The sequence below is a fragment of the Brevundimonas sp. genome, assembly GCF_035627055.1.
Lineage (GTDB): Bacteria > Pseudomonadota > Alphaproteobacteria > Caulobacterales > Caulobacteraceae > Brevundimonas.
The window spans coordinates 108527-149085 of record NZ_DASPMM010000001.1 but is presented as its reverse complement, the minus strand read 5'-3'; the positions used below and the strand labels follow the sequence as shown (position 1 = coordinate 149085).

The following is a 40559-nucleotide window of genomic DNA, read 5'->3' as shown; positions in this document are numbered from 1 at the left end:
ATGGAGCGCGCCAGCGGGGCGTAGATGTCCAGGGTCTCGCGGGCGATCCGCTCCCGCTTGGCCGGGCTCTTGATGTACTGCAGCGTCCGCATGTTGTGCAGACGGTCGGCCAGCTTGACCATCAGGACGCGGACGTCCTTGGAGATCGCCAGGATGAACTTGCGCAGGTTCTCCGCCTGGCGGGCGTGCTCGGCGGTCAGCTCCAGCTTGGAGAGCTTGGTCACCCCCTCGACCAGTTCGGCGACTTCCTCGCCGAACAGGGCGGCGACATCGGCCGGCGTGGCCTCGGTGTCCTCCACCACGTCGTGCAGCAGGGCCGTGACGATGGTCGCGGTGTCCAGCCGGTAATCGGTGAGGATGCCCGCCACCTCGATGGGGTGGGCGAAATAGGGGTCGCCGGACGCCCGCTTCTGCGAGCCGTGCATCCGCATGGCGTAGACGTAGGCGCGGTTGAGCAGCGCCTCGTCGGCGGTCGGGTCATAGGCCTTGACCGCCTCGACCAGCTCGAATTGCCGCAGCACCCGGGCCCGGGAGGGTTCGGGAGCCTCGGCCGGGGGACGGTCGTCCTCCGGATCGTTGAGATTGGCAGCTTTCAGAGACGGCGCGGGCTGCGAGGTCCGCGCCGGCAGGATGGTGATACCTTTGGCGGATTCGGCCGTCAGTACCGCTCCTCCTGCCCGCCGTCGCGGTCGCTTTGCAGCGCCCGGATCAGCTCGGCTTCGGCCATGTTCATGTGCTGCGGCTCGGCCAGCAGGGCGACGACCTCGGCCTCGTCCTCGGCTTCCGTGCGCTCATCGACCCGCTGCAGGGTGACGATGATGTTTTCCTGCAGCTCGTCGGGGCTGACGGTGTCCTCGGCCAGTTCGCGCAGGGCGACGACCGGGTTCTTGTCGTTGTCGCGATCGAGCGTCAGCGCAGCGCCGTTGGCGATGGAGCGGGCGCGGTGGCCGGCCAGCAGAACCAGACCAAAACGGTTCGGCACCTTCTCGATGCAATCTTCGACAGTGACGCGGGCCATGAATTTCCTCGAGCGCGGGGGAGAACCGCACAAAATATAGGGTCGGACGCCATTGTGCAACGCCGCATGGGCGGGAATGAGGCGACGGAGGCGGCGGCGGGGCCCTTCCGCCGCGCCGGAAGCGTCTCAGGCGGCCGGAGCCGCCGGAGTTTCGACCGCGGGCGCCGCGGCAGCCGCAGGCTCAGCCTGGGCGGCGGCCGGCTCAAGCGGCTCGACCGGCGGCGTGGTCATCATCAGCACCGCCAGGGCGATGCCGAGCACCGGGGCCACATAGGCCCAGTAGCGCGTCGGCACGAAGAACAGCGAGCCGGCGTGCTTGCGCACCACGATGCGCTGCTGGGTGGCCTCGTCGATGAAAGCCCGGCCCTCGCCCTTCTCAAACTGCCGGGCGAACAGGAAGGAGCCGAGCCCGGCCACCAGGCCGGCGCAGATGAAGCTCACCGCCGCAGCCGTGTTCGGATCGTCCGAGACCAGGCTTCCGACGGGGAGGCCGACCAGATAGCCGAGAACGTAGAAGACGGCGACGAGAAAGCCCCAGCCGGACCAGATGATCATTGGATATCCCCCAGGCGTCACTGTGACGCCAGGCGGAGTGAAACCGCCGGTTGGGTCGGCTGACAACCTACGAAATCTGACCGACGTTCGATGGGCGGGCGGCTGTTGAGAATTTGCCTCACCCTTGCGGATGGGCGTCGATCCCGATGGGGGCTGCGCGAGCCAGATCGGCCGCGCGCCCGCCGCTCACCGGCTCGATCCAGTCCGGAGCGATTTCGGCCAGCGGCCCCATGACGAACTTCCGTTCCGCGGCCCGCGGATGGGGCAGGATCAGGCCGTCCAGGTCTCCCGTCAGGCGGCCGTAGGCGATCAGGTCGAGATCGAGGGTGCGCGGCGCGTTGGCCAGGCTGCGGCGGCGTCCGAAGGCTTCTTCGATACGCCCGAGCGCGGCCATCAGGGCGTGGGGATCGTGGGCGGTGCGGACCACGACCACGCCGTTCAGAAACGGCGGATCGTCCGGGTCGGGCCAGGCGGCCGAGCGCCACCAGGAGGAACGCATCACGACATCGACGCCCTCGGAGCGGAAGCGCGCCAGCGCCGCCTCCAGCGCCTCGCGGCAATCCCGCCACGCCCCCTTGTCATTGCAGCCCAGCGCGACGATGACGGCCTCGTCCAGATCGACGGCGTCGTCCATTTCGACGGAGACCGGGACGTCCATATTTTCGGAACCGATTTCCATGACGCCTTATCCGACCGAACGCATCGCCCTGTTCATCGACGGGGCCAATCTCTATTCCGCCGCCAAGGCGCTGGGCGCCGACCTCGACTTCAGCCGGCTGCTGGAGATGTATCGCGCAAAAGGCGTTCTGGTTCGCGCCTATTATTTCACGGCGGTGATCGAGGGCGAAGAGTTCTCGCCGATCAAGCCCCTTGTCGACTGGCTCGACTACAACGGCTTCACCGTGGTGACCAAGCCGGTCAAGCGGTTCACCGACGCCCAGGGCCATTCCCGGACCAAGGGCAATATGGACATCGAGATCGCGGTCGACATGCTGGAGCTGGCGCCGCGCGTGGACCAGATGGTGCTGTTCAGCGGCGACGGCGACTTCCGCCGGCTGGTCCAGGCGGTGCAGGCCCGCGGGGTGCGGGTGACGGTGGTCTCGACGATGAAGAGCCAGCCGCCGCAGATCGCCGACGAGCTGCGGCGGCAGGCGGATGCGTTCGTGGAGCTGAACGACCTGCTGCCCGAAATCGGACGGCCGCGGACGCCCGGGGCCGCGCCCTCGGCCCGGGTGTTCGACCAATGATCCCGCCCTACACGCCCGAGGCCCCGCGCGACTGCCCGCTCTGCCCGCGGCTGGTCGAATACAGGCTGGAGAATGCGCGTCAGAACCCCGGCTGGTGGAACGGCGCGGCGCCCTCGTTCGGGGACCCCGGGGCCCGGTTGCTGATCGCCGGACTGGCTCCGGGCCGCACCGGGGCCAACCGCACGGGCCGGCCGTTCACCGGGGATCACGCCGGCTGGCTGCTCTACGAGACGCTGCTGACGGCCGGCTTCGCGCGCGGCCGCTACGACCCGAACGGCGACGACGACCTGGAACTGGTCGACTGCATGATCACCAATGCGGTGCGCTGCGCCCCGCCCGGCAACAAGCCGCTGCCGATCGAGGAGGCGACGTGCCGGCCGTTCCTGCAGTCGCGGCTGGCCGCCCTGCCCCGGCTCAGGGTGATCGTGACACTCGGCGACGTTTCGCGACGCAATGTGCTCAAGGCGCTGGGCCGGCCGGCGAGCGTCATGCCGGCGGGGCACGGCGCCCAGGCCGAGGTCGGGCCCTATGTGCTGCTGAACAGCTACCACTGCTCCCGGCTCAACACGAACACAGGGCGGCTGACGGCGGAGATGTTCGAGGACGTCTTCCGGCGCGCCCGGGCGCTCATCGAATCGTGATCGAACGCCGGTCGCCCGATGGGCGACTGTGCTTCCCGCGCCACGCGAATCAGAGGTCGTCGGGTGTACCCTCCTGACCCAGGAACAGCGTCGCCGAACCCGCGTTGAACGAGCGGGACCTGGGAGGTTGTCATGCGTAGGACGGAACGGAGCGCCTTTACTCCGGAAGAACGGAAGGCGGCGATGTGGGCGCTGCTGATCGCGGGCCTGATCGCGGCGTTCGCGTTGGTCCTCCAGCAATGGACCCAGCCGTCCCTCGGACCGTGGGGGGCGGATCAGGCGGCGGCCTCGATCCCCGGCGTGCTCGACGCCCAGCCGGTGACGACCTCCTTCTAGCCCCGTTCCTTCATCAGCCGCGCCTTGTCGCGCTGCCAGTCGCGCTGGGCGGTGGCCTCGCGCTTGTCGTGCAGCTTCTTGCCCTTGGCGAGGGCGATCTCCAGCTTCGCCTTGCCCGCTTCGTTCAGGTACAGCTTGACCGGAATGATGGTCTGGCCGTCCCGCTGGACCGCGCCGATCATCTTGTCGATCTGCTTGCGGTGCAGCAGCAGCTTTCGCGGGCGGCGCGGCTCATGGTTGAAGCGGTTGGCCTGTTTGTAGGGCGGGATGTCGGCGTTGATCAGGACGATCTCGCGCCCTTCCACCGCGGCATACGACTCGGCGATATTCGCGCGGCCGTCGCGCAGCGCCTTGATCTCGGTGCCGAGCAGCTGGATGCCCGCCTCGGTGTAGTCCTCAAGGAAGTAGTCGAACTTCGCGCGTCGGTTCTCGGCGATCAGTTTGGTTTTCGGCTTTTCGCTAGCCATCAGCCGAGGCCCGCTTCCGACATGGCGCGGTCGATGGCCGGCTTCACCGCCTCGGCGGTCGGGGCCAGCGGCAGGCGCACCTCTTCGGTGCACAGCTGCAGGCGGGACAGGGCGTATTTCGTCGGGGACGGCGAGTTGTCGAGGAACAGGCCCTTGTGCAGGCCGATCAGCCGGTCCTGCCACTGGCGAGCCGTGGCGTAGTCGCCGCAGGCGGCCGCGTCGTGCAGGGCCACCATGGCCTCAGGAGCGACATTGGAGGTCACGGAGATGACCCCGACCCCGCCGTGGGCGTGGTAGCCGAGGTAGCTGGGGTCGTCGCCCGAGATCAGGTCGAACTGCTGGTCGAGGATGTTGGCCCTCATCCAGCTGACGCGGGCCAGATCGCCGGTGGCGTCCTTGATGCCGACGATGTTCGGATGCGCCGCCAGACGGGCCACGGTCTCGTTGGCCAGGTCGACGCCGGTGCGGCCCGGCACGTTGTAGAGCAGCACCGGCAGCTGCACGGCCTCGGCGATGGCCTCGAAATGGGCGGCCATGCCGGCCTGCGAGGGCCGGTTGTAATAGGGGGTGACGACCAGGGCCCCGTCCGCGCCGACGGTCTTGGCGAAGCGGACCAGGTCGATGGCCTTGTCGGTAGCCGAGGAGCCGGCGCCGGCGATGACGCGGACGCGCCCGGCGGCGATCTCGACGCACAGTTCGACCACCCGCTTGTGCTCGTCGAGGTGAAGCGAGGCGCTCTCGCCGGTCGTGCCCATGGGGACGACGCCGTGAACCCCGGCCGCGATCTGGCGTTCCAGCAGCGTCCTGAAGGCGGCTTCGTCCACCTTTCCGTCACGAAGTGGTGTGATCAGGGCGGTGATCACGCCCTTGAACAAGGGGGCGGTCATTGAAACGATGGTCCTGCGTGGGAGACGGGCGAAGACGCCTGAGGCGAAGCGTGGGAGGGTAGGTTGCCGGCGACGCCGCCGCAACCGTCATGGAATGGGGATCGGACACGGAATGATCGCAACCAGTCTCGCGGCCGCTCTGGCTCTGCTCGCCCCCGCGCCCGAATCGCTGGTCCCGCAGGAAACGCCGTACGCCGCGGTCGCGCCGCAGGGGACGCAGGCGCGGGTGCTGAACGATCAGGACGCCGCCCTCTTCCGCGAGGGCCTGGCCCAGGCGCGTGCCCGCGACGTCGTCGGCGCCCGTTCCACCGCCGCCCAGATCCGCGACGCGGCCGCCCGCAAGCTGGTCGAATGGGCGCTGCTCGACACCTCGGCCGAGCAACTGCCGTACAGCGATCTGGCCGTGGCCCAGACCGCATTCGCCGGCTGGCCGCGGGCCGAGAGCCGCCGCGCCGCCGCCGAGCGGGCGCTGGACCTGGCCTACGCCGGCCCGGACGCCGCCCTCGCCCTGTTCGCCCGGACGCCGCCGACGACCGTCCAGGGCGCGATCGCCCTCGCCGACGCGCTGGAACAGCGCGGCCGGGGCGACGAGGCGCGCCGTCTGATCACGGACTGGTGGCGGACCCGCTCATTCGACGAGGCGGCGCAGAGCCGCATCCTGACGCGCTGGGGCGGCTGGCTGAGTCAGGCGGATCACGAGGCGCGCCTGAACATGCTGCTGCTCGGCCCGCACGGCCCGGCCACGCGCGCCATGACGCAGATGGCGTCGCCCGAACGGCGGGCGGTGGCCGAGGCGGCGATGGCGCTGCGCACCGCCTACAGTCCCGACGCGGTGGTGGCGGGCCTGAGCCCGTCGCAGGCGATGGACCCGGCGGTGGTGCTGGAGCGGGTCCGCATCCTGCGCTCGCAGAGCCGCCAGTCGGAAGGCTTCGCCCTGCTGAGCGCCCTGCCCGCCGCGCCTTCGCACACCGAGGGTCAGAACACCCTGTGGAGCGAGCGGCGCAACTATTTCCTCGACGCTCTGCAGGTACGCAACTGGCAGGCGGCGTATGACGCCATGGCCGGTCACGGCTTCCCTTCGGGCGAGCGCAAGGTGGACGCCGAGTTCTTCGCCGGCTGGGTGGCGCTGACCAAGCTGAACGACCCGGCCCGCGCCGCCGCCCATTTCGAGACGCTGCGACAGTCGTCCTCGACCCCGATCACCCAGGGCCGGGCGCTGTACTGGCTGGGTCGGGCGGCCGAGGCCCAGGGCAATACGCCGTCGGCGGTGCAGTTCTACCGGGGCGGCGCGCAGCATATCCAGAGCTTCTACGGCCAGCTGGCGGCGGAGAAGGCGGGGCAGACCACGCTGGTCCTGCCCGCCGATCCGGTTCCGACCGCGGCGGACACCGCCGCCTTCGAGGGCAATGAACTGGTGCGGGCCCTGCGGATCCTCGGAGAGACCGGCGAGACCAGCCTGTTCCGGGTCTTCGCCTATCAGCTGGACGACGACCTGCCCGACGCCGCGCAGCTGGCCCTGCTGATGGACCTGTCGCGCGCCTATGGCGAAGGCTTCACGGCCATGATGGTCGGCCGGGCCGCCAGCCAGCGCGGATACCTGATGCCTGAGCGCCAGTACCCGGTGCGCATCCCGCCGCCGGTCGCGGGCGCGGCGCCGCTGGAGTTCACCCTGGCCATCACGCGTCAGGAATCGAGCTTCGATCCGCGCGCCCGCTCCGGCGCCGACGCGCGGGGGATGATGCAATTCATCCCCGCTACGGGCCGCGCCGTGGCCCGCCAGCTGAGCCTGCCCTATTCGGACGAGCGGCTGTACGAGGCCGACTTCAACATGACGCTGGGCAGTTTCCACCTCGGCGACCTGATGGGGAATTTCGGCGGGTCGATGCTGCTGACCACCATCGCCTACAACGCCGGCCCGGCCCGCCCGCCACAGTGGGTGGCCCGCTGCGGCGACCCGCGAGGCGGACTGGTCGATCCAGTCGACTTCATCGAGTGCGCGCCGTTCACCGAGACCCGCAACTACATGATGCGGGTCATGGAGAACATGTCGATCTACAAGGCGCGGCTGAACGGCGGCTCGGCCCCGCTGACCCTGTCCAGCGACTTGCGGCGCGGGGCGCCGGCGGGCCCGCAGCCCTATGTCGCGAGCGGCTCTGTGACCGACCCGTCCGGGGCACAGTGACGGCGGCCTGCTGACAGCAGCGGTCCATCCGGGCCTTCGATCCAGCGAGCCGACAGGCCGAACACGCGCCGGAGGATGCCGGGCGCCAAGGCCTCCAGCGGCGCCGCGTCGGCGACGACCCGGCCGTGGTCGAGCACCACCACGCGGTCGGCGAACCGCGCCGCCAGCGGCAGGTCGTGCAGGCTGGCCAACACCGCCTCGCCGGCGTCGGCGCGGACCCGGAGCCGTTCCAGCACCATCAGCTGGGCCTCGGGATCGAGGCCGGCGATGGGTTCATCGACGAGAAGGCCCGCGGCCTCCGCGACCATCGCCCGGGCCAGCAGGACCCGGGCCCGTTCGCCGCCGGACATCTCGGCCACGCCGCGGTCGGCCAGATGACCGGCTTCGACCTCGCCCAGCGCTGTGCGGGCCCGGTTCAGGGCTTCTTCCACGGCGAGGAAGGGCGCGCCGAGCGCGGCCACCTCGACGGCGGGCAGGTTCCAGGCGATGCGGCGCTCCTGCGGCAGATAGGCGGCCCGCGCCGCCCGCGCCCTCGCCGGCAGAGTCGCGACTTCGTCGCCGCCGAGCAGGGCGCGCCCGTCCGACAACGGCAGCAGGCCGACGAGGGCGCGGATCACGCTCGACTTGCCCGCGCCATTGGGGCCCACGAGAGCGACAAGCTCGCCCGGTGCGACCGACAGGGCGACCTGCTCCAGCACGGCGCGGCCGCCGAGCCGGGCCGAGGCCGCCTCCAGGGCCAGGGCGCTCACAGCCGCCACTCCCGCGCCGCCCGCCAGGCGATGAGGGCGAACAGGGGAGCGCCGACGAGGGCGGTGAACACCCCAAGCTTGAGCTCCTGGTCGGTCGGCGTCATCCGCGCCAGCAGGTCGGCCAGCACCAGCATCAGGCCGCCGGCCAGGGCCGCGGGCAGCAGCAGCCGGGCCGGGTCCCCCCGCACGGCGGTCCGCACCAGATGCGGCGCGGCGAGGCCGACGAAGCCGATCACGCCGGCGACGGCCACCGCCGCGCCGGTGGCGAGGGCCGCGGCCAGAAGGGCCAGCAGCCGCAGCCGGGCCATGGGGAGGCCGGATGTCCGCGCCGTCTCCTCGCCGAGGCTGAGCATGCGCAGACCAGGCGCCGCGAGGGCCGCCAGCACGGCCGAGGCCAGCACGGCCGGGGCAACCCAGGCCACGTCGATCCAGCTGCGGTTCTGCACCGAGCCGAGCAGCCAGCTCATCACCTCGGCGGTGGCGATCGGGGACGGCGACAGGTTGAAGATCAGGGCCGTGGCCGCGCCGGCGAAACTGGACACCGCGACGCCGAACAGGATCAGCGCCTCGGGCGAGCGCACGCGGGCCGAGAACAGCACCAGCAGTCCGCCCGCCAGACCGGCTCCGCAAAGGGCCGCGACCTCGACCGCGCCCGGGAGCCCGGCCCAGCCCAGCACGATGGCGCCGGCCGCGCCGAGCGCCGCCAGCGCCGAGACGCCGAGCACCCCCGGATCGGCCAGCGGGTTTCTCAGCAGGCCCTGCATCACCGCTCCGGACAGGCCGAGCGCCGCGCCGACCACCAGGGCGGTGACGGCGCGGGGGGCGCGCACGGCCCACAGCACCTCCGCCGGTCCCGACGACGGATCGGTGAAGGCCTGCCCCAGCTGGGCCGCATCGAAGGCGCTTTCGCCGAACAGCACGGCCAGCAGGACGGCGGCCGCGATCGCCAGAAGGAGGAAGACGGTCAACCGACCGGGACCGCCGGTCAACCGGCTGGCCCGAGCATCGCCGCGGCGTCGGCCGCGAACCAGGCGGGGCAGGTCAGGCTGGCGGCGGGGAGCTGCGCCACCACACGGTCTCGGGCGGCCGCCCGCACGACCGGATGGCGACCAGGTCCGCGCCAGTCTCCACGCGACTGATCGAAGAAGCCGAGCACGAAATGCGTCGGCGGCGACAGGGCGATGCGCTCGACGCTGACGGGGGCGAACCCCCGCAGGACCGCGGCATTGACCAGGCCCGCCGCGACGAGCATGGCGTCGACCAGGGTGCCTCGCCCGGCCGTGAACCCGCCCGCCGTCAGATAGAGGGCGGAGCGCCGGGCCGCGCCGGCCCGCGGCGCCGCCTCCCGCAGCCGGGCGTCCATGCGCGCGATCAGAGACTCGCCGCGCGCCGGATCGCCGAAGGCCGAGGCTGCGGACCGGATGTTGCTGCGTATCCCGTCGAAGTCCGTGGCGTCGTCCAGGGTGACGACACGGACGCCGTCCGCTTTCAGCCGCGCCAGCAGGCGGGCGTCGCCGCCCCAGTAGCGGATCACGACGTCGGGCTGGAAGGCGATGGCCGCCTCCAGCGTGGGCCGCACACGCCGCCGCGCGGCCGCCGCATGCCGCATCCAGGAGTCGGGGTCGTCGGCGCGGGGCGAGACGGCGAGCTCGGCCGCCGGGGCCAGAGCCAGGGCGTACTGGTCGCCGCACTGGTCCAGCGACATGACCCGCAAAGGCCGGCTCTCCACGGCTCCGGCGGGGCCGCCCGCCGGGATCAGCACCATGGCCAGGCCGGCGGCTGCGAGCCCCCTCGCCCCGGCCATCACGGCTTCAGGAGCCCTGCGAACAGCCCGTCGATCAGGGTGTCGACCAAAAGCTCCGGCGCCTCCCAGTCGAAATAGGGCTTGGTGATCATCAGCGAGACCAGGCCATGGGCGCCGGCCCACAGCGCTTGGGCCGTGACGGCGGCCCCGCCCTTGAGCCGGTCGGCGTCAGCGGCGGACTCGACGACCTTCTCGAACGAGCGGAACAGCTCATGCCCCAGTTCCCGCGCCGCCGACTGGGCGCCCTCCCTCAGCTCGACGGGCCGGGTCATGTAGGCGAGGCGATAGGCGTTCGGATTGGCGAAGCCGAAGGCGATGTAGGCCCGCAGCATCCGCCGCAGCCGCGCTTCCGGTTCCCCCGGCTGGGCCAGGATGTCTTCGTTGGCGGCCATCAGGGTCGCGAAGGCCTGGCGGCAGATCTCGTGCAGGATTTCGCCCTTCTCGGCGAAATGCATGTAGAGCGCCGTCGAGGACAGGCCGACCTCGTCGGCGATCTTGCGGATCGTCGCCCCCTCGTAGCCGTGCTCGACGAAGATGCGTTCGGCCGCGGCCAGAATCTCGGCGCGGCGGGCATGACCCTCGCCCTTCGGCTTGCGCTGTGATCTGGGAGTCAGGGCGGCCGCGGTGTCCAAGAAGACGTCTCCGAATACCTGTCCTGAATAGCGGCATTCCCGGCCCAGCGCCAACCGCTTGCCGCCAGCGAATCACTCCGTTAACCATTCTGAATGGACGGATCATGGATCAACGTTCTGTCGGAGCGTCGCCGGGACGGGTCCCGGTACGGCGTGCCCACGCCACAAAGCGCCGTCCAACGCTCCCTCTCCCCTGACCAGTTGGTGCTGCTGGCGCTTGTGGCCGGCGGGTTCGCCGGCTGGCTCTGAATGGACCCCGGAGACGCGCCCGGGCTGCTGGTCGGGCTGGCGGCGGTCGTGTTCCTGGGGCTGGCCGGATGGCGCGTTCTTCTGGTGCTGGTCAGCGGCAGGACCGCCGGCGCCTGCGCCGAACCTGTTGTCCTGCCCCGCTACACCATCCTCGCGGCGCTTCACGACGAGGCTCCGGTGGTCGGACAACTGATCGAACGCCTGTCGCGCATCGACTATCCGTCCCACCGTCTTCAGGGCCTGCTTGTTCTCGAGGCCCATGACCACGCCACCATCGCCGCCGCGCTCGCAACCCCGCGGCCGTCGTGGCTGCAGGTGTTCGTCGCCCCTCCCGGCGCGCCCCTGACCAAGCCCCGCGCCCTCAACTGCGCCCTCGGCCACGCCACCGGCGATCTGCTGACGGTCTATGACGCCGAGGATGAGCCGGACCCACGGCAACTGCGGGAGGCCGCGGCCAAATTCGCCGCCGATCGCACGGGCCGGCTCGCCTGCCTGCAGGCGCCCCTGCGCATCCGGTCCCGGTCGGCGCGCGCGGCGACCTTCATCGAGCGACAGTTCGCGGCGGAATACGCCGCCCTGTTCGAAACGACCCTGCCGGGGATGTGCCGGCTTGGCCTCCCCTTCCCTCTCGGCGGGACGAGCAATCACTTTCGCACCAATGTCCTCCGGGAAGTCGGCGGCTGGGACGTCTGGAACGTCACCGAGGACGCGGACCTCGGCTTCCGCCTGTGGCGGCGCGGCTGGCGGCTGGACGTGATCCATCGCCCGACATGGGAGACGTCGCCGGGCTCCCTGCAGCATTGGCTCCCGCAGCGCACGCGCTGGCTCAAGGGCTATATGCAGACCTTCGGGGTGCACTCGCGGCGGGCATGGCGGCTCGGGCCCAGAGGCCTGTTCTCCCTGTTCGTGACCGTCGGCGCAGGGCTGGTGTCGGCGGCGGTTCACGGGCCGTCGCTGGCCTGGCTGGCCGCGACGGTCCTGGTCTCCTCCGTGGCCGGTCTTCCGCCATTGATCCCGCTTCTGGCGCTCGGCGTGCTGATCGTCGGAGCGGCGTCGGCCTGGCTGTCGTGCTGGGCGGGGGCGAAGCGCGCCGGGGTCGCCTATACCCTGGTCGACGCGGTCTCCGCTCCGGCCTATTGGGCGCTGCTCAGCCTCGCCTGGGTTCATGCCGCCTGGCGATTGATCCGCGAGCCGTTCGCCTGGGACAAGACGGCGCATCGGCCGGACGCGCCAGAGGCCTGCGGCGGGGCCACGCCGGCCCGGGCCCACGCCATGCTGGACGAGACGGCGCCGAACCGCCTATCAGCGGGCCATGCCGCCGCGCCTCAACCCGTCGCCTGAAACCCTCGTCACCCGCGCCTGGCCGGACTACGCCCTGCTGGACAGCGGCGACGGTCGCAAGCTGGAGCGCTACGGGCCCTATACGGTGGTGCGGCCCGAGCCGCAGTGCTTCTGGTCGCCGCGCGACCCGGCCGCGTTCGACGCAGCGGACGCCGTGTTCGATCCGACCGACGAGGACGAGAGCGGGCGCTGGCGTTTCGCCGGCAAGCCGGTCGACAGCTTTCCGCTGGCGTGGCGCGATGTGCGGTTCACCAGCCGGTTTACACCGTTCCGGCACCTGGCCTTCTTCCCGGAGCAGGCGGCGAACTGGGACTGGCTGGACGGACGCATCCGCCGGCTGAGGAAGCCGCGCATCCTGAACCTGTTCGGCTACACCGGCGTGGCCAGCCTGGCCTGCGCGGCGGCGGGGGCTGAGGTCACTCATGTCGACGCCTCGAAGAAGTCGGTGGCCTGGGCGCGGGAGAATGCGGAGCTTTCGGGTATGGCGGACCGGCCGGTGCGCTGGATCGTCGAGGACGCGCGGAAATATGTGGCGCGGGAGGTCCGGCGGGGGTCGAAATACGATGGCGTCATTCTCGATCCGCCGAAGTACGGGCGGGGGCCGACGGGCGAGGTGTGGCGGCTGTTCGAGGACCTGCCGGGGTTGCTGAAAGACTGCGCGGCCCTGCTGTCGGATGACGCTTCCTTCCTGCTGCTCAATGCGTATGCGGCGCGGATTTCGGGCCTGTCTCTGGCGCATCTGATGGCCGAGGCGACGGCGGACCGGGGCGGCGTGATCGACTGGGGCGAGCTGGCGCTGGCCGAGGACGGGACGGACGGTCGCGCCATCGGGCTGAGCTTCTTCGCGCGGTGGAGCGCCTGATGGGCGACCGGCTGATCACCTCCCTGACCAATGAGACGGTCAAGGGCGTGCGGGCGCTGCACATGCGCAAGGAGCGCGAGGCGACGGGGCGGTTCCTGGCCGAGGGCTTGAAATTCATCGGCGAGGCGCTGGATCAGGGGCGGACGCCGAAACTGCTGCTCGTCGGCGAGGATGCGCGGCCGCATCCGCTGCTGGAGCGGGCGCGGACGGAGACGAGGGCCGCAGGCGGCGAGGTGGTGGTGGTGACCCACGCCATCCTCGAGAAGATCAGCCGGCGGGACAATCCTCAGACGGTGCTGGGGGTGTTCGAGCAGGTCTATGCGCCGCTGTCGGCGATCCAGCCGGACGCTGCGCCCTGCTGGGTGGCGCTGGAGCAGGTGCGGGACCCGGGCAATCTGGGGACCATCATCCGCACGGCGGACGCGGCGGGCTGCGGCGGGGTGGTGCTGATCGGGGACTGCGTGGACCCGTATTCGGTCGAGGCGGTGCGGGCGACCATGGGGTCGGTGTTCGCGGTGGCCATCGCCAGAGCCTCGGCGGCGGAATTCCTGGCCTGGCGGCAGAGCTGGCCGGGGAGCGTGATCGGGACTCGGCTGGACGCCTCGGTGGGCTATCGCGAAGCCGATATTCAGACCCCTGCCCTGATCCTGATGGGCAATGAGCAGGCGGGGCTGACGGACGCCCTCGCCGCCGCCTGCGACGTCAACGTCAAGATCCCGATGCGGGGCCGGGCCGACAGCCTGAACCTGGCCATCGCCACAGGCGTCATGGTCTATGCGGTGACCGACGCCGCCTGAGGCGAATGACGGCGGATTCACTTGCGGCGGACGGCGGACGGCGGACGGGGCGAGCCTCCATCGTATGCGCCCGTTCCTGAGCCTGATCGCCGTCTTCAGCCTGGCCGCAGCGCCCGTGGCGGCGCAGGAGGCGGCCGATTATCGCGCCGATGCGCTGGCGGTGGAGGGACTGGTGAACGCGCAGTACGCCTATCTGGACCGGTTGCCGGGCGGGGCCTTTCCGGACAGCGCCGTGCTGCGGGCCGAGGCGGAGGCCGTTTCGGACCAGCGCTCGCTGCTGCGCTATGTGGAGCGGGCGGTGGCGGCGCTGGCCGACCATCACGCCATCACCGGCTCGTCGTTCGGCGACAGCTGGGCGCTGGTCCCGAGCTACAGCGATCTGTGGGTCGAGCCCGACGGCGACCGCTGGCGCATCACCGCGGTGCGGGAGGGTTCGCCGGCGGAGGCCGCCGCGGTGCGCGCCGGGGACGAGTTGGCGGCGATCGGCGGGACGCCGACGGGCGCGGCGGTCGAGGGCTTCTGGGCCGACCTGGGGCTGGACGTGACGCCGCAGCGGGCGGGATACGCCGCTCGGGTGCTGGCGGCGGGGCGGCGGGACCGGGCGCGCGAGCTGACGGTGCGAGGGCGGACGGGACCGAGCGCAGGCTGGAGCTCCCCAGCCTCTACGCCCTGCCGCGGACCGAACGGCCGGCGGTGGAGTGAGCGCAGCGCCGGATGGCGGCGAGGCCATGGTCATCCGCTTCAACGACTCGCTGGGCGAGGACGCGACGATCGCCGCCTTCGACGAGGCCATGGCGCGGGCGCGGCCGGGGCAGCTGGTGGTGCTGGACCTCAGGGACACGCCGTCGGGGGGCAATACCGTGGTGGCGCGGGCGATCATGGGCTGGTTCGTCAGCGAGGCGCGGCCCTATCAGATCCACAACCTGCCGGCCGAGGAGCGGGAGACCGGCGTGCCGCGCCAGTGGGTCGAGCAGGTTCTGCCCCGGGCCGGCAAGCGGCACGAGGGGCCGGTCGTGGTCCGCGTCGGGCGCTGGACCGGCAGCATGGGCGAGGGCCTGGCCGTCGGTCTGGACGCCCTGGGCGCCCTGGTCGTCGGCGAGCCGATGGCGGGGCTGCTCGGGGCGATCTACGACCATCGCCTGCCCCGCTCGGGTCTGGTCATCAAGCTGCCGACCGAGCGCCTCCAAGCTGTCGACGGCACGCCGCGCGAGGCCTTCCGACCAGCGTCCTAGAAGCTCCTCCCGTCGACGCGCTGGGCGGTCCAGCTGAAGGGCTCGATGTCGGTCAGGGTGCGGACGTTGACGGCGACCATCTCTGAGCCGTCGGGAGCCGTGCCGCGGGCGAAGGTCTGGACGCCGCAGGTTTCGCAGAAGCGGTGGCGTATCTTGTGGTTATTAAACAGGTATTCCGTCTGCGGCCCCTCGGCCTTGAGGCGGAAGGCGTCGGGCTGGACGAGGCCGAGGACGAAGCCCTTGCGGTAGCAGTGCGAGCAATTGCACTCGATCAGGCCGTCGAGGCTCATGTCCACCTCGAACGCCACCGCGCCGCAATGGCACGAGCCCTCATGGGTCTTCACGTCGGTCATCACGCATCCTCCAGCAGGACCACCCCGGGGGCGGATTTGAGGGCGCCGCGCAGGGCGCCGTCCAGACGGTAGCGGCCGGGCAGCTTCAATTCGACCTCGCGGCGGCCGTCGAGGGAGGCGACCAGCGAGACCTCCCCGCCCTTGCCGTCCGCCTTGGCGCGGTCCAGGCGGGCCTTGAGGGCGGCGGGGTCGGCGGCCCTGGACGAGACGTGGATGCGCAGGCCCATCTGGCCGTCGTCGATCAGGGCGTCCAGCCGGGTGGCGCTGTCGCCGAAGAAGCGCACCTCGCCGTCGGAGGACTTGGCCCGGACCCTGACCATGACGGACGCGCCGGCCTCCAGAACCTCGCGACTGTTGCGCAGCTGTTCGGGTGGGAACAGGCATTCGAACTCGCCGGTCGGGTCGGAGAAGGTGACAAAGGCGAATTTCTCGCCGGTCTTCGCCGAAGCTCGCTCCTGCCGGCGGCGGACCACGCCGGCCATCAGGAAGGCTTCGTGGCCGCTTTCGGCAAGCGCCGTGGCCTCGGCGACGAAGGTGACGCGCTTGCGCTTCAGGGCGGGGGCCATGTCCTCCAGCGGGTGGCCGGACAGGTAGAAGCCGACGGCGGCCAGTTCCTGGTCCAGCTTCTCGGGGCCGACCCACGGCTCGACCGGGCGGAGGCGCGGGCGCCCCGCCCCGACCTGGTCGCCGCCGAACAGGGAGACCTGCGACGAGGCGCGCTCGGCGGCGACGCTCTGGCAGTAGGCCATCAGGGTGTCGGCCTGTTCGACCAACTGGCGGCGATTGGAGTGGAAACAGTCGAAGGCGCCGGCGCGGGCGAGGTTCTCGAGCGCGCGCTTGTTGACGTATTTCGGGTCGACCCGCTCGAGAAAGTCGAAGATGTCGGTGAAACGGCCGCCGGTCTCGCGCACCTCGACGAGGTGTTTCATGGCCTCGAGGCCGACGTTGCGGATGGCGCCGAGGGCGTAGAGGACCGAACCCGTCTTCGTCCCGTCGGCCCCCTCCTCCCACGCGACGTCGAAGTCGGCCGAGGAGCGGTTCACGTCCGGGGCCTTCACGGGCACGTCGAAGCGGCGGCAATCCTGATAGAATACAGCCAGCTTGTCGGTATTGCTGAGATCGAGACTCATGGACGCGGCCATGAATTCGACGGGATGGGTCGCCTTCAGCCAGCCGGTCTGGAAGGAGATCAGGGCGTAGGCGGCGGCATGCGACTTGTTGAAGCCGTAGCCGGCGAATTTGGCGACCAGATCGAAGATGCCGCCCGACTGCTCCTCCGGCACGCCCTTCTCGGAGGCGCCCTTGATGAAGCGCGCCCGCTGGAAATCCATTTCCTCCTTCTTCTTCTTGCCCATGGCGCGGCGGAGAAGGTCGGCCTCGCCGAGGGAGTAGCCCGCCAGGATCTGGGCGATCTTCATCACCTGCTCCTGGTAGATGATGACGCCGTAGGTCTCGGTCAGGACCTCCTTGAGGGAGGGATGCAGGTAGTCCACCTCCTGACGGCCGAACTTCCGGTCGATGTAGGTGTCGATCATCTCCATCGGCCCGGGCCGGTAGAGGGAGATCAGGGCGGTGATCTCCTCGATCGAGCCGCAGCGCATCTTGCGCAGGGTGTCGCGCATGCCCTGCGATTCCAGCTGGAACACCCCGACCGTCTGGCCCGAGGCCATCAGCTCGTAGGTCTTCGGGTCGTCGAGCGGCAGGCCGTTCCAGTCGGGGGCGGCGCCGCGCCGCTCCAGATACTGGCGGGCGCGATCCAGCACGGTCAGGGTCTTGAGGCCGAGGAAATCGAACTTCACCAGGCCGGCGGCCTCGACCCATTTCATGTTGAACTGGCTGGCCGGGATGGTCGAGCGCGGGTCCTGATACAGGGGCGCGAGCTCGATCAGGGGGCGGTCGCCGATGACGATGCCGGCGGCGTGGGTCGAGGCGTTGCGGTACAGGCCCTCAAGCTCCAGCGCCGTCTCCAGCAGGGCCGCGACGTTGGCGTCGCTGTCGCGCGCCTCCTTGAGCCGCGGCTCCAGATCGATGGCCTGGGCGAGGGTCACCGGGTTGGCGGGGTTGGCCGGCACCATCTTGGCGAGGCGGTCGACCTGGCCGAGCGGCATCTGCAGCACCCGGCCGACGTCGCGCAGAACGGCGCGGGCCTGGAGGGTGCCGAAGGTGATGATCTGGGCCACCCTGTCCTTGCCGTAGCGGTCCTGGACGTAGTCGATCACCTCCTCCCGCCGCTCCTGGCAGAAGTCGATGTCGAAGTCGGGCATGGAGACCCGCTCGGGATTGAGGAAGCGCTCGAACAGCAGGCCGAAGCGCAGCGGATCGAGGTCGGTGATGGTCAGGGCCCAGGCGACCAGCGAGCCGGCCCCGGAACCACGCCCTGGACCCACGGGGATGCCGTGGGTCTTGGCCCATTTGATGAAGTCCGACACGATCAGGAAATAGCCGGGGAAGCCCATCTGCTGGATGATGCCGACCTCCCATTCGAGGCGGGCCCAGTAGTCCTCTTCCGGCGCGGCGGGCGTGACCTGTTTCAGCCGCTCCTTCAGGCCTTCACGGGCCTGATGCATCAACTCGTCGGGCTCGGAGCGGCCGGCGCCGGTGTCGAAGCGCGGCAGGATGGGCGCGCGGGTCGGGGCGATGAAGGCGCAGCGGCGGGCGATGTCGAGGGTGGCGTCGCAGGCCTCGGGCAGGTCGGCGAACAGCTCGCGCATGGCCGCGGCGGTCTTGAACCAGTGCTGGCCGGTGATGCGGCGGCGGTCCTCCTGGCCAGTGAAGGCGCCGTCGGCGATGCACAGCAGGGCGTCGTGCGACTTGGCCTGGGCGGCGCGGGCGTAGTGGACGTCGTTGGTGGCGACGAGGGGGGCGTCGTGGGCGTAGGCCCAGTCGACGAGGCCGCGCTCGGCCTGCTGCTCGGAGGCGAGGCCGTGGCGCTGGAGCTCGACGTAGAAGCGGTCGCCGAAGGCCGACTGCATGGCTGCGAGGGCGGCGGCGGCCTCGGCCGGCTTGCCCTGCACGAACAGCGGGTCGACGGGGCCGTCGGGGCCGCCGGAGAGCAGGATCAGGCCCTCGGAATGGGCCACGACCTTGTCCCAGGGCACGCTGGGTTCGTCCATGGCGCCGGCGTCGAGGAAGGCGGAGGACGACAGGGCCGACAGGTTGAGCCAGCCGGCCTCGTTCTGGACCAGCAGCACGACGGTCGGGACCCTGGCCCAGCGCTCGGCGATCTTGCCGCCGATGCCGGTGACCGGCAGGGCGCAGGCGAGGATCGGCTGCACCCCGGCGTCCTTCGCCGCCTGGCTGAATTCGAGAGCCCCGAACAGGTTGGCCCGGTCGGCCACCCCCACCGCCGGCATGCCCGCGTCGGCGGCCAGGCGCGGAACCTTGCCCGCCTTGATCGCGCCCTCCAGCAGCGAGTAGGCCGAGCGGACGCGGAGGTGGATGAAGCCCTGGCTGTTCAGCGTGTCGGTCAATCCGGGTCCTTCGGGGTCAGCGCGTCTGTTGTGGACCGAGTCTCACATCGTGGGCGACCGGGACACCCGAAAGCGGCGGGCGGGGCGGCGTGACCGGGGAGCGTCTGTGGATAGGCGGCGGCCAGGGAGCTCTCCAGGCGCCGGATGGTTTTACCCGGGTAAAACGGAAATTCAGGTCCGTAGAGTGCGTAGCGTCCGTAGAGTGCGTAGCGTCCGTAGAGGCCGCATTGCGGCAGCGCCGGACCGGCTCCCAACCGCTCAGGCCGCCGTGGTCAGCAGCGCCGCCTGCCACATCACCCAGACGAAGCCGCCGCACGACGCCAGCGACAGCATATCCCGAACCCAACGCGCCATGACGGCTTCTCCCTTGCGTGTTCCGGGTATGTTCTATGTTCTCGTTTGGTTCTTGTCAAGGCGGGGCGTTATATCACTTCGCGTACCCAAACGAGTTGGAGATCGCTGATGTCGAAGACTGAAGACGTGAGCGAACAGGTCGTTCGACTGTACTGGCGGAGTATGCCGTCCCCTCTTGAGCAGGACCTAGAGGACGGTGCGGCTGCTCGCCGGCACGTGCGCGCCATTGCGCGCGCGCTAGAGGCCGAGCGCCTTCAAAGACTCGTCAGCCTCCCACGCTAGTTGCCTGACTAACGCTCTTGCGGCGTGAGGGAGTGGTTTTCCACGCCCCCCGCCTATCCAGAGCGTGTCCTCTTCTAGAGTGATTAGGGCAGACCCTGTCCGAGAGAAGCGATCATAGTCCTCGTTCGTGCGGTGCGAGTCGACGTGAGCCCCGCCGTCCTGTGATCGCATGAGAAAGACTATGTTCTTCCGTGAGAGGTTGATTCCGGTCTCGGGGTGGAACACCACCTCGTCCCACCAGCGGCTCACGGGCAGCCATTTGTACTGGCTCGCGAACGGACTGTCGGCAAACGCAGGAACCCACTTGGTCTCCGCGACGCGCACCATCAGCAGCGTTGTTTCGCAGGCCATGGTCACTTGCCCGGGGATATCGGGCGGAACCACCATCGACGAGATGAACCTGGCTTTGGCCTTCAGGCCAACCAACCCGAGAAGAGACTTCGTCCGTCCGGTGCCCTCGTGAAGCAGGATATAGAGGATCGCGGCCAGCTGCTTCGCGTTCCACGATTGCCCGCTATCGTAACCGGCAGCAGCCGTCCGCAACGCGGCGACCTGCTCAGCGAGTTCCTCTTCGAGTTCCTGAGCCGTCTTCCGAAACTTGGGCAACCTAGGCTCGCGTCTTGGGCGCAGGACGGCGGAGCCCGGCGTTCAACACTCTTTCAAATGCCGCTTCATCTGTGGGGCTTAGTTCGCCAGCGGCTTCTAACTCGCGAACGGCCTTTCGGAACCGCTCCGATTGCTCGGGGTCCGTCTCCGGTGGCTTCTTCGGCTTCTTGTCGTTCATCCTTACGCACCAGCCGTTTCATAAGTGAGCCGCTTGCCGACGATACCGGCCAACAGCAGATCGGCGCGGGCGGCGTCATCAACGCCGTTCGCTTGGCGCTCAGTGTAGCGGAAATCGAACTCGGCCATATAGCGGTGCAGATGGCGCTTACCGCAGTGCTGGTAGACGCCTTTCATGCCCCGCTTGAAGATCGAGAAGAAGCCTTCGACGGTGTTGGTATGGATGGCCGGGTCGAAGCGCGAGACGTATTCGCCCTTGCCGTGGTTGACGGTGCCGTGGGCGTCAACGTGCTCCAGAGCGCGGCGATACCACGAGCCTTCGTCGGTCACGAGGCGAGCTTCGCGGACCATGTTCCCGGCGACGATCTGCCCGATGGTTTTGACGTTCACATTGTCCACCACGAACGACCGGGCGCGGCCAGTGTCGCGGTCGATCAGGGAGACGACCTTCATCTTGTGCGAGCCGCCGCGAGTGACCGGGGTGTTCGGCTCGCGACCGATGTAGGTTTCATCGGCTTCCACGACGCCGCCCTCGGCCCCGAACGGCGACAGGTCGCCCGACCGCATGGCTTCCCGGATGCGGTGCGACATGAACCAAGCGGTCTTGAGGGTGACGCCAAGGGTCCGATGAAGCTGGTTGGACGAAAAGCCCTTCTTGCTCGACGCGATCAGATAGATGGCTTGCAGCCAGAGGCGCATCGGGACGTGCGACGCCTCGAAGATGGTCCCGATCTTCACGGTGAAGGGCGAGCGGCACTGGTAGCACTTGTAGAGCCCGATACGGGTGCTCTTGCCGCCCATCAGACCGATGCGCTCGACGCCGCCGCACTTGGGGCAGACCGGGCCGTTCGGCCAGATGCGCGCCTCGACGTAATCGTAGGCGGCTTGTTCGTTGTGGAAGTGCGGGGCGGACAGAGCGGACACGGCGTTATCTCCTTGCTGTCACTACCCTATCAGGAAAAGTGGGTATGGCAAGTATAATAACGCCCAAGGCGGGGGATATACGTAATTACAAACCTGCCCCTAATCGTAGGGACAGCTCACCACCTCATCCGGCCGTGATCTGTGCTCGTCCGCGTAGGCGTCGCATTTCAGCCGGACCGCTTCCGCGTGTTGATAGACGCTGACGCAGGCGAAGACAGATAGGGCGCTGACTATGATTAAGCCAATGACGCACTGAACCCGCTGTAGGGGTGTAAGTCTATTCACGCTCCGGCGGTACCTTCCCGGGGGACTGGCGTAGTCGCCACCTTCCGCACCTTGTCCTCAAAGGCGGCTTCGTCCTCGTTGCACTCTTGCTCGCGGGCCATTCGCGGAACTTGTCGGCTTGGGGTTTAGGCGCTTCCGGCATCCTCGTCTTCTACAGGTCCTGAGCCGCGCCAATCGGCACCAAACAGTCGGCGATACCGCCCACCGTAGCAGATCGGGACGGCGTCATTCACACCGTTGGCTTGGCGCTCGACGTGGCGGAAGTCAAACTACGTCAGGCGGCAGTGCAGCTGCTCTTGCCGCAGTGCTGAAAGATGCCTTCATCCCTCGCCTGAAAGCCGCTACCGCGCGGCCTGCCCTCGACTCCTGTCCCCATCGGACCCATCCTCCCCCTCGGGGAGGATCGCACCATGTACGAACTGGCTCCGGCCTATCTGGTCGAACTGGCCCGGCAGACGGCGTTTCTGAGCGCCTTTCTGGGCGGGTTCGCGGGGATCATGCTGCAGATGCTGCTGCCGACGGCGGGGCACGGACGGGTGGTGGCGACGGCGGCGGGGTTCGCGGCGGCGGCGGGGGCCGCCTTCATCGTGGCCCTGACCGCCAGCACGATGATCACCTCGGTGCTGCATCCCGACGCCCCGGCCTATGTGGCCGACGCGAGCGGCGTGGCGACGGCGCGGATCGTGTCGGCGGGGATGTTCCTGCTGGGCCTGTACGCCCTGCTGGCCAGCCTGGGCCTGAGCGGCTGGATCCGCTCGCGGGCGACGGGGCTCACCACGAGCCTGTGCGCGGGGGTCGGGGCGGTGTTCGTCACCTGGGCGATGACGGGGTTCTAGCGCGCGGGTGCTAGACTGGCGCTCGCGCGCCCCCAGTCACCCGCCGGTCCGGCGGTCGGCGTCGCAGGATGACGGTCATGGCCAAGGGTCAAGCACGCAGCAACAAGGAAATCCGCAAGCCGAAGGCGGAGAAGCCGAAGCCGGCGGTGGCGGTGGGGAGCTCGCCGTTCACCCAGGCTCCGGGGAAGAAGTAGGAGGCGCCCTTCTCCCCTCGGGGGAGAAGGTGGGCGGCGGAGCCGTCCGGATGAGGGGGCTTTCAGCGGCGGATCGGCTGCCTGCAGGTCCCGGAGCCGACTAACCCCTCATCCGGCCCTTCGGGCCACCTTCTCCCCCAAGGGGAGAAGGCAAGGCATTAGTAGGCGTGGCTCTCGGCGGGGCGTTCTTCCAGATGGCCGTCCTTGAGGGCGAAGACGCGGTCCATGTGACCGGCCAACTCCATGTTGTGGGTGGCGATCAGGGCGGCGACGCCGGTCTTCTTGACCAGGTCGTGCAGGGCCTCGAACACGGTCTGGCTGGTGGCCGGGTCGAGGTTGCCGGTCGGCTCGTCGGCGAGCAGCAGGCGCGGGCGGTTGGCCAGGGCGCGCGCGACGGCGACGCGCTGCTGCTCCCCGCCCGACATCTGGGCCGGCTGGTGGGTCAGGCGCTCGCCGAGGCCGAGGGCGGTGAGGACCTGCGAGGCGCGGGCGCGGGCCTCGGCCTGGTTGTAGCCGGCGATGCGCAGCGGCAGGGCGACGTTGTCGCGGGCGTCGAACTCGGCCAGCAGGTGGTGGAACTGGTAGACGAAGCCGATGCGCTGGAGCCGCAGGTGGGTGCGGGCGCGTTCGGGCAGGTCGCCGACCGGCTCGCCGTCGATGCGGATCTCGCCCGAGGTCGGGTGCTCCAGCAGGCCGGCGGCGTGCAGCAGGGACGACTTGCCGGAGCCCGAGGGGCCGATCAGGCCGACGACTTCGCCCGGCATGACGTCGAGGTCGACGCCCTTGAGCACGGTCAGGGGACCGGCGGCGGAGTCATAGGTGCGGGTGACGCCGCGGACCGAAAGCACGGGCGTGCCGGTCGCTTTCGCACGGGGAGCGCGGGGGGCCTTACTCATAGCGCAGGGCCTCCACGGGATCCATTTTCGCGGCCCGCCACGAGGGCAGCAGGCTGGCCACGCAGGACATGAACACCGACCAGAGGGTGACCCAGACGACATCGGCCGGATCGACCTCGGCCGGGATGGCGTCGAGCATATAGACCTCGGCGTCGAACAGCTTCACGCCCAGCAGGCCCTCGAGGAAATGCTGGATGTCGGCGATGTTCAGGCAGAACAGCAGGCCGAGAACCAGGCCGGTGACGGTGCCGGCCACGCCGATGGCCGCGCCGGCGATGAAGAAGATGCGCAGCATCGACGACTGGCTGGCCCCGACCGTGCGCAGGATGGCGATGTCGCGGGTCTTGTTCTTCACCAGCATGACGATGCCGGAGATGATGTTGAGGGCGGCGATGGCGACGACGAGGCCGAGGATGATGCTCATGGCCACGCGCTCGACCTTCAGCGCGCCCCAGAAGGCGGCCATGCGGTCGCGCCAGTCGCTGACGATGGCCCCGGGGCCGGCGGCGCGCATGACGGGGGTGCGCAGCAGCTCGACGCGGTCGGGCTCGGCGACCTTCAGCTCGATGGCGTCCCAGGCGGACTCGCGGCCGAAGAACAGCTGGGACTGCTCCAGCGGCATGAAGATGAACAGCTGGTCGAAGTCGGTGGTGCCGGAGGTGAAGATTCCGCCGATGCGGTAGGTCTTCTCCAGCCCGCCGAGGTTGCCGAAGGCGCTGGTGGCGCCGGTCGGCGAATAGAGGGTCAGGGGATCGCCGACGCGCAGGCCCATCATGTCCGCCAGCGCCTTGCCGACGAGGATGTTGTCGCCGCCGTACGGGCCCTGGCCGAAGGTGCGCTTCGCCTCTTCGCTCAGGCTGGCGTAGACGTAGGTGGTGGCGGCGAGGTCTTCGGGCCGCACCCCGCGCACGGCGGCGGGGTTGGTCTGGCCGGCCCCGCGGACGAGGCTGTAGCTGGTCATCACCGGCACGGCGCTGTCGACGCCGGGCACGGCGCGGATGCGCTGCAGCGCCTGTTCGCGCTCGGGGGTGTCGAGCAGCTGGCCCTGGACGAACATGTGGCCGTTGAAGGACAGCATGCGGTCGAGCAGGGTCGAGCGGAAGCCGGCCATGATGCTCATCACGGTGATCAGGGCCATGACCGCCAGGGCGATGGCGACATAGGAGATGATGGCGATCAGGGCGATGCCGCCCTCGCGCCGCCGGGCCCGCAGATAGCGCAGGGCGAGGCCGAACTCCCAGGCGGAGAAGGGACCGGCGGGCTTGGCGGGCCGGTCCGGCGAGGTCGCGTCCGTCATGCGGTCAGTCTCGCCATGGCTTCATCGAGGGGCACGGAGACCTTTTCGCCGGTGGCGCGGCGCTTGAGCTCGACGACGCCGTCGGCGAGGCCCTTGGGACCGATGGTCAGCTGCCACGGCACGCCGATCAGGTCGGCGGTGGCGAACTTGCCGCCGGGCCGTTCGTCGGTGTCGTCGTAGAGCACGTCCTTGCCGGCCGCCTCGAGCCGGGCGACGGCGGCCTCGCAGGCGGCGGAGACGGCCTCGTCATTGGCGCGCAGGTTGATGACGACGACGTCGAAGGGCGCGACGGCGTCGGGCCAGATGATGCCGCCCTCGTCGTGGCTGGCCTCGATGATGGCCCCGAGCAGGCGGGACACGCCGACGCCGTAGCTGCCCATGTGCACCGGCACATCCTTGCCATCGGGGCCGGCGACGAAGGCCTTCATCGGGGCGGAGTATTTGGTCCCGAAATAGAAGATGTGGCCGACCTCGATGCCGCGGGCGGAGAGGCGGTCGCCCTCGGCGGTCTCGCTCTCGAAGCGGGCGGCGTCGTGCATTTCCTCGGTGGCGGCGTAGAGGGAGGTGCGGCCGTCGACGACGGCCTGCAGGTCGTCCCAGTCGACGTCGGCGCCGGGGGCGGGCATCTCGACCAGCTTGCGGTCGCAGAAGACGGCGCTCTCGCCGGTGTCGGCGAGGACGATGAACTCGTGGGACAGGTCGCCGCCGATCGGGCCGGTGTCGGCGCGCATCGGCACGGCCTTCAGTCCCATGCGGGCAAAGGTGTTCAGATAGGCCACGAACATGCGGTTGTAGGCGCGGCGGGCCGAGGCCTCGTCGATGTCGAAGCTGTAGGCGTCCTTCATCAGGAACTCGCGGCCGCGCATGACGCCGAAGCGCGGGCGGCGCTCGTCGCGGAATTTCCACTGGATGTGGAAGAGGTTGAGCGGCAGGGCTTTGTACGACTTCACGAAACCGCGGAAGATGTCGGTGATCATCTCCTCGTTGGTGGGGCCGTAGAGCAGCTCGCGCTCGTGGCGGTCGGTGATGCGCAGCATCTCGGGGCCGTAGGCGTCGTAGCGGCCCGACTCGCGCCACAGGTCGGCGAGCTGGAGGGTGGGCATCAGCAGTTCGACGGCCCCTGCCCTGACCTGCTCCTCGCGCACGATCTGCTCGATCTTCTTCAGCACCCGCAGGCCCAGCGGCAGCCAGGCGTAGATGCCGGCGGCCTCCTGCTTGATCAGGCCGGCGCGGAGCATCAGCTGGTGGGAGACGATCTGGGCGTCCGAGGGCGCCTCTTTCAGCGTGGGCAGGAAGTAGCGCGACAGGCGCATGGGGTCAGAATCCGGCGTGGGAGGCGTGGGAGGGATGGTTTAGCGGGTTGGGCGGGGCGAAAGCTAGGCCGAGGATAGGGAATACGGGCCAGGGGCTAGGGGCTAGGGGCGATTTCCGCCCTCCCCTAGAACCTAGCCCCTAGACCCTAGACCCTCCCTACGGATGCGGCAGGCCGATGCCGTAGCGCGCGGCCAGGTACGGGACGATGGCGTGGTCCTGGAGGAAGCGGCGGCCGGTGGCGTCGCTGGTGCGGGCGTCGGGCCAGTCGAAGGCGCCGTCGAGGACAAGGATGGGGCAGGACTGGTGGTCCTCGCCGACCTGCTCGATCACCGCGGGGCGCGGGCGGGGGTGGTCGAGGCGGGTGATGGCGAGCTGGTCCTGGAGGGCCGGGTAGAAGGCCAGGACGCCCTCGATGAAGGCGCCGGCCGGGCAGAACCACGGGCCGCCCTGATCGTCGGTCCAGTCCGGATTGAGCAGGAACAGGCGGTCGGTCATGGCGGCGTCAGGCCGGCGGGGTCAGTTCGGGCAGCGGCATCCAGCCGATGTAGACCAGCACCATGATCAGCAGCCAGACGAGGGCGGACACCCAGGTGGTGGTGAGGAATTTGCGCTTCAGATCGGGCTCGAGCGGCGCGCCCCACTGGCCGCCGTCGGTCGGGCGCTCCTGATCGGCCTGGTTCATGCCCAGCGGCAGGATGGCGAACAGGGAGATCCACCAGCAGACGATGTAGACCGCGAGCATGGTCAGGGGACTGATCGGCATGCCCATCAGTGGGCTCCTTCCTTCGGCGTTTCCATCAGTTCGACGAGCACCCCGCCCATGTCCTTCGGATGGACGAAAAGGATCGGCGTGCCGTGGGCGCCGATGCGCGGCTCGCCCGTGCCGAGGATGGTCGCGCCCTTCGCGCGCAGCGCGTCGCGGGCGGCGAGGATGTCCTCGACCTCGAAACAGACGTGGTGCTGCCCGCCCTTCGGATTCCTGGCCAGGAAGCCGTGGATCGGCGACTCGTCGCCGAGCGGCTCGATCAGTTCGATCTGGGCGTTGGGCAGGTCGACGAAGCAGACGCGGACGCCCTGGGCCGGCAGGTCGAACGGCGCATGGGCCCGGGTGGCTCCGAGCAGGTCGCGGTACATCGCCACGCTGGCCTCGATGGACGGGGTGGCGACGCCGACGTGGTTCAGTCTTCCGATCATGGGGAGGACTTAGCCGGTCCGGCGGCGCGGGAGAAGGCCGGCTCCGCGCGACACCTTAGTCCTGGACGTCGCCGAACCTCCAGGTCCCGCGGCCGCCGGCCTCGACGGCGCGTTCGGCCACGGTCCAGCGCAGGCCGTGGATGGACAGGCCGACGGCGGCGGCCGGCAGGCGCGCCTGAAGATCGAGCCCGGCTCCCGGCGCGAGCCGGGCGGCGCGGGCGGTGACGGGCGCTCCGACGGCGTCACCGTGACCGTCATGGAAGCCGATGCGCACGACCACGTCGGCCAGCGGGGCGCCGGTCACATTGGTGAGGACGCCGCGCCAGGTGCGGCCGCCGAGCGGCTCCTCGACGGCGTCGTTGCGGGTGAGGCGGACGCCGCCGCGGGCCCCGGCGGCGTAGAGCGCCTGCAGGGGAAGTCCGAGGGCCATGAGGGCGGCCGCCCCGGCGGGGGCCAGCCAGCGGCGGCGCGTGCGCGGCGGCCCGGCGATCCCGGCGATATTCTCCATTGCCTTGCCTCCATGCATCGGTGAGGCTCGCACCCTGCCTGCGCGCCCTGTGAGCGGCATGAGCAACTCCTGAGGTCTTGCTGAAAAATGGCGCCCGGCCAGTTCCGCTTCGAACGCTTCTCGCTCGACGTCCGCGACCGCCAGCTGAAGCGCGACGACGCGCCGGTCGAGCTGAACGCCCGCTATCTCGATGCCCTGGCCCTGCTGGTGCGCGAGCAGGGCCGGCTGGTCTCGAAGGACCGCTTCCTCGAGGAGGTGTGGCGCGGCGTGCCGGTCACCGACGAGGCCCTGACCCAGTGCGTCAGGACGCTGCGGCGCCAGTTGGGCGACGACGCCGGGCGGCCGCGCTTCATCGAGACCGTGCCCAAGCACGGCTACCGCTTCATCGCCCCGGTGGAATGGATCGACCCTGAGCCGGCGACGGAAGGTGCGGCGGCGGCAGCGCCGATGCGGGCGCCGGCGACCGGCGGGCTCGCCTGGCGGCGGTTCGGCGCGCGTGGCGCGGCGGGGATGCTGGGCGGCGGGCTCGCGGGCGTCTTCATCGGCCTGTTCTATGGATTCGGCGCCGCCCCGGAGCCGTTGCAGGCGGGCATCGGGGCGGCCTCGGTGCTGCTGGTGCTGGTCTGCCTGTGCCTGATCCTCGGCCTGATCGCGGGGGCGGGCGTCGGCTTCGGGATCGCCGCCGCCGGGTTCGCGCCCCGGCGGTCGTGGCTCTGGAGCCTCGTCGGCGGGGCGGCCGGGGGGCTGCTGACCGGCGCGTTCGGAAAGCTGATCGGGCTGGACGCCTTCAACCTGCTGTTCGGGCATTCGCCGGGGGCGATCACCGGCGCGGCCGAGGGGGCGCTGATCGGCGGCGCGCTGGGCCTGGGGGCGTGGCTGGCGAGCCTGGTCCCGGGACCGGCGCGGCTGGTGCCCAGCTTCGCCGCGGGCGGTCTGTCGGGGGCCGCCGCCGGGGCCGTGCTCCCCCTGCTGGGCGGGCGGCTGATGGGCGGGAGCCTCGACCTGCTGGCCCGCCAGTTCCCGGAGTCGCGTCTGAGTCTCGATCAGATCGGGGCGGTGTTCGGCGAAGCCGGCTTCGGACCGGTCAGCCAGGTGGTCACCGGTGCGATCGAGGGCCTGCTGTTCGGCGGCTGGGTCGTCGCCGCCATGATGCTGGCGCGGCGGCTGGCCCCCGACCGATAGGAAAGGGGCCGGCGACCTTGCGGCCGCCGCCCCCTCATCCGATTCCGGCGATCAGTAGGCGAACGGGTCGCTGGGCCGGGGCTGGGTCGGCATCGGCATGCGCGGCAGCGGCTCGTCGCTGTTGGCGGCGTTGAGCAGGAAGCTGGCGAGGATCACCGCCGCCTGCCGCAGGTCCTCGGCCCTCAGGTGGTCGTAGCTGTCGATCGAGGTGTGGTGCAGCCGGCTGCCGTAGTCGAGCGGGTCCTGGATGAACTGGTAGCCCGGGATGCCGACGGTCTGCATGTAGACGTGGTCGGTGCCGCCCGAGGTGCGCAGCGACACCGTCGAGGCGCCCATGCTGGCGAACGGCTCGAGCCAGTCCTCGAAGATCGGCGCGGCCGCGACATTGCCCTCGGCGTTGACGCCGCGGATTTTCCCCGAGCCGTTGTCGAGGTTGAAGTAGGCCACCAGATCGCCGTAGCCCTCGCGCGGCTGGATCGGCCAGCGCGAGCGCCAGGTGCGGTTGGCCGGCAGGGCGTCGAGGTCCGGATCGCCGAGCGGGCCGCGGGTGGCGACGTATTTGTCGACATAGGCCAGGGAGCCGAGCAGGCCCTGCTCCTCGCCGTTCCACAGCGCGAAGCGGATGGTGCGCTTCGGACGGACGCCCATGGCCCGGAGGATGCGGGCCGCCTCCATGATCACGGCGCTGCCGGCGGCGTTGTCGGCGGCGCCGTCGGAGGCCGCCCAGCTGTCGAGGTGGGCGCCGGCCATGACGTATTCGCCGGAGCGGTCCGTGCCCGGAATGTCGGCCAGGATGTTGTAGGCGTTGACGTCCTCGTCGTGGAACCGGACCTCGCTCATCAGTTCGAGTTTCGGCGCGGCGTCGGTCTTCGCGAGGCGGGCCAGGCGTCGGTAGTCTTCGGCGGCGAGTTCGAGGCCGGGGACGGTCGGGGTGGCGCCGACGCGGAAGGTGTAGCCGGTCCCGTGCAGCAGACCGCCTTCGCGCGCCGACATCCGGACCCAGGCGAGGGCCCCCTCCTCCGCCAGGAAGGCGTCGAGGCGCAGGGCGAATTCGGTCTCGCGCAGGCGGTCGAGCGAGGGGGCGGCGTGGGTGGGCTGACGATAGGTCTCCGGGTTGCGCAGCTCCTCGGCGGTCCAGCGGCGGAAGGGCGCCTCGGTCGGCTCGCCGCCGGTGTCTGGGCGGGTGACCATGACGATCTTGCCGCGCAGCTTGCCGCGCCACTGGCCGAAATCGCCGGCGCTGGTCATCGGCGCGACCACGACGTCGCCGCTGATCACGCCATTGGTCCCGGGGGTCCAGGCGACGGGGATGACGCGCAGGTCGAGCACGCGCGGTTCGGTCATGCGGGCGCTGGCCCGGACGACCGACCAGCCGCGCCCGAACTCGAACGGGTCGGCGCGGACATTGGACAGGCCCCAGTCGCGGAAGCGCTGCGCCGTCCAGGCCTCGGCCTGACGCATCTGGGGCGAGTTGGTCATGCGGCCGCCGATCCGGTCGGTCAGATACGCGGCCGTCTCCATCACCTCCGAGTGGTTGAAGCCCTGATCGATGATGCGGTTGATGGCCACCCGGTCGACCTCCTGGGCCGAGACGGCGACGGCCGGCATGGCGAAGGCGATGGCGGTAGCGGACAACAAGGCGGCCAGACGCATGGAAGCTCCCCTGAACAATTGACGGTGGCGATAAGACGCGAGGTCGCGCCGGAGTGCAAAGGGAGATGTGGGGGCGGCGGCCGGCGGGATCGGAACCGCAGAAAGACGAGGCATGGCCCTCCCCGCCGCTCTGACGCGAATGTTGTCCGTTCCCGCTCCTCCAGCTAAGGTTGCCGGGCTGAGTTGGGGGACTTCATGCCAATCATGATGACGGGCCCGCGCACGGTCGCACAGTACGCCACCCTCAACCTCGTCGGGCCCATGGGGTATCAGTTCGGCTATGTCGGGACGGCCGGCACGACGCTGACCATCCACGGCACCGCGCAGATGACCTCGGCGGCGGCGTTTCTGGGGGCGTTCGTGGGCATACAGATCGACCCCGGCGCCTACCGGAGCCATGTCCACATCACATCGGGCGGCCGTTTCATCGTCGCGACGACAAACAGCGACAATGTCTACGTCCGGGGCGTCGCCGATTTCGGCATCGCGTCGCGATTCACCAACGCGGGCGTTTTCGAGGTTTCCGGGATCGACTTCGTCACCGGAATCGAGGGGGTGATTTCGGAATTCGACGTGCGGAATTCAGGCCGGATAACGGTTCGGGGCGACATTGAGGCCATCGGAATCGACCTGGGCGGGTCCGGAACGGTGATGAACTCGGGCCTGATCGAGGTCTATTCGCCACGTCTGGCCATCGGAGTGAACATCGCGGCGGGCAACCCGGGCGTCCCGATCGACGGGCTCATGATCAACTCAGGCGAGATCATCGCTGACGCCGGCCCGGGCGGTCAGTCGATCGCGGTGCTGACGAGCCAGCAAGGCTTACCGCACCTGGACCGCTTCCTGAACACGGGCCTGCTCTCGGGGGACTTCGCCTTTTACGTCGCCGAGGATCCAGACCCCGATAGCTTCGCCACGCATCAATCCCTGGTCAACACCGGCGTCGTCGAGGGCGACGTGATCATGGGCCGGGGTGACGACGAGGTGGTCAACAGCGGACGCATGGAGAGCGTCATCGACCTGGGCGAAGGGCGCGACGTCTATGACGGGCGCTATAGTGAGTCAGCCGCGGAACTCGTGTTCGGCGGCTCGGGAGACGACACCCTGCAGGGCGGGATCGGCGACGATGTCTTCTACGGCGAGCTTGGCCAGGACGTGATCTTCGGCGGCGGCGGCGACGATTTCATCGACGGCGGTCGCGACGGCGATGTCATAGACGGCGGAGAAGGCTCGGACACCCTGACGTACGCCTCCGCTTACGGGGGCGTGGTGGTCGATCTGGCCGCCGGGGAAGCGACCGGCTCGGGACGCGATCTTGTGACGGGAATCGAGATCGTTATCGGCTCCGGCCATGCGGATACGCTGCGGGGAGCGGAAAGGGCAGACGTCCTGCAAGGCCAGGCGGGAGACGACGTCCTGGAGGGCCGCGGCGGAAGCGACGTCCTGATCGGCGGCGCCGGCGCCGACACGCTGAACGGAGGCGCGGGCAATGACGCTTTCGTCGTTGCGGTGGGACATGGTCAGGACACCATCACCGACTTTACCGCGGGCGGCGTCCAGGACCGCCTGGTCATCCATGGCTACACCGGGTACCGCGAACTGCTCCAGCAGGGCGCCGATACGCTTGTCGTGCTGTCGGACACCGACTCGATCCGGCTGACCGGGATCACGGCCGGCAGCCTGACGGCGGCGGACTTCGTGTTCAATCCCGCGGCCATCGGGATCGTCTCGGGCGGATTGGGTCCCGGCGAACTGCCGCTGCTGCGGGATACCGTCTACGTGGCTGCGGGCGAGGCGCTGGTGTTCACCGACACTCCGTCGCCGCCGGTGACGCTGGCGATCGAGATCGCGCCCTACGAATTCCGCGTGCCGCCGTCCCTCTATAACGCCGGGCTGATTTCCGACTTCAGTACGGGCGTGAACCGTGGGGCGCTGGGAGTGTTCGCGCTGCCCCACGACCGCGCCAACTTCACCGGCTCGGTCATCGTTAACGCCGAAACCGGCGTCATCCGCGCCCATTCGACCTCGCAACGAGAGGCGGCGGGCATCGATGGATTCTATACGACGGGCGCGGTCTACAACGCCGGCCGTATCGAGGTGCGGTCGGATGGCGGCGACGCCTATGGAATCGGCACCGAGGTACGCACCCTGGTCAATTCGGGCGTCATAGAAGTTCACGCCGCGGCCATGGGGCTCGGCGCCAGGGCCGCGGCGCGGAGCACCTTCTTCAACAGCGGCGACATCATCGTCCACGGCGGCGAGAGCATTCTCAGCGCCGCGACCACTGGCGTCATCTCCTACGCCGATCTGGTGACCAACACAGGCCGCATCATCGTCACCGAAGGGACGGATGACGGTTTCTCGATCGGGGTGAACCTCACCCGTCTGGTGGGGGACTCCGTGATCCTGAATTCGGGACTGATCGAGGCGGATCATACGATCTACGAACTGACGTCGATGTACAACTCGAACGTCACGCGCATCTTCAACACGGGCGAACTGCGCGGCGCCGTGTCGCTCACCTACGGCCGCAGCGAGGTCCATAACGCGGGGCTGATCACAGGCGAGACCACGCTCTTCGACGGCGACGACTATTTCGACGGGCGGTTGGGCGCCCAAGGCGCGGTGTTTGGCGGCGAGGGCATGGACACCTTGCTGGGCGGCGCCGCCGGCGACCGGCTGGACGGCGGAGCCGGCGACGACCTTCTGCACGGCGGCGGCGGGGTCGACCGGATGACCGGAGGAGCCGGAGCCGACGTCTTCGGCTTCTCGGCCGGAGGCGGGCGCGACGTGATCACCGACTTCGTCGCCGGTGAGGATATGATCCATCTCACCGGCTACGGATCCTGGGTTTCCATCGTCCAGGACGGGGCGGATGCGCTCGTCAATCTGTCGGGGACGGATAGCCTGCGCCTGCTGGGTGTCCAGGCCTCGGCCCTGTCCAGTTCAAACTTCGTGTTCAACGCCGCTCCCCCCGAGGCGGGCTCCGCCTTCCCTGACATACCGACCGCGCCGACCGTGCCGGACATGCCCTCGCCTGCCCTGCCGGCCGGCGGCCAGTCGGGCACGGCCGCGGCCGACACGCTGGTCGGAGGCGACGAAGCCGACAGGCTGTTCGGACAGGCTGGCAACGACGACCTGTCGGGCGGCGGCGGTCGGGACATCCTGCGGGGCGGCGGCGGAGACGACACGCTTCGCGGAGGCGCCGGCGACGACGACATCGATGGCGGAGCAGGCCACGACATCCTGATCGTCTCGGGTCTTCTCGCGGACTCGATACTGCTGGAGGACGGCGACGGATTCCTGCTGAAAGGGCCGGAAGGATATGACCGGCTCAACAGCATCGAGGAGATCCGGTTTTCCGACGGGCAGGTCCTGAGCCTGTCGAGCTCAGGTTGGTCCGACCACGGCGGCCTCGATGGCGACGGACCCCAGGTTCTGCCCGGGCTTTCCGGCGATCCGAAACAGGACGCTCCACTGGTCCTGCCCGGCCTCCCGGACCCGGGCGGGCTCGAGCCTCTGATCCTGCCGGATACGGGCGACCGTCCGCTGCTCGCACGGGATTTTCGACTGGCGTGGGCGCAAGGCTGGATCCCGGTCCTCGATCAGGACGGTCAGCTGGTCTTCGGTCCGGGACACCCGTACGACGACTGGATGGGCTGACAAAAAGGGGCCGGGCAGCCATCGGCCGCCCAGCCCCTTCATTCTGTTCGCCGGAAGGGCTGAAAGGCCGAAGCCTTACTGGCCGCCGGTCATCGAGGCGACTTCGGCAGCGAAGTCGGGGCCCTCGACCTTTTCGACGCCTTCGCCGAGGGCGAGGCGGACGAAGCCGGCGAGGTGCAGGCCGGGCGCGCCCAGTTCCTTGCCGGTGTCGGCGACCAGCTGCTCGATGGTCACGTCCGGGTTCATCACGAACGGCTGCTTGGTCAGCACCACGTCCTTCTGGAATTTGGCGATCTGGCCCGAGACGATCTTCTCGATCATGTTCTCGGGGCGGCCTTCTTCCTTGGCCTTCTCGGTCAGGACTTCGCGTTCCTTCTCGATGGCGGCCGGGTCCAGGTCGTCGGTGTTGAGCGACAGCGGGGCCGTGGCGGCGACGTGCATGGCGATCTTGCGGCCCAGTTCGCGCAGGGCGGCCTTGTCGCCGCCGCCGTGCAGGGCGACCAGCACGCCGATGCGGCCGAGGCCCGGCGACACCGCGTTGTGGACGTAGGAGGCGACGACGCCTTCATCGACCGACAGACGGGCGGCGCGGCGCAGCTGCAAGTTCTCGCCGACGGTGGCGATCAGCTGGGTGACTTCGTCCTGGACCGTCTTGCCGGCTTCCAGTTCGGCGCCGTGCAGGCCTTCGACCGAGGCGTGCTCGAGGCCCAGCTGGGCGAATTTCTTGGCGGCGTTCTGGAACAGCTCGTTGCGGGCGACGAAGTCGGTCTCGGCGTTGAACTCGATGGCGGCGCCGACTTCACCGGCTCCGACTTCCTTCGAGGCGACGGCGACCAGGCCTTCGGCGGCGACGCGGTCGGCCTTCTTGGCGGCCTTGCTGAGGCCCTTGGCGCGCAGCCAGTCGATGGCGGCGTTGATGTCGCCGTCGGTTTCCTGAAGGGCCTTCTTGCAGTCCATCATGCCGACGCCGGACTTGGCGCGCAGTTCCATCACGAGGGCGGCGGTGATCTCGGCCATGGGTGTTCTCCTTGGAGTATGCGTATGCGGAACGGCCGGACCCTGTCCCGGGTCCGGCCGCATGTTCGGTTCGCCGTCGAGAAGGCGGGGGTCGCTTAGACCTGGGCCGGCTCGGTTTCGACGGCGTCGTTGGCTTCCGAGGTCGCTTCCTGGGCGGCTTCGTCGGCCACGGCCGGTTCTTCGGCGGCGGCTTCGGCGGCCGGAGCCTCCGAGGCGGCGATCATTTCCTCGGCGACGGCTTCCGTGCCGGCGGGAGCGGCGTCTTCAGCCTTGGCCTTGGGGGCCTTGGCTTCGCGCAGCATCGGCTCGTCCGGGTTGACCGCGGCGCCCAGATCCACGCCCGACGAAGCAGCGCCGGCGGCCAGGCCGTCAAGGACGGCGTCGGCGATCAGGTCGCAGTAGGTCTGGATGGCGCGGGCGGCGTCGTCGTTGCCCGGGATCGGATAGGTGATGCCGTCCGGGTCCGAGTTGGTGTCGAGGATGGCGATGATCGGGATGTTCAGCTTGCGGGCCTCAAGGATGGCGATCGCCTCCTTGTTGGTGTCGATCACGAACATGATGTCGGGGATGCCGCCCATGTCCTTGATGCCGCCCAGCGACAGCTCGAGCTTGTCCTTCTCGCGCTGCAGGTTGAGCAGCTCCTTCTTGACGCGACCCTCGCCGCCCGACTCCAGCAGGCCCTCCAGCTCGCGCAGGCGGGCGATCGAGCCCGACACGGTGCGCCAGTTGGTCAGGGTGCCGCCGAGCCAGCGGTTGTTCATGTAGTACTGGGCGCAGCGCTGGGCGGCTTCGGCCACCGGATCGGCGGCCTGGCGCTTGGTGCCGACGAACAGGACGCGACCGCCCTTGGCGGCGACGTCGCGCACGGCGACCAGGGCCTGGTGCAGCAGCGGGATGGTCTGCGACAGGTCGATGATGTGGATGTTCGAGCGCGATCCGAAGATGTAGCGCTCCATCTTCGGGTTCCAGCGGTGCGTCTGGTGGCCGAAGTGCGCGCCGGCTTCGAGCAGCGAACGCATGGAGAATTCAGGCAGAGCCATGAGGGGTAGTCCTTTATCCGATTGATCCGCCGCAGGCGCTGTAAAGACCGAAGTCCTCGGATTGGAGCGAACAGGATTTCTCCCCGGCCGCGCCACGCCTGCGTGTGAAGTGGGCGGGCTTCTAGGCGGGTTGGGGGCAAAAGGCAAGCGGCGCGGTCACAGCGACGCCAGCCACCCCGCGAGGCCCGCCGCGAGCAGGATCAACGGCGGCCCATAGCGGCCCTTCAGCCAATAGAGCGCCGCCAGGGATGCGGCGGCGATGGCGAAGGGCAGGATCGAGGGCCTCGCGGGGTCATACAGCCCGGCGGCGAGGGTGACGACGGTGGCGGCTATGATCCCGACCACCGCGGCGGCCACACCGTCCAGCGCCCCGCGCACCGCAGGATTGGCGACGACCGCTTCCAGCCGGTCGTAGAACACCGTCGAGAAGGCGAAGGCGGGGAGGAAGACGCCGGCGGTCATAGCCAGCGCGCCCGGCAGGCCGCCGACCGCATAGCCGGCGAAGGTGGCGAAGATGATCAGCGGCGCGGGCAGGACATTGGCCAGGGCGACGCCGTCCAGGAACGTCCCGTCGCCGAGCCGGCCGCCGACGACGAGGTCCTGCCGCACGAACGGGATGGCCGTATAGGCGCCGCCGAAGGTGAGAAGCCCGGCCTTGAGGCCCGAGCCGAACAGGACGAGCCAGCCTGCCCCGATCGCAGGCGCGCGCGTCGGGACGAGCGGCCGCAGCGACGGCTGGTCGCGCAGGGCCCAGACCGCCAGGGCCGCCACGGCGCAGAGCAGCAGGCTCCCCGCCAGACGCGGCCGCCGCGCCCGGGCGAGGCCGTAAAGGGCGGCGCCGGCCGGAAGCACCAACCAGAACGGCGCAGCCAGCAGGGTGGCCGCTCCGGCCGCCGCGCCGATGATCCACAGCCATCGGTCGACGAGCACATGGCGGCCGATGCGGTGGGTGGCGCGAACGATCAGGGCGACCACGGCCGCTTGCGCCCCGGCGAGGACCACGCCCGCGGCGCCCCGCTCCACGTCGAAACGGAAATAGGCCCAGGCGGAGAGCAGCATCAGAAGGAAGCCGGGCAGCATGAAGCCAAGGCCGGCCAGCAGACCGCCCAGCCTGCCCCTGGCCCGGATGCCGAGGTGGACGCAAAGTTCGTGCGCCTCGGGCCCCGGCAGGGCCTGCATCACCGCCAGCAGGCGATTGAAGCCGGCGCTGGAGATCCAGCGCTCCCGCTCGACGAGTTCGCGCCGGACCATGGCGATCTGCGCCACGGGTCCCCCGAAGGCGGCGAAGCCGAACCGGAGGAACCGCAGGAACAGCGCGCCATGGGACATCGGCGGCGGGTGGATGTCGTCGTCCTGGGCCATGGCGCGACGATGCCCCTCTTCGAAGCCGCCGTCATGCGCCGCCCTCGCCACCGTCGCATAACGGCGCTATTGTTCAGCTTGGGAGGGACATCATCATGAGCATCCGGAACTGGGCTTTCGCCGGCGGCGTGATCGCGGCCGCCGCCGTCGCGGGGGTGGCCACATCGCAGCAGCAGCCGCCGTCGCCGGTCGCCGCCACCCAGGTGAATCTCACGCCGTCGCGGGTCGACAACGCCGCGCTGGCGCAGGCGCGGCAGGATCCGGTCGCGGCGCGGCTGCGCGGAGTGCTGGCGCAGAGCAAGGGCGCGGGCTTCATGCAGCAGGTGAACGCCTCGGCCGTGCCGGTGCTGGCGCCCGCCGATCCGGCGCTGCTGGCCACGGCCGAGTTCTCGGGCGGGGACCGCTTCTACATGCTGACGGTCCAGCGCGGCGAGCAGATCATTGAAATCTACGGGACGACCAAGGCCTTCCAGTCGCCGCTGTCCCGACCGGCGAGCCAGCCGGCCGCGCCCCGGCCCACGGCGCGGCCGGCCGCTCCGGTCAATCGCCCGGCCACGCGGGCCGCCGCCCTGCCGGGTCCGCGCATCACCGCGGCGCGCGTGCCGCCGGCGGCCGCGCGCTCGGCGGCCCAGGCCCAGGCGAGCGGGCTGACCGATCTGAGGACGGAACGCACCGAATACGGCGTGGACGTCACCTTCAGCCGCTTCGGGGCCGCCTATAATGTCAGCTTCCTGTGCGAGGGGGCCCCGAACTGCGCCGAGGCGGACGCCATCGCCTTCGCGGCCGGCCTGCAGCTGATCGGCGGGGGCGCATCGTGAGGCGGCTGGCGCTGGCGGCGCTGCTGCTGCTCACCGCCTGCTCGCCCAGCGGCTGCGGCCAGCAGACGGGCTCGCCCGAGACAGCCGATCCCAACCCCGGGGCGGAACCGCTGCCGGGCGATCCCGACGTCGATCCGGCCCCCGCCGAACCCGAAACCCCGCCCGCGCCTGAGCCGGTCAGCTGGCCGCACGAGCCGGGCGGCGGCCTCTATCCCGGCTCGGGCACGGGGGCGACCGACGCCACCCTGTGGGCGGCCGGGATGCGGTTCCCGATGGAGGCGGGCCCCGCCTACGCCAACTCGCAGGTCTACGGCTACGGCGGCTATCTGGCGCCCGGCCCCGGCGGCCAGTGCGACGCCCGCAACTACGCCTATCCATGGCGCGACAATTTCTGCGAGACGCGGTCGTGGACCAACGGCATGTGCCCCGCAGGCAAGGGGCACCAGGGCCAGGACATCCGGCCGGCCACCTGCGAGAAGAAGGTGCACTGGGCGGTCGCGGCCGAGAACGGGCGGATCACCTCGATCGGCAGCTACACCGTCACCCTGCTGGGCGATTCCGGGCGGATCTACCGCTATCTGCACATGGACATGGCGGGGGTGCACGCCCTGTTCCCGAACGCGGCGTCGCGGAACGTCACGCGGGGGCAGCACCTGGGCAAGGTGTCGGCGGACTTCGGCGGCAGCGCCACGACGATCCACCTGCATTTCGAGATCAAGGCGCCGGTGGCCAGCGGCGGCGGGGCGACGGTGATGTTCGTGCCGACCTACGCCAGCCTGGTCGACAGCTATGGCCGGATGCTGAACGGCGCGGCCTAGGTCCCGCGCGGCTTGGCGCGGGTGGTCGGTTCGGCCTTCGTCGGGTCCTCGGGCCATGGATGGCGCGGGTAGCGGCCGCGCATATCAGCGCGGACGGCGGCCCAGCTGCCCTTCCAGAAACCCGGCAGGTCCTTCGTCACCTGCACCGGGCGGCGCGCGGGAGACAGCAGGCTGAGGGTCAGGGGGACGCGGCCGCCGCCGACCGTCGGATGGGCGGTGAGGCCGAACAGCTCCTGGACGCGGATGTCGACGCGCGGCCCGCCCTCGGCGGCGTAGTCGATGGCGGCGGAGCCGAGCGGGGTCTCCAGCCGGGCCGGGGCGAGTTCGTCGAGGGTGCGCTGGCGGTCCCACGGGATCAGGGCGCGCAGGCCCTGTTCGAGGGTTGCGTCCGGGACGGCGTCCAGCGACTGAACGCTCTCGAGCAGCGGCCACAGCCAGGTCTCACGCGCGGCTGTGAGGCCGACGTCCGACATGTCGGGCCAGCCGTCATCCAACCCGCGGAGGAAGGCGAGCCGGGCGCGCAGGGCCGAGGCGCGCTGTCCCCAGCGCAGGGCTTTCAGGCCATCGCGCTCGACCTCGGCCTTCAGGGCGGCGGTGACGGCGGCGCGGTCCGGCGGGCCCAGTATCTTCTCGTCGGCGATGATCGCGCCGATGCGGCGAAGGCGCTTTACGACCATGCGGCCGGAGGGCTCGCGCACGAGCCGGTCCTCGCGCGCGAGCCGGTGCTCCAGAGCCGCGGGATCGAGCGGCGCGGCGAGGCGGATGCGGTCGCGGGCGTCGCCGCCGCCGAGCTCCGCCACGGCCAGCCAGGGCTCGCGCGCGAGAGCGTCGACTGGATCGAGGAAGGCGCCGCGGCCTGACGCGAGCTGGAACTCGCCGGGCTTGCCGCGGGCCCTGGCCACGCGTTCGGGGAAGGCTTCGGCCAGAAGGGCGCCGGGATCGGCGTCGCCGCCCTGCCCGCCCCCCGCCGCGCGGGCCCAGCGCTCGGCGAGCCTGAGGGCGTCCCGCGCCCGCTGCGACCGGTCTCGCTCCAGCCCGCGCAGGCGGTCGCGCAGGTCGGGATCGGTCCCGCCGAGGCCCGGTTCGGAGAGGACGGCGGCGATGCGCGCCCCCAGGATGGCGTCGCCGGCGTCGCTGGCCGCCGCGGCCATATGCGCCAGCCGGGGCGGCAGGGGGATGCGGGTGAGACGGCGGCCGTGGTCGGTGAGGCCGCCCGCCTCGTCGAGGGCGCCCAGACGCTGGAGCACATTGCGCGCCTCGGCGAAGGCCCCCGCCGGGGGCTGGTCCAGCAGGGCGAGAGTCTCCGTCGAGCGCGCG

Annotated in this window: 40 protein-coding genes (1 of these 40 cut by a window edge); 14 read left to right on the top strand and 26 right to left on the bottom strand. The window is 70.1% G+C overall.

Features of this window, described 5'->3' with window-relative positions; all coding sequences use genetic code 11:
• The 4 genes from VEA98_RS00815 to folK form a co-directional block, all read right to left on the bottom strand.
• Window positions 1–596, bottom strand: a 596-nt coding sequence (locus VEA98_RS00815; RefSeq protein ID WP_414642118.1) for an HD domain-containing protein, incomplete at its 3' end; no start/stop codon positions are given.
• A 62-nt stretch (window positions 597–658) separates the two neighbouring features.
• Window positions 659–1018: a DNA-directed RNA polymerase subunit omega gene (gene rpoZ, locus VEA98_RS00810; protein WP_324810146.1), complete on the bottom strand. Its 360-nt coding sequence runs from the start codon at window positions 1016–1018 to the stop codon at window positions 659–661.
• Window positions 1019–1144: 126 nt separating this feature from the next.
• Complete coding sequence (locus VEA98_RS00805; protein ID WP_324810144.1) at window positions 1145–1573, bottom strand: hypothetical protein; 429 nt, start codon at window positions 1571–1573, stop codon at window positions 1145–1147.
• A 118-nt stretch (window positions 1574–1691) separates the two neighbouring features.
• Complete coding sequence (gene folK / locus VEA98_RS00800; protein ID WP_324810141.1) at window positions 1692–2252, bottom strand: 2-amino-4-hydroxy-6-hydroxymethyldihydropteridine diphosphokinase; 561 nt, start codon at window positions 2250–2252, stop codon at window positions 1692–1694.
• Between folK and VEA98_RS00795 the strand changes: the two genes are divergently transcribed.
• The 3 genes from VEA98_RS00795 (at window position 2251) to VEA98_RS00785 (ending at window position 3797) form a co-directional block, all read left to right on the top strand.
• Window positions 2251–2820 (top strand): NYN domain-containing protein, encoded by a 570-nt coding sequence (locus VEA98_RS00795; protein ID WP_324810139.1) that lies wholly within the window; start codon window positions 2251–2253, stop codon window positions 2818–2820. The genes folK and VEA98_RS00795 overlap by 2 nt on opposite strands.
• Window positions 2817–3461, top strand: coding sequence for a uracil-DNA glycosylase (locus VEA98_RS00790; RefSeq protein WP_324810137.1), 645 nt, complete (start codon window positions 2817–2819; stop codon window positions 3459–3461). The genes VEA98_RS00795 and VEA98_RS00790 overlap by 4 nt, the downstream gene beginning before the upstream one ends.
• Window positions 3462–3593: 132 nt before the next feature.
• A complete protein-coding gene (locus tag VEA98_RS00785; RefSeq protein WP_324810135.1) occupies window positions 3594–3797 on the top strand; it encodes a hypothetical protein in 204 nt (67 codons plus the stop codon).
• On the opposite strand, the gene smpB is transcribed toward VEA98_RS00785, so the two are convergent.
• Together smpB and dapA are read right to left on the bottom strand one after the other, a co-directional pair.
• Window positions 3794–4264 carry an SsrA-binding protein SmpB gene (gene smpB / locus VEA98_RS00780; protein WP_324775486.1) on the bottom strand — a complete coding sequence of 157 codons (471 nt, stop codon included), beginning with the start codon at window positions 4262–4264 and terminating at the stop codon, window positions 3794–3796. The genes VEA98_RS00785 and smpB overlap by 4 nt on opposite strands.
• Window positions 4264–5151 carry a 4-hydroxy-tetrahydrodipicolinate synthase gene (gene dapA / locus VEA98_RS00775; protein ID WP_324810133.1) on the bottom strand — a complete coding sequence of 296 codons (888 nt, stop codon included), beginning with the start codon at window positions 5149–5151 and terminating at the stop codon, window positions 4264–4266. The genes smpB and dapA overlap by 1 nt, the downstream gene beginning before the upstream one ends.
• Window positions 5152–5263: 112 nt before the next feature.
• Between dapA and VEA98_RS00770 the strand changes: the two genes are divergently transcribed.
• Entirely contained in the window at window positions 5264–7333 is a 2070-nt protein-coding gene (locus VEA98_RS00770; protein WP_324810131.1) for a lytic transglycosylase domain-containing protein, read from the top strand.
• Here VEA98_RS00770 and VEA98_RS00765 read toward each other — a convergent pair.
• Genes VEA98_RS00765 through VEA98_RS00750 form a run of 4 tightly spaced genes read right to left on the bottom strand, consistent with a single transcriptional unit; the run spans window position 7288 to window position 10518 of the window.
• On the bottom strand, window positions 7288–8082 hold the full coding sequence (locus tag VEA98_RS00765) for an ABC transporter ATP-binding protein (RefSeq protein ID WP_324810128.1): 795 nt from the start codon (window positions 8080–8082) through the stop codon (window positions 7288–7290). The two genes, VEA98_RS00770 and VEA98_RS00765, sit on opposite strands and share 46 nt — an antisense overlap.
• Window positions 8079–9050: a FecCD family ABC transporter permease gene (locus VEA98_RS00760; protein ID WP_414642117.1), complete on the bottom strand. Its 972-nt coding sequence runs from the start codon at window positions 9048–9050 to the stop codon at window positions 8079–8081. The genes VEA98_RS00765 and VEA98_RS00760 overlap by 4 nt, the downstream gene beginning before the upstream one ends.
• Window positions 9051–9067: 17 nt before the next feature.
• On the bottom strand, window positions 9068–9886 hold the full coding sequence (locus VEA98_RS00755; protein ID WP_324810122.1) for an ABC transporter substrate-binding protein: 819 nt from the start codon (window positions 9884–9886) through the stop codon (window positions 9068–9070).
• Window positions 9886–10518, bottom strand: a complete 633-nt coding sequence (locus tag VEA98_RS00750; RefSeq protein ID WP_324810120.1) for a TetR/AcrR family transcriptional regulator — start codon at window positions 10516–10518, stop codon at window positions 9886–9888. The genes VEA98_RS00755 and VEA98_RS00750 overlap by 1 nt, the downstream gene beginning before the upstream one ends.
• A gap of 249 nt (window positions 10519–10767) precedes the next feature.
• On the opposite strand from VEA98_RS00750, the gene VEA98_RS00745 reads away from it, so the two are divergent.
• From VEA98_RS00745 to VEA98_RS00730, 4 genes are all read left to right on the top strand, one after another.
• Window positions 10768–12108, top strand: coding sequence for a glycosyltransferase family 2 protein (locus VEA98_RS00745; RefSeq protein ID WP_324810118.1), 1341 nt, complete (start codon window positions 10768–10770; stop codon window positions 12106–12108).
• Window positions 12080–12970: a class I SAM-dependent methyltransferase gene (locus tag VEA98_RS00740; protein WP_324810117.1), complete on the top strand. Its 891-nt coding sequence runs from the start codon at window positions 12080–12082 to the stop codon at window positions 12968–12970. Before VEA98_RS00745 ends, VEA98_RS00740 begins: the two co-directional genes overlap by 29 nt.
• Window positions 12970–13767 (top strand): RNA methyltransferase, encoded by a 798-nt coding sequence (locus tag VEA98_RS00735; protein ID WP_324810116.1) that lies wholly within the window; start codon window positions 12970–12972, stop codon window positions 13765–13767. The genes VEA98_RS00740 and VEA98_RS00735 overlap by 1 nt, the downstream gene beginning before the upstream one ends.
• 698 nt (window positions 13768–14465) lie before the next feature.
• A complete protein-coding gene (locus VEA98_RS00730; protein ID WP_324810115.1) occupies window positions 14466–14999 on the top strand; it encodes a S41 family peptidase in 534 nt (177 codons plus the stop codon).
• On the opposite strand, the gene VEA98_RS00725 is transcribed toward VEA98_RS00730, so the two are convergent.
• From VEA98_RS00725 to VEA98_RS00710, 4 genes are all read right to left on the bottom strand, one after another.
• A complete protein-coding gene (locus VEA98_RS00725; RefSeq protein WP_324810113.1) occupies window positions 14996–15352 on the bottom strand; it encodes a GFA family protein in 357 nt (118 codons plus the stop codon). The two genes, VEA98_RS00730 and VEA98_RS00725, sit on opposite strands and share 4 nt — an antisense overlap.
• Window positions 15352–18822: a DNA polymerase III subunit alpha gene (gene dnaE, locus VEA98_RS00720; protein WP_324810110.1), complete on the bottom strand. Its 3471-nt coding sequence runs from the start codon at window positions 18820–18822 to the stop codon at window positions 15352–15354. The genes VEA98_RS00725 and dnaE overlap by 1 nt, the downstream gene beginning before the upstream one ends.
• Before the next feature lie 591 nt (window positions 18823–19413).
• Window positions 19414–20064, bottom strand: coding sequence for a hypothetical protein (locus VEA98_RS00715; RefSeq protein WP_324810109.1), 651 nt, complete (start codon window positions 20062–20064; stop codon window positions 19414–19416).
• 180 nt (window positions 20065–20244) lie between these two features.
• Window positions 20245–21165, bottom strand: a complete 921-nt coding sequence (locus tag VEA98_RS00710; protein WP_324810108.1) for an IS1595 family transposase — start codon at window positions 21163–21165, stop codon at window positions 20245–20247.
• Between the two features lie 695 nt (window positions 21166–21860).
• Here VEA98_RS00710 and VEA98_RS00705 point away from each other — a divergent pair.
• Together VEA98_RS00705 and VEA98_RS00700 are read left to right on the top strand one after the other, a co-directional pair.
• Window positions 21861–22286, top strand: a complete 426-nt coding sequence (locus VEA98_RS00705) for a hypothetical protein (protein WP_324810106.1) — start codon at window positions 21861–21863, stop codon at window positions 22284–22286.
• 77 nt (window positions 22287–22363) lie between these two features.
• Window positions 22364–22480 carry a hypothetical protein gene (locus tag VEA98_RS00700; RefSeq protein ID WP_324810104.1) on the top strand — a complete coding sequence of 39 codons (117 nt, stop codon included), beginning with the start codon at window positions 22364–22366 and terminating at the stop codon, window positions 22478–22480.
• A 158-nt stretch (window positions 22481–22638) separates the two neighbouring features.
• Here the strand turns inward: VEA98_RS00700 and VEA98_RS00695 are convergent, their stop codons facing one another.
• The 7 genes from VEA98_RS00695 to VEA98_RS00665 all read right to left on the bottom strand — a co-directional run bounded on the left by VEA98_RS00695 (window position 22639) and on the right by VEA98_RS00665 (window position 27689).
• Window positions 22639–23376 (bottom strand): ABC transporter ATP-binding protein, encoded by a 738-nt coding sequence (locus VEA98_RS00695; RefSeq protein ID WP_324810102.1) that lies wholly within the window; start codon window positions 23374–23376, stop codon window positions 22639–22641.
• Window positions 23369–24673, bottom strand: a complete 1305-nt coding sequence (locus VEA98_RS00690) for a lipoprotein-releasing ABC transporter permease subunit (RefSeq protein WP_324810100.1) — start codon at window positions 24671–24673, stop codon at window positions 23369–23371. The genes VEA98_RS00695 and VEA98_RS00690 overlap by 8 nt, the downstream gene beginning before the upstream one ends.
• A complete protein-coding gene (proS, locus tag VEA98_RS00685; RefSeq protein WP_324810098.1) occupies window positions 24670–25986 on the bottom strand; it encodes a proline--tRNA ligase in 1317 nt (438 codons plus the stop codon). The genes VEA98_RS00690 and proS overlap by 4 nt, the downstream gene beginning before the upstream one ends.
• 157 nt (window positions 25987–26143) lie before the next feature.
• Window positions 26144–26482 carry a DUF3088 family protein gene (locus VEA98_RS00680; RefSeq protein ID WP_324810095.1) on the bottom strand — a complete coding sequence of 113 codons (339 nt, stop codon included), beginning with the start codon at window positions 26480–26482 and terminating at the stop codon, window positions 26144–26146.
• Window positions 26483–26489: 7 nt separating this feature from the next.
• Window positions 26490–26756, bottom strand: a complete 267-nt coding sequence (locus VEA98_RS00675) for a DUF1467 family protein (protein WP_324810093.1) — start codon at window positions 26754–26756, stop codon at window positions 26490–26492.
• Window positions 26756–27181 (bottom strand): methylmalonyl-CoA epimerase, encoded by a 426-nt coding sequence (gene mce, locus VEA98_RS00670; RefSeq protein WP_324810091.1) that lies wholly within the window; start codon window positions 27179–27181, stop codon window positions 26756–26758. The genes VEA98_RS00675 and mce overlap by 1 nt, the downstream gene beginning before the upstream one ends.
• 55 nt (window positions 27182–27236) lie before the next feature.
• A complete protein-coding gene (locus VEA98_RS00665) occupies window positions 27237–27689 on the bottom strand; it encodes an FxLYD domain-containing protein (protein ID WP_324810090.1) in 453 nt (150 codons plus the stop codon).
• 87 nt (window positions 27690–27776) lie between these two features.
• Between VEA98_RS00665 and VEA98_RS00660 the strand changes: the two genes are divergently transcribed.
• Window positions 27777–28871, top strand: a complete 1095-nt coding sequence (locus VEA98_RS00660) for a transcriptional regulator (protein WP_324810089.1) — start codon at window positions 27777–27779, stop codon at window positions 28869–28871.
• Window positions 28872–28922: 51 nt separating this feature from the next.
• Here the strand turns inward: VEA98_RS00660 and VEA98_RS00655 are convergent, their stop codons facing one another.
• A complete protein-coding gene (locus VEA98_RS00655; RefSeq protein WP_324810087.1) occupies window positions 28923–30524 on the bottom strand; it encodes a M20/M25/M40 family metallo-hydrolase in 1602 nt (533 codons plus the stop codon).
• Between the two features lie 195 nt (window positions 30525–30719).
• Between VEA98_RS00655 and VEA98_RS00650 the strand changes: the two genes are divergently transcribed.
• Window positions 30720–34187 carry a calcium-binding protein gene (locus tag VEA98_RS00650; RefSeq protein WP_324810085.1) on the top strand — a complete coding sequence of 1156 codons (3468 nt, stop codon included), beginning with the start codon at window positions 30720–30722 and terminating at the stop codon, window positions 34185–34187.
• Between the two features lie 75 nt (window positions 34188–34262).
• On the opposite strand, the gene tsf is transcribed toward VEA98_RS00650, so the two are convergent.
• From tsf to chrA, 3 genes are all read right to left on the bottom strand, one after another.
• Complete coding sequence (gene tsf, locus VEA98_RS00645; RefSeq protein WP_324810083.1) at window positions 34263–35204, bottom strand: translation elongation factor Ts; 942 nt, start codon at window positions 35202–35204, stop codon at window positions 34263–34265.
• Window positions 35205–35299: 95 nt separating this feature from the next.
• Entirely contained in the window at window positions 35300–36244 is a 945-nt protein-coding gene (gene rpsB / locus VEA98_RS00640) for a 30S ribosomal protein S2 (protein WP_324810081.1), read from the bottom strand.
• A 156-nt stretch (window positions 36245–36400) separates the two neighbouring features.
• A complete protein-coding gene (gene chrA / locus VEA98_RS00635) occupies window positions 36401–37606 on the bottom strand; it encodes a chromate efflux transporter (protein ID WP_324810079.1) in 1206 nt (401 codons plus the stop codon).
• Window positions 37607–37701: 95 nt separating this feature from the next.
• Here chrA and VEA98_RS00630 point away from each other — a divergent pair, with 95 nt between their 5' ends.
• The gene (locus VEA98_RS00630) at window positions 37702–38424 is read left to right on the top strand and encodes a hypothetical protein (RefSeq protein WP_324810077.1); all 723 of its coding nucleotides are present in this window, start codon (window positions 37702–37704) and stop codon (window positions 38422–38424) included.
• The gene (locus VEA98_RS00625) at window positions 38421–39242 is read left to right on the top strand and encodes a M23 family metallopeptidase (protein WP_324810075.1); all 822 of its coding nucleotides are present in this window, start codon (window positions 38421–38423) and stop codon (window positions 39240–39242) included. Before VEA98_RS00630 ends, VEA98_RS00625 begins: the two co-directional genes overlap by 4 nt.
• On the opposite strand, the gene hrpB is transcribed toward VEA98_RS00625, so the two are convergent.
• Window positions 39239–40559, bottom strand: the 3' portion of a protein-coding gene (hrpB, locus tag VEA98_RS00620) for an ATP-dependent helicase HrpB (RefSeq protein ID WP_324810073.1). 1103 nt of this gene lie beyond the right edge of the window; only the last 1321 of its 2424 coding nucleotides appear in the window; the start codon falls outside the window, past its right edge; the stop codon is at window positions 39239–39241. The two genes, VEA98_RS00625 and hrpB, sit on opposite strands and share 4 nt — an antisense overlap.

Coding starts and splice junctions, on each gene's coding strand:
- rpoZ (WP_324810146.1), bottom strand. CDS start 1,018: ATGGCCCGCGTCACTGTCGAAGATTGCATCGAGAAGGTGCCGAACCGT.
- VEA98_RS00805 (WP_324810144.1), bottom strand. CDS start 1,573: ATGATCATCTGGTCCGGCTGGGGCTTTCTCGTCGCCGTCTTCTACGTT.
- VEA98_RS00795 (WP_324810139.1), top strand. CDS start 2,251: ATGACGCCTTATCCGACCGAACGCATCGCCCTGTTCATCGACGGGGCC.
- folK (WP_324810141.1), bottom strand. CDS start 2,252: ATGGAAATCGGTTCCGAAAATATGGACGTCCCGGTCTCCGTCGAAATG.
- VEA98_RS00790 (WP_324810137.1), top strand. CDS start 2,817: ATGATCCCGCCCTACACGCCCGAGGCCCCGCGCGACTGCCCGCTCTGC.
- VEA98_RS00785 (WP_324810135.1), top strand. CDS start 3,594: ATGCGTAGGACGGAACGGAGCGCCTTTACTCCGGAAGAACGGAAGGCG.
- smpB (WP_324775486.1), bottom strand. CDS start 4,264: ATGGCTAGCGAAAAGCCGAAAACCAAACTGATCGCCGAGAACCGACGC.
- dapA (WP_324810133.1), bottom strand. CDS start 5,151: ATGACCGCCCCCTTGTTCAAGGGCGTGATCACCGCCCTGATCACACCA.
- VEA98_RS00770 (WP_324810131.1), top strand. CDS start 5,264: ATGATCGCAACCAGTCTCGCGGCCGCTCTGGCTCTGCTCGCCCCCGCG.
- VEA98_RS00755 (WP_324810122.1), bottom strand. CDS start 9,886: ATGGCCGGGGCGAGGGGGCTCGCAGCCGCCGGCCTGGCCATGGTGCTG.
- VEA98_RS00745 (WP_324810118.1), top strand. CDS start 10,768: ATGGACCCCGGAGACGCGCCCGGGCTGCTGGTCGGGCTGGCGGCGGTC.
- VEA98_RS00740 (WP_324810117.1), top strand. CDS start 12,080: ATGCCGCCGCGCCTCAACCCGTCGCCTGAAACCCTCGTCACCCGCGCC.
- VEA98_RS00735 (WP_324810116.1), top strand. CDS start 12,970: ATGGGCGACCGGCTGATCACCTCCCTGACCAATGAGACGGTCAAGGGC.
- VEA98_RS00725 (WP_324810113.1), bottom strand. CDS start 15,352: ATGACCGACGTGAAGACCCATGAGGGCTCGTGCCATTGCGGCGCGGTG.
- VEA98_RS00705 (WP_324810106.1), top strand. CDS start 21,861: ATGTACGAACTGGCTCCGGCCTATCTGGTCGAACTGGCCCGGCAGACG.
- VEA98_RS00700 (WP_324810104.1), top strand. CDS start 22,364: ATGGCCAAGGGTCAAGCACGCAGCAACAAGGAAATCCGCAAGCCGAAG.
- VEA98_RS00695 (WP_324810102.1), bottom strand. CDS start 23,376: ATGAGTAAGGCCCCCCGCGCTCCCCGTGCGAAAGCGACCGGCACGCCC.
- VEA98_RS00690 (WP_324810100.1), bottom strand. CDS start 24,673: ATGACGGACGCGACCTCGCCGGACCGGCCCGCCAAGCCCGCCGGTCCC.
- proS (WP_324810098.1), bottom strand. CDS start 25,986: ATGCGCCTGTCGCGCTACTTCCTGCCCACGCTGAAAGAGGCGCCCTCG.
- VEA98_RS00680 (WP_324810095.1), bottom strand. CDS start 26,482: ATGACCGACCGCCTGTTCCTGCTCAATCCGGACTGGACCGACGATCAG.
- VEA98_RS00675 (WP_324810093.1), bottom strand. CDS start 26,756: ATGGGCATGCCGATCAGTCCCCTGACCATGCTCGCGGTCTACATCGTC.
- mce (WP_324810091.1), bottom strand. CDS start 27,181: ATGATCGGAAGACTGAACCACGTCGGCGTCGCCACCCCGTCCATCGAG.
- VEA98_RS00665 (WP_324810090.1), bottom strand. CDS start 27,689: ATGGAGAATATCGCCGGGATCGCCGGGCCGCCGCGCACGCGCCGCCGC.
- VEA98_RS00660 (WP_324810089.1), top strand. CDS start 27,777: ATGGCGCCCGGCCAGTTCCGCTTCGAACGCTTCTCGCTCGACGTCCGC.
- VEA98_RS00655 (WP_324810087.1), bottom strand. CDS start 30,524: ATGCGTCTGGCCGCCTTGTTGTCCGCTACCGCCATCGCCTTCGCCATG.
- VEA98_RS00650 (WP_324810085.1), top strand. CDS start 30,720: ATGCCAATCATGATGACGGGCCCGCGCACGGTCGCACAGTACGCCACC.
- tsf (WP_324810083.1), bottom strand. CDS start 35,204: ATGGCCGAGATCACCGCCGCCCTCGTGATGGAACTGCGCGCCAAGTCC.
- rpsB (WP_324810081.1), bottom strand. CDS start 36,244: ATGGCTCTGCCTGAATTCTCCATGCGTTCGCTGCTCGAAGCCGGCGCG.
- chrA (WP_324810079.1), bottom strand. CDS start 37,606: ATGGCCCAGGACGACGACATCCACCCGCCGCCGATGTCCCATGGCGCG.
- VEA98_RS00630 (WP_324810077.1), top strand. CDS start 37,702: ATGAGCATCCGGAACTGGGCTTTCGCCGGCGGCGTGATCGCGGCCGCC.